This window comes from Mammaliicoccus sp. J-M40 (assembly GCF_022386395.1).
In the GTDB taxonomy this organism is placed as follows: domain Bacteria; phylum Bacillota; class Bacilli; order Staphylococcales; family Staphylococcaceae; genus Mammaliicoccus; species Mammaliicoccus lentus.
Window position 1 is genome coordinate 1 of sequence record NZ_JAJNIQ010000010.1, and the last position, 57,671, is coordinate 57,671.

At 31.9% G+C, this 57,671-nt stretch carries 50 protein-coding genes (1 of these 50 running past the window's edge); 47 read left to right on the top strand and 3 right to left on the bottom strand.

Annotated features, from left to right (window positions below; genetic code table 11):
- Positions 1-418: 418 nt before the first annotated feature.
- The 22 genes from dprA to infB all read left to right on the top strand — a co-directional run bounded on the left by dprA (position 419) and on the right by infB (position 26,655).
- Positions 419-1,291, top strand: coding sequence for a DNA-processing protein DprA (gene dprA, locus LQ688_RS10675; RefSeq protein WP_239724860.1), 873 nt, complete (start codon positions 419-421; stop codon positions 1,289-1,291).
- A gap of 106 nt (positions 1,292-1,397) precedes the next feature.
- Positions 1,398-3,470, top strand: a complete 2,073-nt coding sequence (gene topA, locus LQ688_RS10680; protein WP_016998603.1) for a type I DNA topoisomerase — start codon at positions 1,398-1,400, stop codon at positions 3,468-3,470.
- A 184-nt stretch (positions 3,471-3,654) separates the two neighbouring features.
- The gene (gene trmFO / locus LQ688_RS10685; protein WP_214269831.1) at positions 3,655-4,959 is read left to right on the top strand and encodes an FADH(2)-oxidizing methylenetetrahydrofolate--tRNA-(uracil(54)-C(5))-methyltransferase TrmFO; all 1,305 of its coding nucleotides are present in this window, start codon (positions 3,655-3,657) and stop codon (positions 4,957-4,959) included.
- Positions 4,960-5,022: 63 nt separating this feature from the next.
- Positions 5,023-5,901: a tyrosine recombinase XerC gene (gene xerC, locus LQ688_RS10690; protein ID WP_016998605.1), complete on the top strand. Its 879-nt coding sequence runs from the start codon at positions 5,023-5,025 to the stop codon at positions 5,899-5,901.
- A gap of 12 nt (positions 5,902-5,913) precedes the next feature.
- Positions 5,914-6,456, top strand: a complete 543-nt coding sequence (hslV, locus tag LQ688_RS10695) for an ATP-dependent protease subunit HslV (RefSeq protein WP_016998606.1) — start codon at positions 5,914-5,916, stop codon at positions 6,454-6,456.
- Positions 6,457-7,875, top strand: a complete 1,419-nt coding sequence (gene hslU / locus LQ688_RS10700; RefSeq protein ID WP_050988886.1) for an ATP-dependent protease ATPase subunit HslU — start codon at positions 6,457-6,459, stop codon at positions 7,873-7,875. It abuts the gene before it with no gap.
- Positions 7,876-7,894: 19 nt separating this feature from the next.
- Positions 7,895-8,668 carry a GTP-sensing pleiotropic transcriptional regulator CodY gene (gene codY / locus LQ688_RS10705; RefSeq protein ID WP_016998608.1) on the top strand — a complete coding sequence of 258 codons (774 nt, stop codon included), beginning with the start codon at positions 7,895-7,897 and terminating at the stop codon, positions 8,666-8,668.
- A 160-nt stretch (positions 8,669-8,828) separates the two neighbouring features.
- Positions 8,829-9,605: a 30S ribosomal protein S2 gene (gene rpsB, locus LQ688_RS10710; RefSeq protein WP_016998609.1), complete on the top strand. Its 777-nt coding sequence runs from the start codon at positions 8,829-8,831 to the stop codon at positions 9,603-9,605.
- 100 nt (positions 9,606-9,705) lie between these two features.
- Positions 9,706-10,590: a translation elongation factor Ts gene (gene tsf / locus LQ688_RS10715; protein ID WP_016998610.1), complete on the top strand. Its 885-nt coding sequence runs from the start codon at positions 9,706-9,708 to the stop codon at positions 10,588-10,590.
- 81 nt (positions 10,591-10,671) lie between these two features.
- Positions 10,672-11,394 carry a UMP kinase gene (pyrH, locus tag LQ688_RS10720; RefSeq protein WP_016998611.1) on the top strand — a complete coding sequence of 241 codons (723 nt, stop codon included), beginning with the start codon at positions 10,672-10,674 and terminating at the stop codon, positions 11,392-11,394.
- An 18-nt stretch (positions 11,395-11,412) separates the two neighbouring features.
- A complete protein-coding gene (gene frr / locus LQ688_RS10725) occupies positions 11,413-11,967 on the top strand; it encodes a ribosome recycling factor (RefSeq protein ID WP_016998612.1) in 555 nt (184 codons plus the stop codon).
- Between the two features lie 139 nt (positions 11,968-12,106).
- Complete coding sequence (locus LQ688_RS10730) at positions 12,107-12,856, top strand: isoprenyl transferase (protein ID WP_016998613.1); 750 nt, start codon at positions 12,107-12,109, stop codon at positions 12,854-12,856.
- A gap of 11 nt (positions 12,857-12,867) precedes the next feature.
- Positions 12,868-13,650, top strand: coding sequence for a phosphatidate cytidylyltransferase (locus tag LQ688_RS10735; RefSeq protein ID WP_064204030.1), 783 nt, complete (start codon positions 12,868-12,870; stop codon positions 13,648-13,650).
- 15 nt (positions 13,651-13,665) lie between these two features.
- A complete protein-coding gene (gene dxr / locus LQ688_RS10740; protein WP_064211585.1) occupies positions 13,666-14,796 on the top strand; it encodes a 1-deoxy-D-xylulose-5-phosphate reductoisomerase in 1,131 nt (376 codons plus the stop codon).
- Positions 14,797-14,798: 2 nt separating this feature from the next.
- Positions 14,799-16,085 (top strand): RIP metalloprotease RseP, encoded by a 1,287-nt coding sequence (rseP, locus tag LQ688_RS10745; protein WP_239703974.1) that lies wholly within the window; start codon positions 14,799-14,801, stop codon positions 16,083-16,085.
- Positions 16,086-16,102: 17 nt separating this feature from the next.
- Positions 16,103-17,806: a proline--tRNA ligase gene (locus LQ688_RS10750; protein ID WP_064211583.1), complete on the top strand. Its 1,704-nt coding sequence runs from the start codon at positions 16,103-16,105 to the stop codon at positions 17,804-17,806.
- A gap of 98 nt (positions 17,807-17,904) precedes the next feature.
- The gene (locus LQ688_RS10755) at positions 17,905-22,224 is read left to right on the top strand and encodes a PolC-type DNA polymerase III (protein ID WP_481817003.1); all 4,320 of its coding nucleotides are present in this window, start codon (positions 17,905-17,907) and stop codon (positions 22,222-22,224) included.
- A 121-nt stretch (positions 22,225-22,345) separates the two neighbouring features.
- A complete protein-coding gene (gene rimP, locus LQ688_RS10760) occupies positions 22,346-22,813 on the top strand; it encodes a ribosome maturation factor RimP (RefSeq protein ID WP_016998619.1) in 468 nt (155 codons plus the stop codon).
- A gap of 18 nt (positions 22,814-22,831) precedes the next feature.
- Positions 22,832-23,899 carry a transcription termination factor NusA gene (gene nusA / locus LQ688_RS10765; RefSeq protein WP_016998620.1) on the top strand — a complete coding sequence of 356 codons (1,068 nt, stop codon included), beginning with the start codon at positions 22,832-22,834 and terminating at the stop codon, positions 23,897-23,899.
- A 17-nt stretch (positions 23,900-23,916) separates the two neighbouring features.
- Entirely contained in the window at positions 23,917-24,201 is a 285-nt protein-coding gene (rnpM, locus tag LQ688_RS10770; protein ID WP_064204026.1) for an RNase P modulator RnpM, read from the top strand.
- On the top strand, positions 24,198-24,524 hold the full coding sequence (locus LQ688_RS10775; RefSeq protein ID WP_016998622.1) for a ribosomal L7Ae/L30e/S12e/Gadd45 family protein: 327 nt from the start codon (positions 24,198-24,200) through the stop codon (positions 24,522-24,524). The genes rnpM and LQ688_RS10775 overlap by 4 nt, the downstream gene beginning before the upstream one ends.
- 4 nt (positions 24,525-24,528) lie before the next feature.
- On the top strand, positions 24,529-26,655 hold the full coding sequence (gene infB / locus LQ688_RS10780) for a translation initiation factor IF-2 (protein WP_239724862.1): 2,127 nt from the start codon (positions 24,529-24,531) through the stop codon (positions 26,653-26,655).
- Positions 26,656-27,916: 1,261 nt separating this feature from the next.
- Here infB and arsB read toward each other — a convergent pair.
- The 3 genes from arsB to LQ688_RS10795 all read right to left on the bottom strand — a co-directional run bounded on the left by arsB (position 27,917) and on the right by LQ688_RS10795 (position 29,927).
- Positions 27,917-29,206, bottom strand: coding sequence for an arsenite efflux transporter membrane subunit ArsB (gene arsB, locus LQ688_RS10785; RefSeq protein ID WP_016998624.1), 1,290 nt, complete (start codon positions 29,204-29,206; stop codon positions 27,917-27,919).
- The gene (locus LQ688_RS10790; protein WP_016998625.1) at positions 29,203-29,523 is read right to left on the bottom strand and encodes an ArsR/SmtB family transcription factor; all 321 of its coding nucleotides are present in this window, start codon (positions 29,521-29,523) and stop codon (positions 29,203-29,205) included. Before LQ688_RS10790 ends, arsB begins: the two co-directional genes overlap by 4 nt.
- A gap of 260 nt (positions 29,524-29,783) precedes the next feature.
- A complete protein-coding gene (locus tag LQ688_RS10795) occupies positions 29,784-29,927 on the bottom strand; it encodes a putative metal homeostasis protein (RefSeq protein WP_016998626.1) in 144 nt (47 codons plus the stop codon).
- Positions 29,928-30,251: 324 nt separating this feature from the next.
- Here LQ688_RS10795 and LQ688_RS10800 point away from each other — a divergent pair, with 324 nt between their 5' ends.
- From LQ688_RS10800 to LQ688_RS10920, 25 genes are all read left to right on the top strand, one after another.
- On the top strand, positions 30,252-30,650 hold the full coding sequence (locus tag LQ688_RS10800) for a hypothetical protein (protein WP_239724863.1): 399 nt from the start codon (positions 30,252-30,254) through the stop codon (positions 30,648-30,650).
- Between the two features lie 26 nt (positions 30,651-30,676).
- On the top strand, positions 30,677-33,208 hold the full coding sequence (locus LQ688_RS10805; protein ID WP_239724864.1) for a glycosyltransferase: 2,532 nt from the start codon (positions 30,677-30,679) through the stop codon (positions 33,206-33,208).
- Positions 33,209-33,264: 56 nt separating this feature from the next.
- Positions 33,265-33,882, top strand: a complete 618-nt coding sequence (locus tag LQ688_RS10810; protein ID WP_239724892.1) for a LysE/ArgO family amino acid transporter — start codon at positions 33,265-33,267, stop codon at positions 33,880-33,882.
- An 82-nt stretch (positions 33,883-33,964) separates the two neighbouring features.
- The gene (locus LQ688_RS10815) at positions 33,965-34,939 is read left to right on the top strand and encodes an alpha/beta hydrolase fold domain-containing protein (protein WP_064204811.1); all 975 of its coding nucleotides are present in this window, start codon (positions 33,965-33,967) and stop codon (positions 34,937-34,939) included.
- A gap of 106 nt (positions 34,940-35,045) precedes the next feature.
- Entirely contained in the window at positions 35,046-35,390 is a 345-nt protein-coding gene (gene rbfA / locus LQ688_RS10820; RefSeq protein WP_016998635.1) for a 30S ribosome-binding factor RbfA, read from the top strand.
- Positions 35,391-35,565: 175 nt separating this feature from the next.
- Positions 35,566-36,750, top strand: coding sequence for a glycerate kinase family protein (locus LQ688_RS10825; protein ID WP_218688544.1), 1,185 nt, complete (start codon positions 35,566-35,568; stop codon positions 36,748-36,750).
- Positions 36,747-38,126, top strand: coding sequence for an SLC13 family permease (locus tag LQ688_RS10830; protein WP_214269837.1), 1,380 nt, complete (start codon positions 36,747-36,749; stop codon positions 38,124-38,126). Before LQ688_RS10825 ends, LQ688_RS10830 begins: the two co-directional genes overlap by 4 nt.
- Before the next feature lie 11 nt (positions 38,127-38,137).
- The gene (locus tag LQ688_RS10835) at positions 38,138-38,815 is read left to right on the top strand and encodes a response regulator transcription factor (RefSeq protein WP_064204813.1); all 678 of its coding nucleotides are present in this window, start codon (positions 38,138-38,140) and stop codon (positions 38,813-38,815) included.
- A gap of 4 nt (positions 38,816-38,819) precedes the next feature.
- The gene (locus LQ688_RS10840; protein WP_239723995.1) at positions 38,820-40,172 is read left to right on the top strand and encodes a HAMP domain-containing sensor histidine kinase; all 1,353 of its coding nucleotides are present in this window, start codon (positions 38,820-38,822) and stop codon (positions 40,170-40,172) included.
- 4 nt (positions 40,173-40,176) lie between these two features.
- Entirely contained in the window at positions 40,177-40,818 is a 642-nt protein-coding gene (locus tag LQ688_RS10845) for a hypothetical protein (RefSeq protein WP_070045102.1), read from the top strand.
- Between the two features lie 85 nt (positions 40,819-40,903).
- Positions 40,904-41,812 (top strand): tRNA pseudouridine(55) synthase TruB, encoded by a 909-nt coding sequence (gene truB, locus LQ688_RS10850; protein ID WP_082892509.1) that lies wholly within the window; start codon positions 40,904-40,906, stop codon positions 41,810-41,812.
- A gap of 12 nt (positions 41,813-41,824) precedes the next feature.
- Entirely contained in the window at positions 41,825-42,781 is a 957-nt protein-coding gene (locus LQ688_RS10855; protein ID WP_016998643.1) for a bifunctional riboflavin kinase/FAD synthetase, read from the top strand.
- A 102-nt stretch (positions 42,782-42,883) separates the two neighbouring features.
- On the top strand, positions 42,884-43,153 hold the full coding sequence (rpsO, locus tag LQ688_RS10860) for a 30S ribosomal protein S15 (protein WP_016998644.1): 270 nt from the start codon (positions 42,884-42,886) through the stop codon (positions 43,151-43,153).
- Positions 43,154-43,275: 122 nt separating this feature from the next.
- Positions 43,276-45,390 (top strand): polyribonucleotide nucleotidyltransferase, encoded by a 2,115-nt coding sequence (gene pnp / locus LQ688_RS10865; protein WP_016998645.1) that lies wholly within the window; start codon positions 43,276-43,278, stop codon positions 45,388-45,390.
- Between the two features lie 60 nt (positions 45,391-45,450).
- Positions 45,451-46,668, top strand: coding sequence for a M16 family metallopeptidase (locus LQ688_RS10870; protein ID WP_239724865.1), 1,218 nt, complete (start codon positions 45,451-45,453; stop codon positions 46,666-46,668).
- A 156-nt stretch (positions 46,669-46,824) separates the two neighbouring features.
- Positions 46,825-48,498, top strand: coding sequence for a ribonuclease J2 (rnjB, locus tag LQ688_RS10875; protein WP_016998647.1), 1,674 nt, complete (start codon positions 46,825-46,827; stop codon positions 48,496-48,498).
- 83 nt (positions 48,499-48,581) lie between these two features.
- Positions 48,582-50,882, top strand: coding sequence for a DNA translocase FtsK (locus tag LQ688_RS10880; RefSeq protein WP_016998648.1), 2,301 nt, complete (start codon positions 48,582-48,584; stop codon positions 50,880-50,882).
- A 9-nt stretch (positions 50,883-50,891) separates the two neighbouring features.
- Entirely contained in the window at positions 50,892-51,605 is a 714-nt protein-coding gene (locus LQ688_RS10885) for a GntR family transcriptional regulator (protein WP_016998649.1), read from the top strand.
- 81 nt (positions 51,606-51,686) lie between these two features.
- Positions 51,687-52,964, top strand: a complete 1,278-nt coding sequence (gene yfmF, locus LQ688_RS10890; protein ID WP_239724866.1) for an EF-P 5-aminopentanol modification-associated protein YfmF — start codon at positions 51,687-51,689, stop codon at positions 52,962-52,964.
- Positions 52,954-54,243, top strand: a complete 1,290-nt coding sequence (gene yfmH, locus LQ688_RS10895; protein WP_064204819.1) for an EF-P 5-aminopentanol modification-associated protein YfmH — start codon at positions 52,954-52,956, stop codon at positions 54,241-54,243. The genes yfmF and yfmH overlap by 11 nt, the downstream gene beginning before the upstream one ends.
- Complete coding sequence (ymfI, locus tag LQ688_RS10900) at positions 54,236-54,940, top strand: elongation factor P 5-aminopentanone reductase (protein WP_147640643.1); 705 nt, start codon at positions 54,236-54,238, stop codon at positions 54,938-54,940. Before yfmH ends, ymfI begins: the two co-directional genes overlap by 8 nt.
- A gap of 16 nt (positions 54,941-54,956) precedes the next feature.
- Positions 54,957-55,772, top strand: a complete 816-nt coding sequence (locus LQ688_RS10905; protein WP_016998653.1) for a YmfK family protein — start codon at positions 54,957-54,959, stop codon at positions 55,770-55,772.
- 21 nt (positions 55,773-55,793) lie between these two features.
- Entirely contained in the window at positions 55,794-56,189 is a 396-nt protein-coding gene (locus LQ688_RS10910; RefSeq protein WP_016998654.1) for a helix-turn-helix domain-containing protein, read from the top strand.
- A gap of 64 nt (positions 56,190-56,253) precedes the next feature.
- Positions 56,254-56,835, top strand: a complete 582-nt coding sequence (pgsA, locus tag LQ688_RS10915) for a CDP-diacylglycerol--glycerol-3-phosphate 3-phosphatidyltransferase (protein WP_135031909.1) — start codon at positions 56,254-56,256, stop codon at positions 56,833-56,835.
- A gap of 191 nt (positions 56,836-57,026) precedes the next feature.
- Positions 57,027-57,671 carry the 5' portion of a CinA family nicotinamide mononucleotide deamidase-related protein gene (locus tag LQ688_RS10920; protein ID WP_239724867.1) on the top strand. The gene runs 513 nt beyond the window's last position, so 645 of the gene's 1,158 nt are visible here — the first part of the coding sequence; the start codon lies at positions 57,027-57,029; its stop codon lies beyond the right edge, outside the window.

Genomic DNA, 57,671 nt, shown 5'->3' on the forward strand with positions numbered 1-57,671 from the left:
AAAAATCAAACAGATTTATTTTGTTAATACATTCTAAAAAACCAAAGGTTGATTACTTCTAAAGATATTACACATAAATATGGACTTGACTGAAAGAAGTGCTCTAATGTGCAAGACGGATAGAACAAGCTCGTTAGAAAACGTAACGTGCACGAGCGAAAAAACAAGCCCGTTAGCGCATAAAGATCAGTTGAAACTTAAAAAAATCCAATGAAATATAGAGAAAGAAATGCTCTAACCTGCAAGACAAATATAACAAGCTCGTTAGAAAATGTAACATGCAAGAGTGAAAAAACAAGCCCGTTAACGCACGCAAAACCCATCAAAACAATAATAAACCTCAAATTCAAATCAATATCCACTACACAATCCACTATTCCAACCTCACATATTCTACACTATAGAAGGAGCAATAATTATGAATTTTAATCAAGAAATAGTTTTAAAATTAACTTACGCTGGTTTTACGACTAGGCATTTACATAAAATGTTAAGTTATGATACAAGTTTAAATTTTATTGATGATCATGATGAGTTCTTAAATTTCATTTCCAAATCGAATTTTAATTATAATAAAATGTTTGCAATGTATAATAGGTATCGAGATAGTGATATAGAGGAGCTAGTAAAAAACATCGAAGCTCAGAATATTAAATTTGTCTTTTCTAACCAGTCGGGTTATCCTAATTTACTGAAGCAGATTTACGATTATCCATTAATGTTATTTGGGCAAGGTGATATGAATTTATTAAATCATTCAAAAATGCTCGCAATTGTTGGTTCTCGTAAAGCAACTACCTATACTGAACGGATCTGTGATACATTAATACCAAGTTTAGTTAAAGCTAATATCACGATTGTATCTGGTTTAGCAATGGGCGCGGATTATTTCGCTCATCTAAAAACGATAGATCAAGGTGGTCACACGATTGGTGTTGCAGCTTTTGGATTGAATTACCATTATCCAAAATCTACAGATTATATAAATTTGTTTATGAGAAAGCATCATTTAGTAATAAGTGAATATTATCCTAATGTTAAGTTACAGAAATGGCGTTTTCCTGAGAGAAACAGAATTATAAGCGGTTTGTCTCAGGGCGTTTTAGTTACTGAAGCAAATGAACGAAGTGGATCACTTATTACAATTGATCAAGCGTTAGATCAAAATCGTAATGTTTATTGTTGTCCTGGTACTATATTCCAGAGCTTGAGTAAAGGCGTAAATAAACGAATTCAAGAAGGTGCTAAACTTATACAAACGCCTGAAGATATACTTGAAGATTTTAGGTAAAATGGAACAAATTGAAAGGTTTGAAAAAATATTTTAATTGACAAAGCTGAATTTATCAGTTTATCATTTACATTTGTAATCAATAGAATAGCAAGGGGGAGTTACTTTGGCAGAAAATCTTGTCATTGTCGAATCGCCTGCAAAAGCTAAAACCATTGAAAAATATTTAGGAAAAAAATATAAAGTCATCGCTTCTATGGGGCATGTTAGAGATTTGCCTCGTAGTCAAATGGGTGTAGATGTAGATAATTATTATGAACCTAGATATATAACTATTCGAGGTAAAGGACCAGTCGTTAAAGATTTAAAACGTCATGCAAAAAAAGCTAAAAACGTTTATCTTGCGAGTGACCCTGACCGAGAAGGTGAAGCGATTGCTTGGCATTTAGCACATATATTAGATATAGATGAAAATAAAAAATCACGAGTAGTATTTAATGAAATTACGAAAGATGCTGTAAAAGAAAGTTTTAAGCATCCAAGAGAAATCGAACATGAGTTAGTTGATGCTCAACAAGCACGTAGAATATTAGATAGACTAGTAGGTTATAATATATCACCAGTTTTATGGAAGAAAGTGAAAAAAGGTTTATCTGCAGGACGTGTTCAATCAGTAGCATTACGACTTGTGATTGATCGTGAAAATGAAATTAATAATTTTAAACCTGAAGAGTATTGGACAATAGAAGGTTTATTCAAACATAAAACAAAAACGTTTTCTGCTAAATTCTTACATGAGAAAAGCAAACCAGTTAAGTTGAAAAATGAAGGTGATGTTAAAAAAATCACAACACAATTAGATGGGGACAAATTTGAAGTTACACAAGTAACGAAAAAAGAAAAATTAAGACACCCCGCTAAATCATTTACAACTTCTTCATTACAACAAGAAGCTTCGCGTAAATTGAATTTCAAAGCTAGAAAAACAATGATGCTTGCTCAACAATTATATGAAGGTATAGATCTTAAAAAGCAAGGTACTGTCGGGTTAATCACATATATGAGAACTGACTCCACACGTATATCAGAAACAGCACAAGCTGAAGCAGCAACATTTATTGAAAATGAATATGGTAAAGAATATTTATCAAAAGCAAAAGCTACTAAAGGTAAACAAGGTGCACAAGATGCCCACGAAGCAGTAAGACCTACAAGTGTTGCTAGAACGCCAGAACAAATGAAGGCATTTTTATCTAGAGATCAACATAGATTGTACAAGTTGATATGGGAAAGATTTATGGCGAGTCAAATGGCTCCTGCAATAGCAGATACAGTAGCTGCAGATATAACGCAAGGCGATTTAAAATTCAGAGCAAATGGTCAAACGATTAAATTTAAAGGTTTCATGAAAGTATATGTTGAAGCTAAAGATGATCAAGATGAAGAGAAAGATGGTAAATTGCCTCCATTAGAAAAAGGAGATATCGTTACTGCTGAGAAAATTGATCCTAAACAACACTTTACGCAACCACCACCAAGATATACGGAAGCGCGTTTAGTAAAAACAATGGAAGAATTAAAAATTGGTAGACCATCTACTTATGCTCCAACGATTGACACAATACAAAAACGAAATTACGTCAAACTTGATCAAAAACGTTTTATACCAACTGAACTTGGTGAAATTGTTCATGAATCAGTGAAAGAATACTTCCCTGAAATTATCGATGTAGACTTTACAGTTAATATGGAAACACTATTAGATAAAGTCGCTGAAGGCGAAATAGAATGGAAGAAAGTTATCGACATGTTCTATGAGAACTTCAAAATTGATGTTGCTAGAGCAGAAGAAGAAATGGAAAAAATAGAAATTAAAGATGAGCCTGCAGGAGAAGATTGTGAATTATGCGGTTCACCTATGGTTTATAAAATGGGAAGATACGGGAAGTTTATGGCTTGTTCTAATTTCCCTGAGTGTAGAAATACAAAAGCAATTATTAAAACGATTGGTGTTAAATGTCCGAAGTGTAAAGAAGGCGAAGTGGTAGAGCGTAAATCTAAGAAAAATCGTATTTTCTTCGGTTGCTCAAGATATCCTGAATGTGATTATACATCATGGGATAGACCATTAGATCGTTCATGTCCAAAATGTGATACAGTTTTAGTTGAACGTAAAAAAGGAAAATCTGCACAAGTTATTTGTCCAAATTGTGATTATAAAGAACAAGAACAGAAATAATGTGTGAAGTGCAAAAAGTTATCGGTATAGATAATTTTTTGCACTTGTTTTTTTGTTTATTGGTAAAAACAGTAAATTGTCACTAATTTTTAAAAATTTGCTTTAGTTTATTATTTGATTAAATTCAGATTTGTTATACAATTCAATATGGAATATAAAAATGTGGAAATAGGAGGCATTTAATATGACTTCAATAAATGTTATTGGCGCTGGTCTAGCTGGGTCGGAAGCGGCTTATCAAATCGCCAAAAAAGGGATAAATGTTAACTTATATGAAATGAGGCCAGTCAAAAATACGCCAGCTCATCATACTGATAAATTTGCTGAATTAGTTTGTTCAAATTCTTTGAGAGGTAATCAACTTACAAATGCTGTTGGTGTTCTAAAGGAAGAAATGAGACAACTCGATTCACTTATTATAAGAGCTGCTGATAATGCACGTGTTCCTGCGGGAGGAGCATTGGCTGTAGATAGACATGATTTTGCGGGGTATATTACTGATACTTTAAGAAATCATCCTAACATAACTGTAATGAATGAAGAGATTACAAAAATACCTGATGGGCCAACAATTATAGCAACTGGACCTCTTACAACACAAAGTTTGACACAAGAAATTATCAATATTACTGGGGAAGAACAATTATATTTCTACGATGCAGCTGCACCAATCATTGAGAAAGATTCAATTGATATGGATAAAGTTTATTTGAAATCGCGCTATGATAAAGGTGACGCGGCATATTTAAATTGTCCAATGACAGAAGAAGAATTTGATAGATTTTATGAAGCGCTTATTCAAGCAGAAGTAGTACCTTTAAAGGAATTTGAGAAAGAAATTTATTTTGAAGGGTGTATGCCTTTTGAAGTCATGGCTGAAAGAGGTAAGAAAACTCTTTTATTTGGGCCAATGAAGCCAGTAGGTTTAGAAGATCCTAAGACGGGGAAACGTCCATATGCAGTGGTTCAATTACGACAAGATGATGCAGCAGGCACGCTATATAATATTGTAGGTTTTCAAACACATTTAAAATGGGGCGCTCAAAAAGAAGTGATTTCATTGATTCCTGGATTAGAAAATGTTGATATTGTCCGTTATGGCGTTATGCATAGAAATACTTTCATTAATTCGCCGAACGCGTTAAAAGAAACTTACCAATTGAAATCACGTAATGACTTATTCTTCGCTGGTCAAATGACTGGAGTTGAAGGATACGTAGAAAGTGCAGCGAGTGGTTTAATTGCAGGTATTAATGCGAGTAAATTAGTATCGAATTTGGAACCAATAGTATTCCCAAGAGAAACAATTATCGGTAGTATGGCTTACTATATTACACATGCAAATAATGATAAAAACTTCCAACCGATGAATGCTAACTTTGGTCTCTTACCTACATTAGAAAAACGTATAAAAGATAAAAAAGAACGTTATGAAAAGCTAGCAAATCGTGCATTGAAACACTTAGATTCATTTAAAGTAATGTTATAGTAAATTATTTTAAGATTTATAATAATTGTGATACAATTCAGATAAATTGAGGAGTGAGTATAAATGCATGCTATAGAACAACAATTCTTAAATATGTTAATGTATGAAAAACACTTTTCTACGCATACATTGAATGCTTATGAACTTGATTTAATTGAATTTAACAATTTCTTGAAGACGGAACATTTGTCATTAAAAGAATTTGAATATAAGGATGCAAGGAGATACCTTGCATTTTTGTATGATAAAGAGCATAAACGTACAAGTGTATCACGTAAAATCTCAACACTGAGATCTTTATACCAATATTGGATGAGTGTAGACAGTGATATACAAAACCCGTTTATTCAACTTGTTCATCCTAAAAAAGAACATCATTTACCAAGTTTCTTCTATGAAGAAGAAATGGAAAAACTATTTGAAACATTAAATGATGGAAAAAGAACAAATATTAGAGACAAAGTCATATTGGAATTATTATATGCAACAGGAATTCGTGTTTCAGAATTAGTTCATATTCAATTAGATGATATAGATTTGGATTATTCTTTTGTGAAAGTATTAGGAAAAGGTAATAAAGAAAGAGTTGTTCCTTTTGGTGAATATTGTCAAAGTGCAATAATAGATTATATTGATAATTTTAGAAGTCAGTTAAAAATAGACCATGATTATTTAATTGTTAATATGCGTGGACAAGCTATTACTGAGCGTGGCATAAGATATGCTTTGAATGAAATTGTTAAACGTACTCAAGGCGTCTATCATATCCACCCCCATAAATTGCGCCATACATTCGCGACACATTTATTAAATCAAGGTGCAGATATGAGAACGGTTCAAAGTTTATTAGGTCATGAAAGTTTGTCTACAACGAGTCAATATACACATGTTACAAAAGATCAATTAAGAAAAGTATATTTATCTGCACATCCCCGTGCATAAAGGAGAATTAAAATGAGTTCAACATTACATGCTACAACAATATTTGCAATTAGACACAATGGACATTCTGCAATGGCAGGAGATGGACAAGTGACATTAGGCGAACAAGTTATCATGAAACAAACTGCTAGAAAAGTGCGTAGACTTTATCATGATAAAGTTGTTGCTGGTTTTGCTGGTAGTGTTGCCGATGCGTTTACATTATTTGAAAAATTTGAAGTTAAGTTACAAGAATATAGTGGTAATTTAACGAGAGCTGCTGTAGAGCTTGCCCAAGAGTGGAGAGGCGACAAAATGTTGCGTCAGTTAGAGGCAATGTTAATCGTTATGAATGAAACGGATCTACTTGTAGTAAGTGGTACTGGCGAAGTGATAGAACCTGATGATGGCATAATCGCCATCGGATCTGGTGGGAACTATGCTCTAAGCGCTGGTCGGGCATTGAAATCATATGCCCCTAATTTATCAGCTAGAGAAATTGCTGAAGCTTCATTGAATACTGCAGCAGATATTTGTGTATTTACTAACCATGAAATCAGAGTAGAAGAAATTTAAATGGAGGGTTCCAGGTTGTCACAAAATCAATTAAAAATGACACCACATGATATTGTTGATCGTTTAAATGATCACATCATTGGTCAACAAGATGCAAAACGAAAAGTTGCAATTGCATTAAGAAACAGATATAGAAGAAGTTTATTAGAAGAACAGTTAAGAAATGAAATCATCCCTAAAAATATATTGATGATTGGACCAACAGGTGTTGGTAAAACAGAAATTGCTAGAAGAATGGCTAGACTTGTAGGTGCACCATTTGTAAAAGTTGAAGCAACAAAATTCACAGAAGTCGGATATGTCGGACGTGATGTGGAAAGTATGATACGTGATTTAGTTGAAGTTGGTCGACGTATCGTTAAAGAAGAAAAGAAAAAAGGCGTATTAGAGGATGCAAAGAAAAAAGCGAATGAACGTTTAGTGAAACTACTCGTTCCGAGCATGAAGAAAAAAGCTCAAACTAATACAGGTAATCCATTAGAATCTTTATTCGGCGGTCAATTTCCAAACTTTAATCAACAACAAGAAGAGGAAGAAGCACCAACAGAAGAAATCAAAACAAAACGTGAAGATATAAAGAAACAACTTCTTAATGGAGAATTAGAAGAGGAAATAGTAAAAATTAAAGTAGAACAAGAACAACAATCATTAGGCATGATGGGTATGGAAAATAATCCGCAAATGCAAGACATGCTTTCTCAAATGATGCCGAAGAAAAAAATAGAAAGAAACTTGCCTGTTAAATCTGCTAGAAAAATCTTAATCGACGAAATTGCGAATGAATTAATCGATCAAGAATCAGTGAACGAAGAAGCAATTCAGCTTACTGAACAAATGGGCATGGTCTTTATAGATGAAATTGATAAAATTGCTGTAAGTAACAACAGTGGTGGACAAGATGTTTCACGACAAGGTGTACAAAGAGATATTTTACCAATTGTTGAAGGTAGTGTAATCCAAACTAAATATGGTTCTGTGAATACTGAACATATTTTATTTATTGGCGCAGGTGCCTTCCACATGTCGAAACCAAGCGATTTAATCCCAGAATTACAAGGGAGATTCCCAATTCGTGTTGAGTTAGAAAGTTTAACTACAGAAGATTTTGTGAAAATATTAAAAGAACCAAAACAATCTCTTCTTGAACAATATAAAGCATTACTTGAAACTGAAATGGTTACTATAAACTTTACAGATGATGCAATTAACAGATTAGCTGAGATTGCATTCCAAGTTAATCAAGAAACAGATAATATTGGTGCTCGAAGATTACACACGATATTAGAAAAAATGTTAGAAGACTTATCTTTTGAAGCTTCTAATATGCCAAATGCAGTAGTAGATATTACACCTGAATATGTAAATCAAAAATTAGAATCAATCGCAACGAATAAAGATTTAAGTGCATTTATATTATAAAAAAAGGAGCAAAAATTAAATGAGTTTATTATCAAAGACAAGAGAATTAAATACATTACTACAAAAACATAAAGGGATAGCTGTAGATTTTAAAGACATGGCTAAAACAATAAGTGATGTAACAGTAACAAATGTTTTTATCGTTTCAAGAAGAGGTAAAATTTTAGGTTCAAGTTTAAATGAATTATTAAGCAATGATAGAATTATACAAATGTTAGAAGATAGACATATACCAAAAGAATACACTGACCAATTAATGCACGTAAGCCAAACAAAAGAAAACATTGGAATTGATGATGTGTTAACTGTTTTCCCACCAGAAAACAAAGAATTATTTGAAGATAGCCAAACAACTATTTTCCCAATTTTAGGTGGCGGTGAACGCTTAGGTACATTGGTTGTTGGACGTGTTACTCAAGACTTTAACGATAACGATTTAGTTTTAGGTGAATATGCAGCGACTGTTATCGGTATGGAAATATTAAGAGAAAAGCATAACGAAATTGAACAAGAAGCTCGAGATAAAGCTGCTATTAATATGGCAATCAACTCTTTATCTTATTCTGAAAGAGAAGCAATTGAACATATCTTTGAAGAATTAGGTGCTCCAGAAGGATTACTAGTTGCATCTAAAGTAGCTGACCGTGTTGGTATAACTAGATCAGTTATTGTAAATGCTTTAAGAAAACTTGAAAGTGCTGGCGTTATTGAATCACGCTCGTTAGGTATGAAGGGTACGTTCATAAGAATTAAAAAAGAACGTTTCTTAGATGAGTTAGGAATAACTAAATAAAAATACTTGATGAGTTAAGCTAAATATGATATATTTAACAACGGCTGAAAAAGCCAAATTCACACATATTCACGTAAATTATAGTTTGGTGCAACATTTTGATTGTTGTTACTATAATATGTGATTATGGCGGAATAAAACCAATTAGGAGGAATTTATTATGGCAGTTATCTCAATGAAACAATTGCTAGAAGCAGGAGTTCACTTCGGTCACCAAACACGCCGTTGGAACCCAAAAATGAAAAAGTATATCTTTACTGAAAGAAACGGTATCTACATTATCGACCTACAAAAAACAGTTAAAAAAGTTGATGAAGCATACAACTTTATTAAATCTGTTTCAGAAGAAGGCGGTAAAGTATTATTCGTAGGTACTAAAAAACAAGCACAAGAGTCAGTTAAAGAAGAAGCTGAACGTGCTGGTCACTACTACGTTAACCAAAGATGGTTAGGTGGTATCTTAACTAACTATAAAACAATTTCTAAACGTGTAAAACGTATTTCTGAAATTGAAAAAATGGAAGAAGACGGTACATTTGATGTACTACCTAAAAAAGAAGTTGTAGAAATTAAAAAAGAATACGACCGTTTAATCAAATTCTTAGGCGGTATTCGTGATATGAAATCAATGCCTCAAGCATTATTCGTAGTTGACCCTCGTAAAGAGCGTAACGCAATTGCTGAAGCACACAAATTAAACATTCCAATCGTTGGTATTGTTGATACAAACTGTGATCCAGATGAAATCGACTATGTTATCCCTGCGAACGATGATGCTATCCGTGCTGTTAAATTGTTAACTGGTAAAATGGCAGATGCTATTATTGAAGGTCAACAAGGCGTTTCAAATGAAGATGTTGCTGAAGAGCAAAACATCGACTTAAACGAAACTGAACAAGCACCTAAAGAAGAATCAACTGAAACTACTGAAGCATAATTTCAAAAAGGTGATAAGGTTCTATAACTTATCACCTTTTTTTAGAAAGAATTACTAAATTTTTTATAATTGATTATTTATATAAATGGAGGAATTTAATATGGCTATATCAGCTAAACTTGTCAAAGAATTACGTGAAAAAACTGGCGCAGGTATGATGGACTGTAAAAAAGCTTTAACAGAAACAGATGGTGACATCGATAAAGCGGTAGACTTTTTACGTGAAAAAGGAATTGCTAAAGCAGCTAAAAAAGCTGACCGTGTAGCAGCAGAAGGTACAACATATGTTGCTTCTAAAGGTAACGAAGCTGTAATCCTTGAATTAAACTCTGAAACTGACTTTGTTGCTCGTAACGAAGGTTTCCAAAACTTAGTAAAAGAAATGGCTGATCATATTCTTGAAGTTAAACCAGCTGATGTTGATGAATTAAACGCTTCTAAATTAGCTAATGGACAAACTGTAGAAGAAAAAATGAATGAAGCTATTTCAACTATTGGTGAAAAATTAACTTTACGTAGATTCACTATAAAAACTAAAACAGATAACGATGCATTCGGCGAATACCTACACATGGGTGGACGTATCGGTGTGTTAACTCTTGTTGAAGGTTCTACTAATGCTGAAGCTGCTAAAGACGTTGCTATGCACATCGCAGCTTTAAACCCTAAATTTGTTTCTCGTGACCAAGTTTCTGAAGAAGAATTAGAGCACGAAAAAGAAATTCTTAAACAACAAGCATTAAACGAAGGCAAACCTGAAAATATCGTTGAAAAAATGGTAGAAGGTAGAATGCGTAAATATTTAGAAGAAATCTGTGCTGTAGACCAAGCATTTGTTAAAAACCCAGATCAAACTGTTGCTGAATTCTTGAAAACAGATGGCGGCGTGCTTGTAGATTTCGTTCGTTACGAAGTTGGGGAAGGTATCGAAAAACGTTCTGATAACTTTGCTGATGAAGTAAAAGGACAAATGGGAGGTAACTAAGGTTACCTTTTGAAAGAAGACACGTCTTGTGTCTTCTTTCGTTATATTAAGACCTAATTATAAGCATAGAGAGGGATCGAGATGACAAAAAATTCTAAATATAAACGCGTCGTTCTTAAATTAAGTGGAGAAGCCTTAGCCGGAGATTCAGGTTTTGGTATTAACCCAGTTGTAATAAAAAGTATTGCTCAACAAGTTTCAGAAGTAGCTCAAATGGACTGCGAAGTTGCAGTTATTGTTGGTGGCGGAAACATTTGGAGAGGAAAAACAGGTAGCGATTTAGGAATGGATCGCGGTACAGCTGATTATATGGGTATGTTGGCGACAGTAATGAATGCTCTAGCTTTACAAGACAGTTTAGAACAATTGGACTGTGATACAAGAGTATTAACATCAATAGAAATGAAACAAGTTGCAGAGCCTTATATTAGAAGACGTGCAATCCGTCATTTAGAAAAAAAGAGAGTCGTTATATTTGCAGCAGGTATCGGCAATCCGTATTTCTCAACTGATACAACTGCAGCATTAAGAGCTGCTGAAGTTGAAGCTGATGTTATCTTAATGGGTAAAAATAATGTAGATGGTGTTTATTCTGCTGACCCTAAAAAAGATCCTAATGCAGAAAAATACGAAAGATTGACATATATTCAAATGTTACAAGAAGGATTACAAGTGATGGATTCAACTGCATCATCGTTTTGTATGGACAACGACATCCCACTTGTTGTATTCTCGATAATGGAAGAAGGAAATATTAAACGTGCCGTTCAAGGTGAAGAAATCGGTACGATTATTACAAAATAAACACGAGGTGTAAATTCCATGGCAGATGTTATTAAAGAAACAAAGTCAAAAATGAATAAAACAATAGAAAGCTTTAGTAGAGATTTAGCTGGGATTAGAACTGGTCATGCAAATGCGAATCTTTTAGACAGAGTGAATGTTGAGTATTATGGTGTACCAACACCAATTCAACAATTAGCTGGTATATCTGTACCAGAAGCTCGTTTGTTAGTTGTTCAACCATATGATAAATCTTCTGTTGAAGATGTATTGAAAGCAATTAATGCAGCAAATCTTGGGGTAAACCCAACAAGTGATGGTACAGTAATTAGAATCACTGTTCCTGCATTAACTGAAGAAAGAAGAAAAGAATTAGTTAAAGAAGCTAAAAAAGAAGCTGAAAACGCTAAAGTTGCAATCCGTAATGTAAGACGTGATTCAAACGAAGACTTGAAAAAACAAGAAAAAAATGGCGACATTTCAGAAGATGACTTAAGAACTCAAACTGACAAAGTTCAAGAAGTAACAGACGACTTCATTAAGCAAATAGATGACTTAACTACTGAAAAAGAAAAAGATATTCTAGAAATCTAAAGATATGGGCTGTACCAAATCAGACTTTGGTACAGTTTTTTTCTTTATATACACAGAATGCTTCTTTTTGTGATAAAATGTATTACGATATGTTTAATTCAAATACATATAAATTCGCGTTTGTTTGATGGAGGACGCTATGATAAAAAAGTTTATAAAGCAAAAACAACAAATAAATAATGATAATATTTTAACTATTCCAGAACATATAGCAATCATAATGGATGGAAATGGACGATGGGCTAAAAATAAAAAAATGCCCCGAATAAAAGGCCATTATGAAGGGATGCAAACTGTTAAAAAAATCACGAGAAAAGCTAATGATTTAGGTGTGAAATACTTAACGTTATATGCTTTTTCAACTGAAAATTGGAGTAGACCCGAAGACGAAGTCAATTATATTATGAAATTGCCAGTAGATTTCTTAAAAACATTTTTACCAGAACTAATCGAAAAAAATGTAAAAGTATCGACTATAGGTTTTTCAGATCAATTGCCGAATCATACTAAAAAAGCAATAAATGAGGCAATTAATAAAACAAAAGATAATACAGGATTAAATTTAATTTTTGCTTTAAATTACGGTGGAAGAGCAGAAATTTTAAATGCAGTTAAAAAACTATATCAAGAAATCGATGCGGGTCGTATGTCTATAGATGATTTAACAGAAAAAAATATAGAGGATAATTTATTTACTTCAGACATTCCTGATCCAGAATTATTAATACGTACATCTGGAGAGGAAAGATTGAGTAATTTCTTAATATGGCAATCATCATATAGTGAATTTGTATTTACTAAAACACTATGGCCAGATTTCGATGAACAATCTCTTATAGATTGTTTAAAAATTTATCAGTCAAGACAACGTAGGTTTGGTGGGCTGTAAAGGAGAAAAAAATGAAAACAAGAACAATATCCGCAATCGTTGCGTTGGCTGTATTTCTCCCAGTTGTAATTTATGGGGGAGTACCTGTCATAATACTCGCTTATTTACTTGCGTTAATTGCGCTCAAAGAAATACTAAATATGAATAATTTAACGATTATTTCAATACCGGGCTTTTTGTCGGTTGCTTCATTATGTATTATTTTATTACCGCAAGAGCTTATACAACATAATATAGAATTTCAACTACAATTGTTGATTATTATGAGCTTCTTGATGTTAAGCTACACTGTTATGTCTAAGAACAGGTTTAATTTTATGGACGCCGCTTTTTGTACGCTCTCAGTTGTTTATATAGGTATTGGTTTTATGTATTTTTACGAAACTAGAGAGCATGGTTTACACTTCATACTGTTCGCATTATTAGTCGTATGGTTAACAGATACAGGTGCATATATATTTGGTCGATTGTTTGGTAAACATAAATTATGGCCTCTTATAAGTCCAAATAAGACTATTGAAGGTTTTATTGGCGGTATTATTTCTAGCTTAATTGTTGCTGTTATTTTTGGACAATCTTTTGATATGCATGTATCATTATGGTTACTTATTCCATTAACGATGTTATTAAGCATGTTTGGACAATTAGGCGATTTAGTGGAATCAGGGTTGAAGCGTCATTTTGGTGTGAAAGACTCAGGGAATGTTATGCCAGGACATGGTGGTATACTTGATAGGTTTGATAGCTTTATCTTTGTCTTACCTTTATTGAACTTATTCCTATTTCAAATGTAAGATGAGGTGAATCAAGTGAAAAACATTGCTATTTTAGGAGCAAGTGGCTCGATTGGTCAACAAGCGTTAGATGTTATAAGAGAGCATGCAACTGATTTTAATTTAGTTGCATTTTCTGTTGGAAAAAATATCGCGTACGCACAGAATATTATAAACGAGTTCAAACCTGATATCGTATCTGTACAATATGAAGAAGATATAGAAAAACTTAGCCATTTAGATGTAGAAATAGTTTACGGTGATAAAGGGTTATTAGCAGTTTCAACATATCACAAAACAGATTTGTTATTGAATTCAATTCTAGGTAGTATAGGTTTAAAGCCGACAATGGCTGCTATTGAAGCTGGAATTGATATTGCTTTAGCTAATAAAGAAACTTTAGTAGTGGCTGGCGAACTTGTTATGAACAAAGCGAAAGAAAAAAACGTTAAAATATTGCCTGTCGATTCTGAGCATTCTGCTATATTCCAATGTTTACACGGTGAAAATAATCAAAATATTAATAAGCTTATCATTACAGCAAGTGGTGGTTCGTTTAGAGATTTAACTCGAGATGAGTTGAAAGATGTTACGTTAGAAGATGCTTTAAATCATCCTAATTGGTCTATGGGTCAAAAAATCACAATTGATTCAGCAACTATGATGAATAAAGGTCTGGAAGTCATTGAGGCTAAATGGTTATTTGATTTAAATATCGATCAAATAGAAACGATACTCCATAAAGAGAGTATTATACATTCTATGGTTGAATTTAATGATTCTAGCATTATAGCACAGCTTGGTACCCCTGATATGAGAACGCCTATCCAATATGCTTTTACATATCCAGATAGAGCACCTAGAGATGCAGAGAGGCTTAATTTAGCACAAATAGGTCAACTAAATTTCAAAGAGATGGATTTTAATAGATTTAAATGTATTAAATTGGCTTATAAAGCACTTAGTATAGGTGGTACGATGCCAGTAGTGTTAAACGCTGTGAATGAAGTAGCAGTAGGGAAGTTTTTGAATAAGGAAATATCATTTTTAGATATAGAACGAATGATAGAGAAAGAAATGAAAGAGCATCAAGTAATAGCATCTCCAGATTTAGATACTATTTTAAAAATTGATGCAGCATATAAATCTAAGGATTACGGGGTGTAAGCGTGATTTATACAATATTAGCATTTATATTTGTATTTGGTCTCTTAGTTACAGTACATGAATATGGCCATATGTTTTTTGCTAAGCGAGCGGGCATTATGTGCCCTGAATTTGCTATAGGCATGGGCCCGAAAATATATTCTTATAAGAAAAATGAGACGTTGTATACGATTAGACTATTACCTGTTGGTGGTTATGTCAGAATGGCCGGTGATGGCTTAGAACAAAATCCACTAACACCTGGTATGCACATCGCAATTAAATTGAATGATCAAAATGAAATTACTCATGTTATTATGGACGACCAACATAAATTCCAACAAATTGAGCATATAGAAATTAAAGATAGCGATTTTGAAAAGGATATTTATATTGAAGGTATAACTGCAAGTGATGAAGAAAGACATCATTTTAAAATTGCGAGAGAAGCATATTTTGTTCAAAATGGTGATTTAATTCAAATAGCACCTAAAGATAGACAATTAATGAGTAAAAAGCCTTACCAAAGATTTTTAACATTGTTTGCAGGGCCATTATTCAACTTTATTTTAGCTCTAGTTATTTTTATAGGTTTAGCTTATTGGAATGGCGTACCTACAAATGACCCTGTGTTTGGTGATTTAGAAAAAGGTGGTCCTGCACAAACAGCAGGTATTAAAAAGGGCGATGAAATAAAGACAGTTGATGGTAAGAAAATAGATAAGTTTACCGATATTCAACCAATATTTAAAGAAAAGAAAGAAAAACCAGTTGAAATAAAAGTAGATCGTGATGGTCAGGAAAAATCTTTTAAAGTTGCAGCTGAAAAACAAAAATTAGAAGTAGCGAAAGATGAGTACGAAACAAAATATATGATTGGTGTAGCCCAACCTACTGAACATACTGTATTTGGGCCACTATTAGCAGGTATTGAAAAAACTGTAGTAGCAGGTAAAGTTATTTTTTTAGCAGTAACTAATTTGATAGGCAGTATATTTACAGGTGACTTCTCGTTTGACATGTTGAATGGCCCAGTCGGAATATACAGTAATGTCGATACAGTTGTTAAACAAGGATTTGTTACATTAATGGGCTTTACAGCTTTACTAAGTGTTAACTTAGGTATAATGAATTTACTACCAATACCAGCTTTGGATGGTGGTAGATTGCTATTTGTTATATATGAAATGATATTTAGAAAGCCGATTAACAAGAAGGCCGAAATGGTAATGTTATCTATTGGGGCTGTATTTTTAATATTCGTGATGATTATGGTTACGTGGAATGACATTCAACGGTACTTCATGTAACGAACAGGAGGAAAAAAATGAAACAATCAAAAGTATTTATACCTACACTGAGAGAAGAACCAGCTGAAGCTGAATCAATCAGTCATAAATTTCTACTTAAATCTGGTATGATTAAACAAAATGCTAGAGGTATATATAGTTATTTACCTACTGCTAAACGTGTATTAAATAAAATTGAACGAATTGTTCGAGAAGAAATGGAAAGAATTGATGGCGTGGAAGTTCTAATGCCTGTACTTCAACCTTCAGAATTATGGGAAGAATCAGGTAGATGGGAAGCTTACGGTTCAGAATTAATGAGATTAAAAGACCGAAATAATCGTGACTTTGCTCTTGGACCAACACATGAGGAAATTATTACATCATTAGTACGTGATGAATTGAAATCATATAAACGTTTACCAATAACATTATTCCAAATTCAATCTAAATTTAGAGATGAAAAACGCCCACGTTTCGGTTTATTACGTGGAAGAGAGTTTATCATGAAGGATGCGTATTCTTTCCATTCTGATGAAGAGTCATTAGATGAAACATATAACGATATGTATAATGCGTATCATAATATATTTACTAGAGTTGGGCTGAAATTCAGACCTGTATTAGCAGATTCCGGTGCAATTGGTGGCGATCATACACACGAATTTATGGCGTTAGCTGAAATTGGTGAAGATACAATCGTTTATAGTGATTCAACTGATTTTGCAGCAAATATTGAAAAAGCTGAAGTCGTGTATACACCAAACCCTGAACATACAGAAATTAAAGAATTAGAAAAAGTAGAAACACCTGATGTAAAAACTGCACAGGCGTTAGCAGACTTCTTAAATGTAACGTTAGATAGAATCATTAAATCTATGATTATTAAAGTTGATGACGAGTATGTCATGATATTAATTAGAGGTCATCATGAATTAAATGATGTTAAGTTGAAATCATTCTTTAAAACTGAAAATATTGAGTTAGCAACTGAAACAGAAATAGAAAATATTATGGGAGCAAAACCAGGTAGCTTAGGCCCAGTTAATGTTGATAAAATAAAAATTTATGCTGACCAATTTATACAAGATATTAATAACCTTGCAGTAGGTGCTAACGAAGATGGCTATCATTATTTAAATGCTAACGTTGATAGAGACTTTAAAGTTGAAGCATATGGTGACTTTAGATTTATACTTGAAGGTGAAGCTTTGCCTAATAACTTAGGGAATGCAAAATTCGCTGAAGGTATAGAGGTTGGACAAGTGTTTAAACTTGGTACAAAATATTCAGAAAGCATGAATGCTACATTCCTTAACGAGCAAGGAAGAGCACAACCATTAATTATGGGTTGCTACGGAGTAGGTATTTCTAGAACTTTATCAGCAGTTATAGAACAACACCATGATGATAATGGTATTATATGGCCAAAAGCAATTTCACCATATGATTTACATTTAATCGCAATTAATCCTAAACAGGAAGCACAAAAAGAACTTTCAGATCAAATATATGAACAATTAAGAGAGAAATTTGATGTTTTATATGACGACCGTAAAGAACGTGCTGGCGTTAAATTTAACGACGCTGATTTAATTGGATTACCTGTTCGTATTATGGTTGGTAAAAAAGCTTCTGAAGGTATAGTAGAAGTGAAACGCCGTGATAATACGGAAAGCCAAGAAGTACATGTTGATGAAATTGAAGAAGTAATCAAAGCATATTACGATGCAGTGAAATAAACTGATAAGAAGTATAAAATCTGATATAATATAAGATATTTAAAGAGGCTAATATGAAAAATAGCCTCTTTTTCATTTTGATGAAGGTGGTCGTGCAATTGTCAATGACAGGAAAAGAAAAATTCCAAACGTTACTCACACAATTGAACATAACAGATGAACTTGATAAAGAAATAGTTGGACAAGGTGAATTAACACGTATAAATGTCTCTCAATCTAAAAGGTTATGGCATTTTTATATAAAGTTACCATACTATTTATCAAGTGAAATGTATCTAGTTTTTACAAATCAACTGCAAAGTGTATTTCAAAGCATTGCACAAGTTGATTGGACAATTGAAGTGGAAAATAAGGAACAAATAGATGAGCATATCTTAAAATATATGCCACATTGTATAGATGGTACGGGTATTAGTGATAAAGTTAAACATCAGTTAAAACAAAAGCCTATTATTTTCTCTGATGATGTAGTTAAAGTGCAAGTGAATAATGATGTTGAACGTGATTATTTTGAAAAAAGAGTGAATGGCTCTTTAGTTCAAGCACTGAAGAAATGCGGATTTAACATCAGTCGTGTTGTATTTGAAACGATGGATAATGAAGAACAAATGAGAAGAGAGTTGGAATCATTTGAAGCTCATATTCAACAAGAAGACGAAGAAGCAGCACGTATTGCATCTGAGAAAATGGAAAGAATGAAGAAAGAGAAAGCCGAATCTAGCGGGGATGAAAATGCTGTTGCTAGATGTCAAATAGGTAAAGATATTACTGTAGATAGCATTAGAAAAATTGAAGATATTATTGAAGAAGAATTCAAAGTTGCACTAGAAGGTGTGATTTTTGATATAGAAATGAAAGAGTTGAAGAGTGGTAGACATATTGTAACGTTAAAAATTACAGACTACACAGATTCACTTATATTAAAAATGTTTACGCGCAAAGGTAAAGATGATTTAGAGCACTTCAAAGCATTAAAAGTAGGTACTTGGGTTCGTGCTCAAGGTAGAATTGAACAAGATCAATTTATTAGAGATCTTGTCATGATGATGACAGATATACATGAAATTAAAAAAGCACCTAAACTTGATAAAGCACCAGATAAGCGTGTTGAACTACATTTACATACATCAATGAGTCAAATGGATGGTATTACTCACATCGGTAAATACGTAGAACAAGCTGCTAAATGGGGTCATAAAGCAATCGCAATAACTGACCACAACGGTGTACAAGGATACCCAGATGCCCACGCAGCTGCGTTGAAAAATGATATAAAAATGATTTATGGCATGGAAGGTATGCTTGTCGATGACGGTGTACCAATTGCATATAAATCACAAGATATTCCTTTAAAGACAGCTACTTATATAGTATTTGACGTTGAGACTACGGGTTTATCCAGTCAATATGATCAAATTATTGAGTTAGCAGCAGTTAAAGTGAGAAATGGTGAAGTAGTAGACACATTTGAACGATTTTCAGATCCTGGTGAACGTTTATCAGAAACGATTAAAAACTTAACTGGAATTACAGATGAAATGCTTCAAGGACAACCGGATATAGAGACAGTTCTGAGAGATTTCCACGAATTTGTTGGGGATGCAATTTATATCGCCCATAACGCTTCGTTTGATATGGGCTTTATTGATACAGGTTTTGAAAAAATAGGTCTTGGTGCAACTAAAAATGCTGTTATCGATACATTAGAATTATCAAGAACTGTGAATACAGAGTATGGTAAACACGGGTTGAACTTCTTAGCTAAAAAGTATGGTGTCGAGTTAACTCAACACCATAGAGCTATTTACGATGCTGAAACAACAGCACATATTTTTATAAAAATGTTAAAACAGCTCGAAGAGTTAGAGGTATATAATCATAATGAAATTAATGACAGACTTTCTAATGACGAAGCGTATAAGAGAGCTAGACCATCTCATGTTACGTTAATCGTCCAAAACCAAGTTGGCCTTAAAAACTTATTCAAAATTGTAAGTGCTTCGTTAGTAGACTATTTTTATCGTACACCGCGAATACCGCGTTCATTATTAAATGAGCACCGAGAAGGTATACTTGTTGGAAGTGCGTGTGACGAAGGTGAAGTATTTACAACAGTTATGCAAAAAGACCAAAATGAAGTTGAAAAAGTAGCTCAATATTATGATTATATTGAAGTTCAACCTAAAAGCCTTTACCAAGGTTTATTAGATAGAGAGCTTATAAAAGATAACGAAACAATGGAAGAAATTTATCATAGAATATTAAGTGTGGGCGAAAAATTAAACATTCCAGTTATTGCTACAGGAAATGCGCATTATTTATATGAACAAGATGCAATAGCTCGAAAAATACTTATCGCCTCACAGCCAGGTAATCCATTAAATCGTCAAACTTTACCTAAAGCACACTTTAGAACTACAGATGAAATGCTAGATGAGTTTCATTTCTTAGGTGAAGAGAAAGCTTATGAAATTGTCGTTAAGAATAGTAATGACTTAGCTGATCGTTTAGAAACTGTTGTACCAATTAAAGATGAGTTATATACACCGAATATGGAAGGTGCCAACGAAGAAATTCGAGAAATGAGTTACAATAATGCAAGAGCTTTATACGGAGAAGATTTACCACAAATCGTAATAGACCGTTTAGAGAAAGAACTTGAAAGTATTATTGGTAACGGATTTGCTGTTATTTATTTAATATCGCAAAGATTGGTTAAGAAGTCATTAAACGATGGATACCTAGTAGGGTCACGTGGTTCAGTCGGATCTAGCTTTGTAGCTACTATGACTGAAATTACAGAAGTTAACCCATTGCCACCACATTATATATGCCCTAAATGTAAAGAAAGTCACTTCTTTGACGATGGTTCTGTAGGTTCAGGATTCGACTTACCAGATAAAAAATGTGAAAAATGCGATGTCGAAATGATTAAAGAAGGACAAGATATTCCTTTTGAAACATTCTTAGGTTTCAAAGGAGACAAAGTACCGGATATTGACTTAAACTTTAGTGGTGAATATCAGCCTGAAGCACATAATTATACTAAAGAGTTATTTGGTGAAGATAAAGTATTCAGAGCTGGTACAATAGGTACAGTTGCCGAAAAGACTGCTTTCGGATATGTAAAAGGTTATTTAAACGACCAAGGTATTCATAAAAGAGGGGCAGAGGTTGACCGATTAGTTAAAGGTTGTACAGGTGTTAAGAGAACAACTGGTCAGCACCCAGGAGGTATTATTGTAGTACCTGACTATATGGATATATATGATTTTACACCGATACAATATCCAGCCGATGATCAAAAATCAGCGTGGAAAACAACACACTTTGACTTCCATTCTATTCACGATAATATTCTTAAATTGGATATACTTGGACACGATGATCCAACAATGATTAGAATGTTACAAGACTTATCTGGGATAGATCCTAAGACTATTCCAGTAGATGATAAAGAAACAATGAGAATTTTCAGTACGCCTGAATCATTAGGTGTAACTGAAGAAGATATTTTATGTAAAACTGGAACATTTGGCGTACCTGAATTTGGTACAGGCTTTGTTAGACAAATGCTAGAAGATACAAAACCAACGACATTCTCTGAACTTGTACAAATATCAGGATTATCTCACGGTACGGACGTTTGGTTAGGTAACGCACAAGATTTAATTAAAGCTGGTACTTGTGATTTATCAAGTGTTATCGGTTGTCGTGACGATATTATGGTTTATTTAATGTATAATGGGCTAGAACCGTCGCTTGCCTTTAAAATAATGGAGGCAGTGCGTAAAGGTAAAGGGTTAACAGACGAATTCGAAGAAGCTATGAAAGAAAATAATGTGCCTGATTGGTATTTAGACTCATGTAAAAAAATTAAGTACATGTTCCCTAAAGCCCACGCTGCTGCATATGTATTAATGGCTTTAAGAATTGCATACTTTAAAGTGCATTACCCACTTTACTATTACGCTAGTTACTTTACTGTACGTGCAACAGATTTTGATTTAAAAACTATGACTAGAGATAAAGAGTCAATTAAAACAGTAATAAAAGAATACTATAGCCGATTCCATGAATTAGCTAAAAAAGAAAAAGATGTATTGACTGTATTAGAAATCGCAAACGAAATGGCACACCGTGGATTTAGAATACAACCAGTTAGCTTGGAGAAAAGTGATTCATTTGAATTTAAGATTGAAGGAGATACTTTAATTCCTCCATTCATCGCTGTTCCAGGTCTAGGTGAAAACGTTGCGAAAAGAATCGTCGAAACAAGAGAAGAAGGACCGTTTTTAGCAAAAGAAGATTTAAATAAAAAAGCGGGTGTTTCTCAGAAAGTTATTGAGTATTTAGATGAGTTAGGTTCACTGCCAAATATGCCTGATAAAGCTCAGCTTTCTATTTTTGATTTGTAACGTATATCCTTGAGCATGCCTGATTTATGTGATATACTATTATTGCTTAAAATAATACTCTGACGTTAAAAGAGTGGGACCTTTCCCGCTCTTTTCTGTTTGTATTAAGAGGGAGGTCATTATGAGTAAAGTTGCAGCACAAGTTGAGGAAATTATTCAACCAATACTCGAAACGTTAAATTATGAATTAGTAGATGTAGAATACGTTAAAGAAGGGCAAGATTACTATCTACGTATTGCAATTGATAAAGACGGTGGCGTTGATTTAAACGATTGCACAATTGCCTCTGAAAAGATAAGTGAAGTTATGGATAAAGAAGACCCTATTAAAGAGCCGTATTTTATGGATGTATCTTCTCCAGGTGCGGAACGTCCGTTGAAAAAAGAAAAAGACTATCAAAATGCAATTGAGCAACCTGTATTTATCTCTTTATACGAACATGTTGAAGGAGATAAAGAATGGTTAGGCGTTTTAAAAGAAGTAACTGAAGAAACGATAACACTTGAAGTGAAAATTAAAACAAGAACTAAAAATGTCACGTTGCCTCGCAAAAAAATTGCAAAAGCACGTCGATCCGTAATGTTATAATATAAAGGAGGATACATTGTGAAAAGTAATGAATTATTACTTGCAATTGAATACCTTGAAAAGGAAAAAAGAATACCACGAGAGGTATTAATTGATGCAATAGAAGCGGCTTTAATTACAGCTTATAAGAAAAATTACGATAGTGCCAAAAATGTTAGAATTGAATTAAATTTAGACGAAGGTACTTACAAAGTAATTTCTAGGAAAGATGTTGTTGAAGACGTTGAAGACTATAAAGGTCAAGTAGCTTTAGACACAGCTTTATTATCTAACCCAGCATATGAAATTGGAGATGTATACGAAGAAGACGTTACACCTAGAGATTTCGGTCGTGTCGGTGCACAAGCAGCAAAACAAGCTGTTATGCAACGTTTAAGAGATGCTGAAAGAGGAATTCTTTATGATGAATTTATCGATAAAGAAGATGATATTGTAACAGGTGTAATCGACCGTGTAGATCACCGTTATGTTTATGTTAATTTAGGTCGTACAGAAGCTGTACTTTCAGAAGCTGAAAGAAGTCCTAATGAACAATATTTACCGAACGAACGCATAAAAGTTTATGTAAACAAAGTTGAACAAACTACTAAAGGACCACAAATTTTTGTATCACGCACTCATCCAGGGCTTTTAAAACGTCTATTTGAGCAAGAAGTACCAGAAATATATGATGGTACTGTTATTGTTAAATCAGTAGCAAGAGAAGCTGGTGACCGTTCTAAAATCAGTGTAACATCAGATAATGGTGATATTGATGCTGTTGGTGCATGTGTTGGTGCTAAAGGTGTTCGTGTTGAAGCTGTAGTTAATGAATTAGGTGGAGAAAAAATTGATATTGTAGAATGGGACGAAGATCCAAGAGTGTTCGTAAGAAATGCTTTAAGTCCTTCTCAAGTGGTCGAAGTTTTAGTTGATGAAGAGAACCAATCTACAACAGTTGTTGTACCAGATTATCAATTATCTTTAGCTATTGGTAAAAGAGGGCAAAACGCACGTCTTGCTGCTAAATTAACTGGTTGGAAAATTGATATAAAATCAGAATCAGACGCAAGAGAAGCTGGAATTATTTCAACTGAAGAATCATAAAGTGAGGTGATTTTGTCATGAAAAAGAAAAAAATACCAATGCGCAAATGTATACTTTCAAATGAAATGAAACCTAAAAATGATATGATTCGTGTAGTAAAGAATAAAGAAGGCGAAATCAAAGCTGACGCTACAGGTAAAGCACCTGGACGTGGCGCATATGTTTCAAAAGATTTAGAAATCGTAGAAAAAGCACAAGAACAAGGTAAGTTGGAACGCTATTTTGATAGCAATAAATCAACACTTGAACCTGTGTATAAAGAAATCATTCGATTAATCTATCGAGAGCGTATACCTAAATGAATATAAGTAAAAAAGATCAAATTTTAAACCTTCTTGGACTAGCGACAAGAGCTAGGAAAATTAAGACTGGTGAAGAAATTGTTATAAGCGAAATAAGACGAGGAAATGTAAAACTTGTCATACTTTCAGAAGATGCTGCAGCAAACGTTACAAAAAATATAAAAAATAAATGTGCAACTTATCATGTAACACTTTTAACATTTGCTACACGCTTTGAATTAGGCTACGCAATTGGAAAAGAAAGCAGAGTGGTGTTGGGCATAACTGACATTGGATTTAGCAAGAAGCTAAAAACGATGATTCATGATTTTCATGAGGAGTGAGTATATGAGTAAAAAAAGAATATATGAGTATGCAAAAGAAGTTAACTTAAAGAGTAAAGATATTATAGATGAATTAAAGAAAAACGGTGTAGAAGTATCAAATCACATGCAAGCACTAGAGGAGAACGACATTAAAACATTAAATAAAGCGTTTAAAAAACAAGAGGCAACTAAGCCAGAAACAGCTAAAAAAGAACAAACAAGTACTCACACAAATTCAAATTCAAATAAACCAAACAATAATCAATCAAATCAAAACAACAAGAACAATAAAAATAACAACAAGCCAAAAAATAAAAAACAACAAAAGAAAAATCAAAAGAATAATAAACAAAGTAACCAACAACAGCCTAAAGAAGTTGTACAAGAAACACCTTCATTAATTACTTATGAAGAAGGTATCACAGTTGGTGAACTATCTGAAAAAATTAATAAAGATGCTTCAGAAATTATTAAAAAATTATTCTTACTTGGTATTGTTGCGAACATTAACCAAGCATTAGACACTGAAACTGTAGAATTGATTTGTGCGGACTATGATATTGAAGCTGAATTAGAAGTACATGTTGATGCAACAGATTTAGAAAATTATTTCGAAGATGAAGAAGCTGATGATGCTCGATTAGTAGAACGTCCAGCAGTTGTAACAATTATGGGACACGTTGACCACGGTAAAACAACATTACTAGATTCAATTCGTCACACTCGTGTTACAGCTGGTGAAGCGGGCGGTATTACTCAACATATCGGTGCTTACCAAATCGAAAACAACGACAAAAAAATCACATTCTTAGATACACCAGGACATGCTGCGTTTACAACTATGCGTGCACGTGGTGCCCAAGTAACTGATATTACTGTATTAGTAGTAGCAGCTGATGATGGTGTAATGCCTCAAACTATTGAAGCGATTAACCATGCTAAAGCAGCAGAAGTACCTATTATTGTTGCAGTAAACAAAGTTGATAAACCAACAGCAAATCCAGACAGAGTAAAACAAGAACTTGGTGAACATGGATTATTCCCTGAAGACTGGGGTGGCGACACAATATTCGTTCACTTATCTGCTATACAACGTGAAGGAATAGACGAATTGTTAGAAATGATTGGTCTAGTTTCTGAAATTGAAGAATTAAAAGCTAATCCTGACCGTGCAGCTGTTGGTACTGTAATCGAAGCAGAATTAGATAAATCTCGCGGACCTGCCGCTTCTTTATTAGTACAAAATGGTACATTAGAAGTTGGAGATTCACTTGTAGTTGGTAACACATATGGACGTGTACGTGCTATGGTGAGTGACTTAGGTAAGCGTATCAAAACAGCTGGTCCATCTACACCTGTTGAAATTACAGGTTTACATGATGTACCACAAGCTGGAGATAGATTTGTAGTATTCAAAAACGAAAAACAAGCTCGTCAAATTGGTGAAAAACGTCAACAAGAAAATATCTTGAAACAGCGTCAAGATAGTAAGAGTGTTTCTTTAGATAACTTGTTCGAACAAATGAAACAAGGTGAAATGAAAGACTTAAATATTATTATTAAAGGTGATGTACAAGGTTCAGTAGAAGCTTTAGCAGCATCATTAATGAAAATTGACGTTGACGGTGTAAACGTACGTATTATTCATACAGCAGTAGGTGCAATTAACGCATCTGACGTTACATTGGCTGCAGCATCAAATGGTATTATTATTGGATTTAACGTAAGACCAGATGCAGGCGCTAAACGTGCAGCAGAAGAAGAAAACGTAGATATGAGATTACACCGCATTATCTATAAAGTAATCGAAGAAATCGAATCAGCTATGAAAGGATTATTAGATCCTGAATACGAAGAACAAGTAATTGGACAAGCTGAAGTACGTCAAACGTTCAAAGTATCAAAAGTTGGTACGATTGCAGGTAGTTACGTAACAGATGGTAAAATTACTAGAGATGCAAGCGTACGTATCATTCGTGACGGAATCGTAATCTTTGAAGGTGAATTAGATACATTAAAACGTTACAAAGATGACGCTAAAGAAGTTGCGACTGGATATGAATGTGGTATCACTATTGAAAAATTCAATGACATTAAAGAAGGCGACATTTTTGAAGCGTTCAAGATGGTTGAAATTGAAAGAAAATAATAAATATAAAAGCAGTGAAGAATCTATAAAGATAGATTCTTCACTGCTTTTTTTAGTTAAAAATGAGATGATATTTTTATACAATCTTCAATTTTGTTCGTGCATGCTTGCCTAGGGTATGGTTCGATCTTATAGTCTCTCACACATACTATTCCCTCGGGCGTCAGCACTTTACAAAATCGTGAATTAGGAATTGCCTTAATAGAAATAAATATAAGCAAAAGAGCTAGGGACATAAAACCTAGCTCGTTTTGGATGAGCTTGATCAAAATAAAGAGTTGATATTTTAGTTGGATTTACAATTACGTAAATCCAATTATATGCGCCCTTATTGGATTTTCTACCTCAATAATCCAAGTAGACACACTTTTATTGTATTTTCTACTTCAATAATCCAAGTACGCACACTTTTATTGGATATACTAAGACAATAATCCAACTAACCATACTCTTATTGGATTTTCTACTTCAATAATCCAAGTAGACACACTTTTATTGTATTTTCTACTTCAATAATCCAAGTAGACACACTTTTATTGGATTTTCTATAACAATAATCCAAGTACGCACACTTTTATTGGATTTTCTATAACAATAATCCAAGTACACACGCTCTTATTGGATTTACTAAGACAATAATCCAACTAACCATACTCTTATTGGATTTACTAAGACAATAATCCAAGTAACCACACCTTTATTGGATTTATTAAGACAAAAATCCAAGTAATCACTCCTTTATTGGATTTATTAAGATAATAATCCAAGTAACCGCAATCTTATTGGATATACTAAGACAATAATCCAACTAACCATGCTCTTATTGTATTTTCTACTTCAATAATCCAAGTAGACACACTTTTATTGGATTTTCTATAACAATAATCCAAGTACACACGCTCTTATTGGATTTACTAAGACAATAATCCAAGTAACCGCAATCTTATTGGATTTTCTATAACAATAATCCAACTACGCACACTTTTATTGGATTTATTAAGACAATAATCCAAGTATACATCCTCTAATTGGATTTACTATCACATTAATCCAAGTATGAAGTGCACCCCAAAAGTTGAACCAAAAATAAAGGAGTTTCGTAAATCTTCTCGAGGAAAATGCAAAGTAAAAAGCGAATTAGTAATTGTCTTAATGGCAATAAATATAAGAAAAACAGTAGAAATTCAATTTTAATAATGAATTTCTACTGTTTTTGGATTTTTAGGATATTTATATATCAGATCCCTCTAAATTATAAACTTTAAAAAATAAGCATTGTAATATACAGACCTAATAAAGTAATGAATAGTACAGGGATGGTAATGATAATACCTGTTTTAAAGTATGTTCCCCATTTTATTTTGACACCTTTTTGTGTTAAAACGTGTAACCACAATAATGTTGCTAATGAACCAATTGGTGTTATTTTTGGTCCTAAGTCGGAACCTATAACGTTTGCGTATACCATGCTTTCTTTAATTAAGCCTATTGTATTTGATTGATCAATTGCTATAGCATCTATCAAAACTGTTGGCATATTATTCATGACAGAAGAAAGAAATGCTGCGATAAAGCCCATTCCCATAATACTACTAAATAAGCCATAACCGGCAATATAGTTTAATATATCAGCCAGTATTGTAGTAATCCCTACATTTTTTAATCCAAAGACTACCAAGTACATACCAATAGAAAAAATAACAATGTTCCATGGTGCACCTTTAATAACTGATCTAGTATTAACAGCAGGGGATCTTCTTGCAAGAATCAAGAAGATGATAGCTATTATACCCGCTATAATTGAAACAGGTATATTGATAAATTCACTCACTAAATATCCAGCTAAAAGTACAATTAATACAATCCAAGAAATATTAAATAATTTTTTATCTTTAATCGCTTCATGTGGTGCTTTTATATGAGTAGCATCAAATGTTTTAGGTATAGACGTTCTAAAATATAACCACAATACAACTATACTAGCGATTAAAGAAAAGATATTAGGGATAATCATTCGACCTAAATATTCTAAGAAACTTATATTGAAGTAGTCAGCAGATACGATGTTCACTAAGTTACTTACAATTAAAGGTAAAGAAGTTGTATCTGCTATAAATCCACTCGCTATAATAAAAGGAAATATAACTTTTTTGTCGAAACCTAAATGACGAACCATCGCTAAGACTATAGGTGTTAAAATTAAAGCGGCGCCATCGTTAGCGAAAAACGCAGCTACAATTGAACCTAGTAACATAATGTATACAAACATTTTAATACCATTGCCTTTTGATGCTTTAACCATATGTATAGCAGACCATTCAAAGAAACCAATTTCATCTAGAATAAGAGAAATTAAAATAACTGCTACAAATGTTAAAGTAGCATTCCAAACAATACCCGTAACTTCAAAGACATCAGAAAAACTGACAACACCAGTAATGATAGCTACAATAGCGCCAACTAAAGCAGTAATACCAATATCTAGTCCTTTAGGTTGCCAAATTACAAAAATTAAAGTAATAAGAAAAATGGCGATTGCAAGTATAGTCATGAGTTACATTCACCTTTCTTCATATCCTTACAAATACATTGATGATTAGATGTATGAATAAGCTCAATATTAGAGTTAATTTCTGTTAACAATTCATCATTTAATTTATAAAACCGCTTATTACCATCTTTTCTAGTAAAAACTAGATTCTGATCCACTAAAGATTTCATATGATGACTGAGCGTAGGCTGAGAAAATTCAAAATGTTCCAGAATGTCACAAGCACAAAGCTCACCACAAGATAATAAATCGATAATTTCTAATCTACTAGGATCAGCTAAAACTTTTAATAATGATGCTATTTCTTTATAAGACATATTAAATCCTCCTTCTTAACATTATATAGGATATCATCTATATAGATACATGTATATATTAAGTGGAAGAAAATTTAAAAATAATAAAAGCCAACCATTAAATGATATGCTCCCTGTTAAGTAAACACTTAAATAGTGAAAACTTAGCAGGGAGCATATCAAAATACATAATGATTGGCTTTTATTATTTTGGTTTTTGGCTTTAGGACATTTATGACTTAATTCATTGAAATTAGATCGTGATTAAATTTATACGTAAATTATGAAGCGGCATTATTTTGAATGTTTTTGATTCTAGCAGCGCGTTTGAAGTTTTTTATTATTTTCAACGCTCTTTTACGCGTCTTGATGTTTGGACTTCTCAAATTACGACGAGCTGTTTGTATGTCTGTTTTTTCTGCCATATCGAATCCTCCTTTTAATAAAACGTAATTATTACGATTTAATTTTATATCTTTTTCTTTTATTTTGCAATACTTATTTCTAATTATATTGATAATGACTATATTACTATTTTTGGAAAAGTATAAATTGAATTTACATTATTAACATATACTTAATAAAGTTATGATAATCTTTGATAAATGGTTATAAATAGATTTGATGATATAAAGGGGATTTATTATGGAAATTAATTTGAATATATCATAAATAAACTTAGATATATTAGAGTTGATTAGAAGATATTGGATAATGAGTTAATCAAAATAAAAAGAGGGGATTACACAATGACTAATTTAGAATTATCTTTAATAGATTACAAAATAGAAAAGATAACAATTAATACTTTAGAAGATTTGAATAGTTTGAGGAATATTCATGAAGAAATTGACATTATTGATTGTACAGTGCTTTGTTATGACGTTAATTTACAAAGTATAATTGATATACTCTCACGATACAGTAATAAACATTTTAAAATAAAAATTCTTATAAATGTTTATGAAAACATACATATAAATGAACTTTCAGTTGATGGATTTTTAATTAAAAATATACAAATTGAAGGTCGTTACCTAATATTTAATTTGTATTCTACCGAACTATTAAATGTACAAAAATCCACTAATCAACGAATTTTAGAAAGAATACCTCACATGATAAGTAGAAAAACTAAATTTCGTTAAATTTTAAATAGAAAGTTGGTTAAGTGATGAATGAAACAATAAAATTTGATAAAGGTATTTCTATTATTATTCCTATTCACGAAGGCATGACTTATATAGAGGGGTTAATAAAAAACTTAAATAATTTAATTGTAAAAGAAGCAAAATTCGAAGTGATTTTTGTATTAAATGGTGTATTTGAAGAAATTTATCAATATTTAATTCATCATGTTGACCATATGAATTTTAAACATTTAATTTTAATCAGTGATGAAACGGGAGCTTCTAAAGCAAGAAATTTAGGGATGCAATACGTAAAATATTCACATACAACTTTTCTCGACGTTGATGACTTTATTTCTTCGAATTATATAGAAGAAAGTTTTCAATTACTTAACGAAGATACAATTTTAGTAACTCAAATTCATGATATGTTAAATGATGGATCGATTGTTAAAAATAATCCAGTGAACTTACCTTTAATAAAGTACAAAGAAACAGGTTATAGTTTATTCAATATACACGCTATTTTAGGCATTACAACTTGTAAGTTTATACCTAGTCATTATTTAGAGGCAGTATATTTTAATCCTACTTTGTTAAGTGGTGAAGACACTGTTTTCTATTGTTATTTATATGCAAAATTCAATCCGAAAATAGAAGTTATCAATCTGGATAAAGAAGTCGTATATTACCGTCTACTGAATGAAAATTCAGTTTCAAGAGGCAAATTTTCTTATGATTTTAATATTGCTCAAAGGTTAGATGTATTAGATACTTTGGATAAATTATTAGAAAGTAATTTACATTCTAGAGTTAAGAAATTTATTTCAACAAAATATAATGCACAAACAGGGTTTATTTCTAAATTTTTAAAAGTATATCCTGAATATAAGAACGAAGTTGTAAACTTATTGAATATGAAAAATTATAATCATTTGAATGAATATTTTGTAAATATAGGTATGGCAAAAGAATTAGTGATAGCATATTGTTTCCCACCATTCATTGATAATAGTGGTATTTTAATGGCAAAAAGGATTTCTAACAACGATAAAATTGTAGATATATTCAGCAATGATATGACATCAAAAAGAGAAAAAGATTTTAAACTAAAAAGTATATGTATTGATAAAATAGACCAACATAAAGTTTCAAAAAGCTCAGTTAGTTTTTCTGATTTTGGACTGATCTCACAATTTATAGATGAAGCTTTTAGTTTTTATTTAAATAATAAAGAAAAATATGAAACTCTGTACAGTAGCGTGTTATTTCCATCTTCATATTTTTCATCGTTATTTATTAAATTGAATAATCCTAATATTAAATGGGTTGCTGAATTTTCAGATCCTTTATTATATGATATTAAATCAAAAGAAAGATATAGTTCTATAGAAGTATATAATATGCTTTTAGAATCTTTAAAGTTAGAAGAAGATTTCCAACCATTTTTGCCATATGTCGACGAGAGTTTATTTAATTTAGCAGAGCTTATTGGTTTTGCTTTTGCAGACGAATTATTATTTACAAACGAATATCAACTTGAATATATGACGAGCCGCTTTTCTAATAACCTTCAAAATTTTATTAAAAGCAAAAGTAAAATGGACAGGTATCCTATACCTAATAATGATTTATATTATAAAACCGATTACTATTATCCGATGAATGAAAAAGCTGTACAAATAGGTTATTTTGGGAATTTTTACGAGACGAGAAGTTTGAATTTATTTTTAGACATGGTAGATGAATTATTAAGCCAAACTGACTTAATAATTCAATTTCATATATTTACGAACATTAAGCACCTTAGCCATGACGAATTAGAACGTATCAATGACTATTCAAATGTTTATTTAAATGATACTGTGTCGTATTTAGATTGTCTTAACTTAACAACTAAAATGGATATATTAATAATATTAGATGCAAAATCAAAAGAATATAAAAACACTCACCCATATTTACCATCGAAGTTAAGTGATTATTTAGGTGCTAATAAAGCCATTTTGGCAATGGTAGAAGAAAATAGTATATTATCTCAGCAAAATCACAATAATTTATACAAAATAAATTATTCAGATATATATGATGAAAAGTTAAACAAGGTATTCCAATCTATAACAAAAAATCTAAATAAAAAAATAGAAACAATAGACAAATTAAATCAAAATATAACTATAGAAGTAGGTGAATTAAATTTAATTTATTCACTTGATTTAGAAATATTAAGAAAAAAATCACAATATATATTTAAACCGAAATTACCAATAACGTCTCATAAGAACTTTAGCTTAACACTTGAAAACACTACAAATTCAGTTAAATATTTTAAAATAAAAACATTATATAAAGACCCACAATCGCTATTGAATATTATTAGCAATGTTAAAAAATATAATGAGATAAGTATTAATAGCTTTAATGAAGAAGAAACAATTGAAATACGACCTAATGAAACTATTACTTTTGAGTTAAAATATAATAAAGATTATGATAAAGATTCCTTTAAAAAAGCAGGAACAGTAATCATAAAAACAATACAAAATCAAAATTATAGTAGCATAGAAGTTTTCTGAATAGTAAAATAAGAATCATATGTTTTTAAGGATGATTCTTATTTTAGGAGGAAAAAATAGTGGCTGCTTTTTTACACGGTTTATTATTAGCGCTTGGCCTAATTTTACCTTTAGGTGCACAAAATGTGTTTATTTTTAATCAAGGCGCTAATCATAAACAAATTAGAAAAACAATACCTGTAATTATTACTGCAGGTCTATGTGACACGCTTTTAATTTTATTAGCAGTATTAGGCGTATCGCTTGTTCTATTATCATTGCCGGTATTACAACTTGTTGTATATATAATAGGATTTATATTTTTAATTTATATGGGGATTGTATTATGGAAGGAAAAACCTCAAAGTTTGGAATGTCAGCCTTCTATGTCTGCTAAAAAACAAGTTGGGTTTGCGATATCAGTATCATTATTAAATCCACACGCTATCATGGATACAATTGGTGTAATTGGTACAAGTGCTTCAGTTTATGAAGGATTAGATAAATTTATCTTCACAGCATCCACTATTTTGATTTCATGGCTTTGGTTTATTTTATTAGCGATTTTAGGTAAAACCGTTGGAACAGTTGATAAAACAGGTCAATGGATTATATATTTGAATAAAATTTCAAGTATTGTTATCTTCATCGTTGCCTTAATTATACTAAAAAACATTCTTACTCTTATTTTTTAATAGGTAATATTTGTTATTTTATGAATATTTAAGTATATTTAAGGGAATAAATTTAATATCAATTAATATGGAGTAGATGTACATGAAAACCTGGGCAAAAGGTGTAATTACTATTGGTGCTAGCTTAGTAGCTAGTCAGTATGTTGTTAAAAAATTATCTAAAAGAAGTATGAAAAGTCAAATCGTTGAATGGATGATCGCAGCGCAAAATACATTTCCTAAATATGAAAGTTATGAATCTAAATCTGAGTTTGTAAATGAATTATATGAGGAAAATGAAAAACGATATACCTTACCAAAATTATTTAAACCTAAAACAAAAATAAATGAATATCAAATTGACGAAATGCAAGTATTAACATATAACTCTAACTTAAACTCAAAAGTAGGTATTTTATACTTGCATGGTGGCGCTTATATACACCAACCAACCATTTATCATCATAAATTTATAGACGAACTTGCTAAAACTGTAAATTTAAAAGTGGAAGTACCTATATATCCGAAAGCGCCGAATCAAATATTTATTAGATCATATGAGTTAATCATTGATTTATATAGACGCATGATTGAAGAACACGAGGAAGTTGTTATTATTGGTGATTCTGCAGGTGGCGGATTAGCTGTAGGACTTATGCAATTATTAAAAGAACAACACATTAAGCAACCGCTTCATGCATTTTTACTTTCACCTTGGATAGATATGAATATGGATAACAAAGATATTACAGAAGAACTGCAACAAAGCGATCCAATGCTTGATATAGAAAGTTTACAATTTTGTGGTGATTTATGGTGTGGCCATACGAATAAAAATCATCATTTATTATCACCTATATATGGAGATTTGCAATCACTGCCTCCTATGACTATTTTTGTAGGCACAAGAGAAATATTGTTGCCGGATATTAGATTGTTTAAAGAAAAACTTCAAAAATTTTCAAACGACGTTGCTTATCATGAATATGTGAACCAAAATCATGTATTCCCAATCTTTCCAATTGAAGAAGGGAAAGAAGCTAGAAGTATCATTTATAATAAAATTAATAATTTTTAATAAACTTTTTAAACGTGCAAACGATTATCTTTTTAAGCATTATGGCATGTGTTATAATAAATAATTGTATAGATAGTCGTAATGACTAATAAAGAGGTGAATTTTAATGAGTATTCGTTCTGAACGTGTTGGAGAACAAATGAAAAAAGAACTTATGGATATAATAAATAACAAGCTTAAAGACCCTAGAGTTGGTTTCTTAACAATTACTGATGTTGAACTACCAGGTGATTTATCACATGCTACTGTTTATTTAACAGTATTGGGGTCAGATAAAGAAAAAGAAGAAACATTCGAAGGCTTAGAAAAAGCAAAAGGATTTATTAAATCCGAACTTGGAAGCCGTATGAAATTACGTATCTTACCAGAGTTACACTTTAAATACGATGAATCAATTGACTACGGTAATAAAATCGAACGCATGATTCAAGATTTAAATCGTAACGAATAAAACATTATAATATTTAAAAGAAAAACACCCGATATTTTCACATTTAACGTGAATTTATTGGGTGTTTTTTCTTTTTAATCAATTTTTAATTTTCCTCTAATTGTTTGTGAACTATGTAAATGTACATTGTAGATAAGTTAAAGATAGCGAAGTACAAATAGAGGAGGAAATTAAAATGAAAATTGTAGTTGTACCTTCAGGGTTTAAAGAAAGCTTAAGTGCCGAAGAAGTTGGAAATTCTATTTCGAGAGGAATAAACAAAGTGAATCCTTATCATGATGTCACTACTATTCCTATGGTAGATGGTGGAGAAGGTTTTGTAGATACGATTACAAAACTAAAAGAAGGCAGAAAAGTAAAAACACAAGTGATGGGTCCGGTTGGTAAGCCTATAAAATCTTTCTTTGGTGTTTTTGAGGAAAATGGTATAAAGACAGCTGTAATAGAAATGGCGGCAATTGCAGGGTTGAGACATGTACCACAAAATATGAGAAATCCATTAAACACGACAACTTTTGGGGTAGGTGAAACGATTATTAAGGCATTGGATAATGGTGCAGAACGTATTCTGATTGGGTGTGGTGATTCAGGAACATCAGATGGTGGAGTAGGCATGGCTCAGGCGTTAGGTATAAAATTCTTAAATGAAAATGGTGAAGCTGTATTTATAAACGGTGGAGGCGAAATAAATCGGATTTATGGGGTTGATATGAGTTATATGGATGCTAGAGTACATTTAGTAGACATAGATGTAGCAGTTAATTGGACAAATTTATTGTGTGGACAAAAAGGGGTAGCAAGAGTATATGGACCGCAAAAGGGTGCATCTCCTGAAAATGTCGAACTATTGTCTAACAATCTAGAACATCTTGCAAAACTCATAAAAAGTTTGAAAAAAGAGGATGTTTCTTTAATGAATGGTGGAGGTGCATCAGGTGGTTTAGGTGCAGGTTTATATGGATTCCTTAATGCCCGTCTACATCCAAGATTTGAAATTATTATGAAGTATATAGAGATTTCAGATGCAATTCAAAATGCAGATCTAGTTATAACTGCAGAAGGATGTATAGATTTTCAAACACCAAATGGAAAAATTCCATCTGAAGTTGCAAGGATTGCAAAAATGCATAAAAAACCAGTTATTGCTTTTGCTGGTACAATAGGTCATAATGCAAAGATTAATTATCAAAGTGGTATTGATGCATTTAGTAGCATCATTCCAGAACCTACGACGTTAGAAAATTCAATTTTAGACGCAGATAAATGGCTAGAAAATTGTTCTGAAAATGCCTTGAGACATATTACAATAGGCATTAATTTAGGCAATCAAATGGTTGCTGCAAAAGATGTTGTTAAATGACTAATAAGCAAATAGTTTATCTGTGTATATATTTTATATTTTCTATCGTTGTATTCTTATATATTGATTTACCTTATTTAGGTCAACTTAGTTTGATCATCTTTGTATTATCATTAGGTCTATTTTTATTAACGAATATGCCTGCAGGTTTATCTGCATTTATAGCATTAACAATAGGTATACTGTTAGGTATTCCTGAAAAAATATTATTTGAATCAATGGATGAGCATGTTGTTTGGCTCATGATTGGTGCGTTTATTATAGGGGCAGCTGTTGAAATAAGTGGTTTACTAGATAGATTAATTCATTGGATAGATAATAAATGTCATACAGAAAATAAGATGAATATATTTTTATTTATAATCGTTCAAATAATTTCTATATTAGTACCTTCCACATCAGGGAGAGCTGCTTCAATGATTCCAATTTATAAAGCTTTTGCTTCTAGATTTCAATCAAATCAAAAATATTTTGCATTATTGATACCAGTTCTTATTTTAATGGGGGCAAATCTTACTTTAATCGGTGCTGGAAGTCATATCGTGGGTATTGGTTTGTTAAAAGGTCAGACGAATGAAACGATTTCTTATGTAGACTTTATTATATGGGGATTTCCATTTGGTATCATAATGGGTGTTATCAGTTTATTTATTATAAAGAAATTGTTTTTTATTAAAAACGATACAGGTTCAGAATCATCTTTTAAAGAAGTGAAAAGTAAACATAAACCATTAAGTACAAAAGAAAAAAAGACATTGTTATATTTATTTATAACGATTAGTTTATGGATAACTGAATCTCTACATGGGTTTGATATTGCATTTATAACGATTGCTATGAGTGTTGTTATGATGGCACCTAATATCGGTGTCATCTCATGGAAACAAGGTTTGAAAAGCATCTCTTGGAGTTTAATATTTTTTGTTGCAGGTGCGACCGCTCTTGGTGAATTACTTGTATCATATAAGGTTATAGAATATATACAAAAAAATTTATACGGTTATTTATCTCAATTCGAAAATATCAATGAACTAGTTGTATTACTCATAATTGTTATAATAACGGTAACATCACATTTATATGTAACAAGTCACACTACACGAGCCGTCGTTTTTGTTCCGTTATTTTTATTATTTAGTGATATGTTCAATTTAAATCCCATTTCAGTTGTTTTCATGACTTTGATAGGGACAAATTACTGCGTTACCTTTCCAGTGAGTTCAAAAGCGCTACTGCTATTTTATGAACAAGATCGAAAACCATTTAAAAATATAGATTTAGCGAAAGTAAGTGGTATATTGATGCCTATTTACATGTTAATAATGATTGCGTGTTATTATTTCTGGTGGCAATATACTGGATTATCGCTTAGGTAAGGAGAAGAGACATGGAAAAAATCTTAATTGTTGAAGATGAAGTGAAAATTGCTAGAGTCATACAATTGGAATTAGAGTATGCAAATTATGAAATTAGTATAGCGAATACCGGAAGACAGGCTTTAGAACTGTTTGAATCGAATCATTTTGATTTAGTTTTATTGGATGTCATGATTCCTGAATTAAATGGTTTAGAGGTTTTGAGAAGGATTAGGGAAGAGGATAGTAACATTAAAATTATTATGTTAACTGCTAGAGATGCAGTGATGGATAAAGTGAGTGGTTTAGATTCTGGTGCAAATGATTATATGACTAAACCATTTGAAATAGAAGAACTTCTCGCTAGAATTAGAGTTCATTTAAAACAAAACAATGAAACAACTGAAGAGAATCGTAATGAAATTCAATTTAAACATTTAAATATTCATCCATTAAGCCGAGAAGTATATATAAATGAATCACTCGTTAATTTAACTCAAAAAGAATATGATTTATTGTTGTACTTTATTCAGAATAAAAACCAAGCTTTAACAAGAGAACAAATTATTGAAGCGGTGTGGGGATACGAATATTATGGCGACACGAATGTTATTGATGTTTATGTCAGATATTTAAGAAAAAAACTAGATCAAAATGACATATCCTTGATATCTAGCGTTAGAGGTATTGGATATATGATAAAGGATTGAATCTATGAAACTAGGGACGAAAATTCAACTCTATACAACGGTAATGATTGTCATTGTTGTTATTTGTATAAATTTATTTGTTTATTTTGTTTATCAAAAAGTTTCACTCGACTCGGAAGTAACTCAGCTAGAAAGTCGAGGCATTAATATTATGAAAGAGTTGCAAAATACTTCAGATACTGATGTTAATACCGAAGCTGTTTTGCAATCTTATTTACTTTCTGATGGATATATTACAGTAGTTAACCAAAAAAATAAAAGTGTCGTTCAAATTTCAACAGATGTTAAGTATAAAAACTTAGCAGAATCATATAAAAATGAACAATATAAAAAAGTCGTCGAAAAAAGTGGCAATCATTTTGCTATGGTATCCTTACCGATTATTTGGAAAAATGGTGAAGTCAGCAATCTACAAATATTTGAAAATATCGATTTTAAATATGAAACTTTTTCTATTTTAAAATGGATATTAATTGTTTCGACTATCATTATTCTAATCGTTATATTTCTTTTGAATAGAATCATTACGCAAATTATTTTGAAGCCAATTAATGAGCTCATTGAACAAATGAATAAAACGAGAGAAACAAAGCATTACAGTAAAATCGATATAAATGATAACGATACGAAAGAGTTGAAAGAACTTTCGAATACATTTAATGAAATGATGCTCAATTTAAAAGATCATGATGAAAAACAACAAGCATTTATACTCAACGCATCACATGAATTAAAAACACCGATAACAGTTATGAATTCATACAGTGAAATGTTAAAAAGATTTGGTAAAACACGTCCTGATTTATTAGATGAAGGTATTGATACAATTAATGAAGAAGCTAAAAGATTAAAATATTTAACTGAACAAATGCTAGACTTAGCTAAAATAGAACGTACTTTTCATGACATTGAATTGTCAAAAGTTGATATTATTGAACAAGTTTCGAGTTTAACTAAAAAACTTTCACAAGTTTATCAAAGGAAAATCAATATATATACAACCGAAAGTTCATTAGTCGGAAAAATTAATAAAGATAGCTTTAATCAGTTGATGACTATTTTTCTTGATAATGCATATAAATATAGTCAATCAGAAATTGATTTAGAGCTTACAGATAAAGTTCAATATATAGAAATTATAATTAAAGATTATGGACCTGGAATTGTTGAAGAGGATATTGAAAAAATATTTACGAGGTTTTATAGAGTTGATAAAGCAAGATCTCGACAGTCTGGAGGATCTGGGTTAGGTTTATCAATTGCGAAAGAACTTGCATCGAAAAATCAAATCGACATACAAGTTAAAAGTGAAGAAGGTGTTGGCTCAGAATTTATATTGAAAGTGAGAAAGGTGTGAAAAAATGAAAAAAGCGATTAAACCTTTGCTTATAGTGGTTATGGCAATTCTTCTAATTGCTTTAATTTCCATTATTTACATCAGGTCAACAGAACAATTGATGGATAAAGACTTAGCTAAAACATTAATATCAGAAAGATATAAAGGTGATATTACCAAATTAACTCAATCTAAAGATAATCGAACTTTTTATGTGAAAATCAAAGATAAAGATAAAAAATACAGTTTAGAAATTGATCGAAGAAAAGAAACGATTAAAAACGTTACGTCACAAACAACACCTAAAAAACAAACTAAAAAAGAAAAACCAAAGACAAAAGAAAAACCAAAAAAAGATGACAAGAAAAAAACGCTTATAACTGAAAAAAGAGCAAAACAAATAGTTATGAATGAAGTGGGAGGTACTTTTGTAGATATTAAGAAAAATGAAGACTCTAAGCCTATGACATATACTGTTACTCAACATGTTGATGATAATGAAGGTGCTGTCGTTTCAGTTAATTCGTTAAATGGAAAAGTTAATTCAGTATCATGGTTTAATATTGAACAACCTCAACCTAGTTATAATGCGGGTAATGAAAATAAAGAACAATATTACTATGAAGATGACGATGACTACGACGATGATGAATACGATGACGATTAACATGGATTGTTAGTTATTTCTTCTTTTTACTTGAGTTTTAATGTAAACTTGTAATGAATAGAAGCATGTTTTGGAGGTCGTAAATTTGGATGGCATATTAGCAATTCATAAAGAAGTAGGCATGACGAGTCACGATGTCGTGTTTAAACTTCGAAAAATATTAAAAACTAAAAAAGTTGGTCATACTGGCACTTTAGATCCAGAAGTAAGTGGTGTTTTACCAATATGCGTAGGTAAAGCTACTCGTGTCAGTGATTATGTTATGGAAAGTGGTAAGACATATATTGCTGAAGTAACAATTGGTAAGAGCACGACTACTGAAGATCAAACTGGAGAAATAGTAGAAGAAAAAGCTGTAACTGAAAATATTTGGTGTACTGATGACATACGTTCAACTTTAAATAAATTAGTGGGTGAAATTGAGCAAATTCCGCCGATGTATTCAGCTGTTAAAGTAAACGGAAAAAAATTATATGAATACGCTCGTCAAAATATTGAAGTTGAAAGACCTGTTCGTAAAGTCTTCATTAACAGTATTGAGCTAACTTCAGACATTTCATATGACAACCAAACTTGTAAATTTGAAATAGAAGTCGAGTGTGGAAAAGGGACATATATAAGAACATTAGCAACTCAGATAGGAGAATTACTTGGTTATCCTGCACATATGTCTCATTTAGTTAGATTGAAAAGTGGTGGATTTTCGTTAAATCAGTCTATTACATTAGATAACTTACGTGAAATAGTTGAGCAAGATAGGTTACAGGAAGTGCTTCTTCCATTAGAATATGGATTGAATGGCTTACAAAAAATAATCGTAGAAGATTCTGGTCTTGTTAAAAGGATACAAAATGGACAGAAGATTATGAAAACCGATTTAAATACTAATATAGACGGTGAATTTGTCCTATGGTATAAAGAACATGCAATAGCGATTATGGAGCCTTATGAAAAAAATAATGATTTATATAAACCAAAAAAAGTTTTTCTTTAAAGGAGTATTCTGATGGAAGTTATAGAAATTTCACACCCAATTAATTCATCACAATTTGTAAATGAGAATATTGCATTAGCAATAGGTTTTTTTGATGGTATACATATTGGCCACCAAAAAGTATTGAAAAAAATGCTTGAAGTAGCAGAACATAACGATTTGAAAAAGGCTGTTATGACTTTTGACCCTCATCCTTCTGTAGTACTTAATCCAGAAAAGAAAAGAACTACATATTTAACACCGATAACGGATAAAGTCGAAGCAATAGAAAAGCTCGGAGTGGATTATTGTTTTGTCGTAAACTTTTCTTCTAGCTTTGCAGATGTTTCTGCAGATGAATTTGTAGAACAATATTTTATTCGTAATCATGTTAAAGCTGTCATTGCGGGATATGATTTTAGCTTTGGTAAATACGGAAAAGGCAATATGGCTTCTTTACAAGAGAATGATTATCCTTTTAGTGTACACGTCGTTTCTAAACAAACTTTAGAAGAAGATGTTAAAATATCAACTACAAATATTAGAACTTCACTTGAATTAGGTGAAGTAGAAGCGTGTACTTTAGCTTTAGGTCGTCCATATGTTATAAAAGGCATGGTTGTTCAGGGAGAAAAAAGAGGTAGAACAATAGGCTTTCCAACCGCTAATGTCGAACCAAGTGACGAATATGTATTACCAAGAAATGGTGTATATGCCGTTACATTACTCATTAAGTCTAGAAACAAAGTATATGAAGGTGTCTGTAATGTAGGGGTTAAACCAACTTTTCATGACCCATCAGTTTCACAAGTTAGCATCGAAGTAAATATTTTCGATTTTGAAGAAAGTATTTACGGGGAGAGAGTGGAAGTATTTTGGCATCATTTCATTAGACCAGAACAAAAGTTTAACGGCATTGATGCACTTGTAGAACAAATATCTAAAGATAAAGAAAAAGCAAAATCATTACTTGAACTTGATAAACAATAGTGGTTTATGTATAATAGTTAAAGTGCCTATTCCTTGGCTGATCGACACTCCGACGATTCGCTCAGGTATAAGGTGAATACAAAAATAGGAGGGAAATTGACAATGGCAATTTCACAAGAAAGAAAAAACGAACTAATCGAACAATACCGCGTACATGAAACTGATACTGGTTCTCCAGAAGTACAAATCGCAGTTTTAACAGCAGAAATCACTGCTTTAAACGAACATTTACGTACTCACACGAAGGATCACCATTCACGTCGTGGATTATTAAAAATGGTTGGTCGTCGTAAACACTTATTAACATACTTACGTGATAATGACGTTCAACGTTACCGTGATCTAATTAAATCACTTGGATTACGTCGCTAATCGCAACACCAATCGAAGGGAATCGATCAGATTTCTTTCGATTTTTTTATAAAAAATTATAAAATGAGTACATATTAATGGTATGATATAATTGATTAATTGTAATGAGAGGAGATTCATAAATGTCTCAAGAGAAAAAAGTCTTTAAGACAGAATGGGCAGGAAGTCCATTAATAATAGAAACAGGTCAGTTAGCGAAACAAGCTAACGGTGCAGTGTTAGTAAGATATGGGGATACGGTTGTATTATCAACTGCTACAGCTTCTAGAGAGCCTAGAAACGTAGATTTCTTCCCATTAATGGTAAATTATGAAGAAAAAATGTATGCAGCTGGGAAAATACCAGGCGGTTTTAACAAACGTGAAGGAAGACCAGGGGAAGATGCAACTTTAACGAGTCGTTTAATTGATAGACCAATTAGACCACTATTTCCAAAAGGTTATAGACATGACGTTCAAGTTATTTCTATCGTGATGAGTGTTGACCCAAATTGTTCACCTGAAATGGCGGCAATGATTGGATCATCAATGGCATTATCTGTTTCAGATATACCATTTGAAAGACCAATTGCAGGTGTTAATGTTGGTTTAGTAGATGGTGAATATGTCATTAACCCTGACGTAGAAGCTAAAGAAGTTTCATTATTAGATTTACAAGTAGCAGGTCATAAAGATGCTATTAACATGGTAGAAGCTGGTGCGAAAGAAGTATCTGAAGAAACGATGTTAGAAGGCATTTTATTTGGTCATAAAGAAATTCAAAGATTAGTAGAATTCCAAGAAGCTATAATTGATGAAATTCAACCTGAGAAATCTCCATTTGAACCTGTTGAAGTTGAGCAATCTCTTGAAGAAGCTGTAATCCAAAAAGCCGAGGCATTAGATTTAAACGGCGCAATTAGAACAGAAGAAAAACAACAACGTGATATCAATATAACAGCTGTTAAAGATGAAGTATTGGCACACTTTACTAACGAAGAAGAGCCTGATAACGAAGAAGTTCTTAAAGATGTTAGTAAAATACTTGATACTTTAGTGAAAGACGAAGTACGTCGTTTAATCACTGAAGATAAAGTAAGACCAGACGGACGTAAACCTGAAGAGATTAGACCGTTAGCATCTGAAGTTGGCTTATTACCTAGAGCACATGGTTCAGGTTTATTTACACGTGGCCAAACTCAAGCATTCTCTGTAGCAACATTAGGTGCATTAGGTGAACATCAAATCATAGATGGATTAGGTACTGAAGATCAAAAACGTTACATGCATCATTATAATTTCCCTAATTTCTCTGTAGGTGAAACTGGTCCAGTAAGAGCGCCAGGTCGTCGTGAAATTGGTCACGGTGCACTAGGTGAACGTGCTTTATTACAAGTGATTCCTGATGAAAAAGAATTCCCATATACAATTAGAGTTGTATCTGAAGTATTAGAATCTAATGGTTCATCATCACAAGCATCAATTTGTGGCTCTACACTTGCACTTATGGATGCTGGTGTACCAATTAAAGCGCCAGTTGCTGGTATAGCGATGGGATTAATCACTAAAGATGATAACTATACAATTCTTTCTGACATACAAGGTATGGAAGATGCTTTAGGCGATATGGACTTTAAAGTTGCTGGAACTGAAAAAGGTATCACAGCGATACAAATGGACATTAAAATTGATGGATTAAGTGAACAAATCTTAAAAGAAGCTTTAGAACAAGCTAGAATTGGTAGATTACACATCTTAAATCATATGTTAGAAACATTAGGTCAACCTCGTGAAGATTTAAGCGAGTATGCACCTAAGATTGAAATAATGCATATTAAACCAGATAAAATAAGAGATGTTATTGGACCTGGTGGTAAGAAAATTAATGAAATCATCGATGAAACGGGTGTTAAATTAGATATCGAGCAAGATGGAACGGTATTTATAGGTTCTAAAGATCAAGAAATGATCGATAGAGCACGCAAGATTATCGAAGATATTACTAGAGAAGCAGAAGTTGGCGCAATATACATGGCAACTGTTAAGAGAATTGAAAAATTCGGCGCATTTGTTGAAATATTCCCTGGTAAAGACGCGCTTGTTCATATCTCTCAATTTTCAAATGATCGAGTGAATAAAGTTGAAGATGTAGCTAAAATTGGAGATCAGTTCTTAGTAAAAGTAACTGAAATCGACCGCCAAGGACGTGTCAATGCTTCACGTAAAGTATTATTGAACGAAGATAAAGAGCAAAAATAAAATACAAAGTAATTGAATGGGGACAATGCGTTGTCCCTGTTTTTGTTATGAGGTGAAAAAATGACAGAACAAATAACTTTAGATAACGGAACAGTTATTATTTTTGAAGAGGTACCGAACAGTGAAACTGTGAGTATTGGGGCATATATAAAGACAGGGACTGCAGATGAAGGAGATTATCCCGAAGGTATCGCACATTTTGTAGAACATATGCTATTTAAGGGAAGTAAACATTACACAAGACAACAACTATCGACTGAATTTGATAAAATTGGTGGATATAATAACGCTTATACTACGAAAATGTATACCTGTTATTTTTGTAAAACGTTAAAACGTTTTGAACGGAAAGCGACTGACCTTTTATTAGACATGGTTAAAAATCCTTTATTTATTGAAGAGGAAATTGAGCGCGAGAAAAAAGTTATATTAGAAGAAATTAAAATGGTAGAAGATACTCCTGAAGAGTGGTTAATGGACACGTTAGAATCAGAAGTTTTTGAGAATCAATCTTTAGGAAAAATGATTTTAGGTAAACCTGATAGTGTTAAGTCTATAAACAAATCTATTTTAGAAGATTTTCATAAGAAATATTATCAAAGTAATCGATTAATTGTATCTATTGCAGGAGCGTTCAGTGAAGAATTGAAACAACTTGTAATTGATACATTGAAAGATGATAAGCAAATAGAAATAAAAGACGGAAAAAGAGACACTCAATTTTATGAAAAGAAGAAAACATACTATAAAAATGAGTTAGAGCAAACACATTTCATGAGATGTTATGAAGCCCCTAGTTATAATAATAAGTATTATTACGCGACAAACATTCTTAATACTATTTTAGGAGAAACAATGAGTTCGAAGTTGTTCCAAGTGTTAAGAGAAGAGCATGGGCTCTGTTACAACGTTTACTCAGATTTCCAAAGTTATCATGATAATGGTATATTGACGATTTATGCAGGTACAGATAAAGAAAATGTGAAAGCTTCAAGCGATTTGATAACAGATGTTTTGAAAAAACTGCTAGATGATAGCATTACACAAGAAGAATTAGAAGATGCTAAAAGTCATATTATTACGAGCTTTTTAATGGCTTCAGAATCCAATCAAAATAAAATGACAAGAAATGCTAGATCGTTAATGTTCCACAATGAATTGATAACAAATGAAAAGTTTGAAGAGAACATTAATATGATTGAAATAGAAGATATAAAAGAGGCAACTAAATCATTATTAGCGTCACCTTATTCAGAATTTATTTTAACTGAGAAATAACATATTTATAAATTGATTCCTCAATCGTTTGTGAATTCGTTTAATCAATATTTTATTTATCTATAACTCGATTATAGGTGCTTGTATAAACGATAATATAAATGGTATGATTAAAGAAATATATTATGGACGGGACTACATTTAGGAGGAACAATTTTGAGTTTAATAAAAAAGAAAAATGATAAAATTCGTATCATACCACTTGGTGGTGTTGGAGAAATAGCAAAAAATATGTATATCGTTGAAGTAGACGAAGAAATGTTTATGTTAGACGCTGGCTTAATGTTTCCAGAAGATGAAATGTTAGGTGTAGATGTCGTAATTCCCGATATACAATATGTATTAGAGAATAAAGACAAATTAAAAGGTATCTTCTTATCACATGGCCATGAAGATTCAATTGGTGCGGTAAGCTATATCCTAGAAAAATTAGATGCACCAGTATATGGGTCAAGATTGACTATAGCTTTAGTTAAAGACCATATGAAAGCAAGAAGAATTAACAAAAAAGTACGCTATTATACAGTAAATAGAGATTCAGTCATGAGATTTAAAAACGTAAACGTTACATTCTTTAATACGACGCACTCTATTCCAGATAGTCTAGGAGTATGTATACATACTTCTTATGGTGCAATCGTTTATACAGGTGAATTTAAATTCGACCAAAGTTTACAAGGTGCTTACGCTCCTGATATCGCTAAAATGACTGAAATTGGTCAAAACGGTGTTTTCGCTTTAATTAGTGATTCAACTGAAGCTGAAAAACCCGGTTATAATGTTCCTGAAAATGTAATCGAAAGTCATATGGTAGATGAATTTGCTAAAGCTAATGGTAGAATTGTTGTGTCTTGTTATGCATCAAACTTTATACGTATTCAACAAGTATTAAATGCAGCAAGCAAATTAAATCGTAAAGTTTCATTCTTAGGACGTTCTTTAGAAAGTTCTTTTAATGTTGCACGTAAATTAGGATATTTCAATATCCCAGAAAACTTATTAGTACCAGTTCATGATGTAAGTAAATATCCTAAAAATGAAATGATAATTATTGCAACAGGTATGCAAGGTGAACCAATCGAAGCATTAGGACAAATGGCTTTACAAAGACACCCTATTTTAAACATACTTGAAGGCGATAATGTGTATATCTCTACAACTGCTTCAGCTAATATGGAAGTTATTATAGGTCAAACTATGAATGAACTTGTTAAAGCTGGCGCTAACATTATGCCAAATAACAAAAAGACACATGCATCAAGCCATGGTTGCATGGAAGAATTAAAGTTAATGCTGAACTTGATGAAACCAGAATATTTCGTCCCAGTTCAAGGTGAATTTAAAATGCAAATTGCTCACGCTAAATTAGCAGCTGAAACTGGTGTGGATCCTGAGAAGATTTTCTTACTAGAAAAAGGCGATGTTGTTAATTTTGATGGCAAGCAAATGATTGCTAATGAAAAAGTAACAGCTGGAAACGTATTAATTGATGGTATTGGTGTAGGTGATGTAGGTAACATCGTCTTACGCGACAGACATTTATTAGCCGAAGATGGTATTTTCATTGCTGTTGTAACATTAGACCCTAAAAACAGAAAAATTGTTGGTGGACCTGAAATCCAATCAAGAGGGTTTGTTTATGTTAGAGAAAGTGAAGAATTATTAAATGAGGCTTCAGATAAAGTACGTGAAATTGTAGAAGAAGGCTTACAACAAAAGAAAATTGAATGGTCAGAAATGAAACAAAATATGCGAGATAAACTTGGCAAATATTTATACGAACAAACGAAACGTCGTCCGATGATTATTCCAATTATTTCTGAAATCTAATATTTTGTTGAAGAATTTTACAGTCAAATAAGCCCAATATTGGGCTTATTTTTTGCATTATTGATAAGGAGGCTATTCGTATAATGGTACAAAAGAAAAAGCCAACAACGCGTAAAAGAAAAACAACGCGAGGTAAAAAGAAGCAAAAAGATAACACGCTAAAGTATGTCATAGAAGTACTCGTGCTGTTTTTAATAGTGTTAGGCGCTTTTCAATTAGGTTTTATCGGGTTGATGGTTGATAGTTTCTTCCACTTTTTATTCGGCTATTCCAAATATTTTACATATATATTAATCGTGATTGTTTCACTATTGATTACATTAAATGATAAAGTGAAGTTTACAAGACGTTTAACTGGCTTATTCATATTTCAAATTGGACTATTGTTGTTATTCCAAATGATTTTATATTTCAAAGATAAGTCATTTGATTCATTTAAAACGTCATTAAGTGAAACATACTCAGCTTTAGAAAGTAACGCCATGTACTTTAATGGTGGTGGTTTCATAGGTTATCACGTATTTAATGTGGTAAGTAAACTCGTTTCAGTATTTGGTTATGGTTTAATTACATTGTTAATTTTAGTATCAAGTATGATTCTTATATTTAACAAAAAACATAGAGATATAACAAAATCATTATTTGAAAATGTACAAAGTAAAACAAAATCAAAAATGGTTAACTTAGAACGTAAAAGAGAAGAAAAATCTCAAATTAAAAAACAAGAAAAAGAAAAACGTAAACAAGAAAAAATCAAAGATGTTTCAGATATGAAAGAAATTAAAATGGATAATCCACCAGAAACAACAAAAGAAGAAACAAAAAATCAAGAAACATCCTATGATGATATTCCAATTTTTGAATCAACTGAAAAACAGCAACTTAAGAAAAAGTCAGTTCCTAAATCAGAAATTAAACAAGAAGAACCAGCTGAGGAAACAAATGAATCTACTATAGACGAAACAGAGAATTTAAATTATAAATTACCTCCGCTTAGCATTTTAAATGATCCACCTAAATCTCAAACAGTGTCTAAAAAAACTGTTCAAGAGAAAGGGAAATTACTTGAAGCGACATTAAGAAACTTTAATGTCGATGCTAAAGTTACACAAATAAGAATTGGTCCAGCTGTTACCCAATATGAAGTGCAGCCTGCTCAAGGCGTTAAAGTAAATAAAATTGTGAACTTGAGCAATGATATCGCTCTTAATCTTGCAGCTAAAGATATTAGAATTGAAGCACCTATTCCAGGTAAATCAGCAGTGGGAATAGAAGTGCCGAATGAACATATTTCTATGGTTACATTGAAAGAAGTATTAAATGAGATGAAGTCCACAACTAATAAATTAGAAGTAGCATTGGGTAGGGATATTTCGGGTGAACCTATTACAGCTGAGCTTAATAAACTTCCACATTTACTTGTGGCAGGTGCTACAGGTAGTGGTAAATCGGTATGCATTAACGGAATTATAACGAGTATTCTTATGAATGCTAAACCACATGAAGTTAAACTTATGCTAATTGATCCGAAGATGGTTGAGTTAAATGTATATAATGGTGCTCCTCATTTATTAACGCCAGTAGTAACCAACCCTCAAAAGGCAAACCAAGCTCTGCAAAAAGTAGTATCTGAAATGGAAAAACGATATGACTTATTCCAACATGTTGGAGCAAGAAATATAGAGGGTTATAACGAGTACATTGAAAGAAGTAACATGGAGTTAGAAGAGAAACAAGCACAACTACCTTATATAGTAGTGATTGTAGATGAATTAGCTGACTTAATGATGGTGGCAGGTAAAGATGTTGAGTCATCAATCATGAGATTAGCACAACTTGCTAGGGCAGCAGGCATACATTTAATTATTGCAACACAAAGACCTTCTGTTGATGTAATAACAGGTAGTATTAAGGCGAATATACCATCTAGAATTGCATTTGCTGTAAGTTCAGCGACAGATTCTAGAACGATTTTAGATGGTGGTGGTGCTGAAAAATTACTTGGTAAAGGTGATATGCTATTCTTATCAAGAGATTCTTCTAAACCGACAAGAATTCAAGGTGCTTTCCTCTCGGATGGAGAAGTTGAAAATGTTGTTCAACATGTAATTGGTGAGCAAACAGCTAACTACGTTAAAGAGATGGAACCGGACGAACCTAGTGAATCAGGGGAAATGGAAAGCGAAGATGAATTATATAAAGAAGCTTATTTATTTGTTGTTGAAGAACAAAAAGCAAGTGCTAGTTTATTACAAAGACGATTTAGAATAGGTTACAATAGGGCATCTAGATTAATGGATGATTTAGAAGGAAATGGCGTAATAGGGCCACAATCAGGTAGTAAACCTAGACAAGTTTTGGTCGATATTTATCAAGATGAATAGGGGGATATTATGTCTACAAGTGAAACGACTAATTTTGTGAAAAACTGGCTATTAGATAAAATTCAAAAAGGTGAACTAGAACCGGGAGAAGTTATACCAACGGAATTCGAGTTAAAAAGAACATTAGATATTGAATATGAAGAAATAGAAAAGGCTATTCATGAACTTGTAACAGAGCAAATATTGTCCCAAAAATCTGGAGAAGGTACGATAGTAAAACCAAGACAACCATTTTATTATCCTTTAGATGAACTTGTAAGTATTACCAATATGATAGAGAAAAACGGCCAGAAAGCTGGTACAGAATTCATTAGTCTTGATGAAGAAGTAACGACTATAACTGAAAAAGAAGTATTGAATTTAGAAGATAATGCTATCATTTCTGTCATAGAAAGATTGAGGACAGCTGATGGAGAACCAGTTGTATATTGCTTAGATAAAATTTCTGCAGATCTATTTCCATGTAGTGACTATCATTCTAATTTATCTCTATTATCCGCAATAGAGAATAAAATAGAATATAAAATCACTCGTGCTGATACATCGATAGAATCTATTAGCTATGAGCCTTACATTAGCGAAATATTAAATTCTCATCCTGATGATGCTATGATGTTACTTACTCAAATTCATTATGATGAACAAGAAAGACCTGTTCTTTATTCATTAAATTACTTCAAAAGTAGTCTTGTTAAGTTTCGAATCAAACGAAATAGGATATAATCATTATATTACACAGAAACAAAGTAACAATTGTTGCTTTGTTTCTGTATATCTATACATAAAAAAAGAGAGGTATCAAAAATGATAACAACTGAACATATACAATTAGCATCTAACGACGTTTATGTGATACCAACAAAGAAATTTAAAACAACAACAATTGTCTTTAAATTTGTTGCGCCACTAGATAGCGAAACAATCACTTCGAGGTCTATATTAAGTAAATTATTAACTAGAGTAACGAAGAAATATCAAACTGATAAAGAAATGAATAACTTGTTAGCAGATTTATACGGTGCACATTTATTTAGTTATGTGAATAAACAAGCGCACAATCATATCATGACGATAGGTATAGAAATCGTAAATGAAAAGTATTTGAATAGTGAGTCTTCATTATTAGAAAAAGCTGTACAATTATTACATGAAGTTATATTTAATCCATACATAGAAAATAATCAATTTAATGAAAAATATACAGAACAAGAAAAATTTTTACTAAAGAAAAAATTAACTGCGATTGAAGAAAATAAATCTCAACGTGCATTCCTGCAATTTTTAAATCATATGTTTGAAAATGAACCATATAGATTTTTAGCAACGGGCCATTTAGAAGATATAGACAGTATTAATGCACAAAATTTAATACAAACATATCAAGACTTGCTTGAAGAAAACGCAATTTCAACTTATGTTACTGGGAACGTTGGCTTAGAAGAAGTTAAATCTTTATGCAAAAAATATTTTACTTTTGAACATAATAATAAAATGGAAATTGAAACATCTGCAATAAAACATATTGATCAAGTTAGAGAAATTACTGATTATACTGAAATTGATCAAGCGAAGTTAAACATGGGGTACCGTTTCCCTATTACATTCCATTCTAAAGAATACTATTCTTTCTTAGTATTAAACATGTTATTGGGTGGCGATGCGTCTTCTATATTGTTTAGTGAAGTAAGAGAAAAACAAAGTTTAGCATATTCTATACATTCACAAATTGATGCGAGAAATGGTTTCTTATATATAGTTGGTGGCATATCTAAAGATAAAGTACAAGTGGCTAAAGAAACGATATTAAATATTTATAAAGATTTACAAGAGGGCCACTTTGAAGACAACAAGTTAGAACTAGCCAAGAAAGTTCTTATATCAAATGCACAAGAAATGTTCGATAAACAAAGACAAATGGTTGATTTATTGCATATGCATGCAAGATATCAATCCGTATATGATTATGAAGAATGGATTAAAGAAATAAATTCTATAACTAAAAAAGATATTATGAACATTTCACAAAAAGGACAATTAGATACGATATATATACTGACTGAAGGTGAAAAAGATGACGAATAAATACTATGAACAAATAGATGAGACAGTATTTGAAGAAACTTTAGAAAATGGATTAAAAGTAGTCGTTATTCCTAAAAAAGGTTTTTATAAAACTTTTGTTACATATACAACTAAATTTGGTTCGTTAGACCATACTTTTAAACCACATGGAGAAACAGAATATGCAACGGTTCCTGATGGTGTTGCCCATTTTCTAGAACATAAATTATTTGAAAAAGAAGAAGGAGATGTATTTACAAGTTTTGCTGAAAACGACGCACAAGTAAATGCATTTACAACATTTGATCGAACAAGCTATTTATTTAGCGCTACTGACCATGTTCACGACAATATTATTAGATTACTAAAAATGATTGAAAGCCCATATTTTACAGAACAAACTGTAGAAAAAGAAAAAGGTATTATTGCTGAAGAAATCAAAATGTACCAAGAACAACCAAATTATAAGTTGATGTTTCAAACATTAGGCGCTTTGTACCATAAACATCCGGTTCAAATTGATATTGCTGGATCAGTTGAAAGTATATATAAAATAACAGCAGATGATTTATATTTATCTTATGAAACATTTTACCATCCTGCTAATATGGTATTAATTGTTGTGGGTGATGTAGACCCTGAAGAAACAATTGAATTAGTAAGGGAACATGAAGCAACAAGAGAATTAAGTGAAATGCCTCCTATAGAACGTCAACCATTTAACGAACCAGAATCAGTACACCAAGAGTATGTAGAAACAAAAATGGAGATTGTTCATGAAAAATCAATGGTTGCATTTAAATTCAAACCTAACAGTATTTCTGATGAAATAAGAGTTAAAAATGATATTGAAATGATGCTCGCTTTAGATTTAATGTTCGGTGAACAAACAGACTTTTATCAAAAACTACTTGAGCAAGATGTGATTGATGATACTTTCGGTTACCAATTTGCTAATGAAGCTACTTATAGTTACTTGATATTAGCTGTTTCTACAGACAAACATGAGCAATTTAAGTCAGCAATATTTGAAGAATTACAAAGTTATATAGAAAATGGTTTCGATGTATCAGAATTAAATAGATTAAGAAAACAAACATTAGGTGAAATTGTATCGAGTTTAAATTCACCTGAATATATTGCTAATCAGTATACAAAATTTTATTTTGAAGGGGTAGAACTTTTCAGATTAATAGATATTTTAGAGTCAATCACAGTTGATAGCGTACACCATACATTAAAATCGCTTATTAATTTTGATAATGTCGTAGAAAGTCGTTTGGTGAAAGATAATGGCTAAATCATTAATTATTGGAGGAAGCGGTGATATAGGTCTTTCAATAGTTGATGAATGCCTAGCACGAGGCGATGAAGTTATATTACATTATAATAATGCAGATATAGAAACATTAAAATCGCGCTATAAACATCAACCAGTTTCATTTTTGAAATTAGATCTTACAGAAAAAATAACATTTCGTGAACTGGATGAAATTAATCATATTGACCATTTAATTTATGTTGCTGGTCAATCATTATTTGGCGCCATTCAAGATATGTCTGACGAGGATATTGATGGACAATATTTGATAAATGTTTATAATTTAATAAAAGTTGTACAAGCATTAGTGGATCGTTTAAGGCAAAGTGATAATGGACGCATCATAGTCATCTCATCAATCTGGGGAGAAACAGGTGCTAGCTATGAAACGATATATTCTACCATGAAAGCTGCGCAACTTGGATTTATAAAATCTCTTGCAAAAGAATTAGCTTTAACATCCATTACAGTTAACGCTATAACTCCAGGTGTCGTTCATGGTAAAATGACAAATGAACTAGATGAAATGACACAAATACAATTAAAAGAAGATATACCACAAAATCGATTTATCACTACTAAAGAGATTAGTTCATGTGTAGCTTATTTATTGGACCCGTTATCTCAAAGTGTGACAGGACAAGTACTTCGTATTAACGGTGGATGGTATACTTAATATTGGGGGGGATATTATGGGAGAAGTCATTAAAAAAGAATGGTATTTAGAATATGATATTCAAGTAAACAGAGCAGGGTTGTTAGGTGATATTTCTAGTTTACTAGGTATATTAGGCATTAACATTATTACTATTAATGGTGTAGATCAAGGTAGGCGTGGATTACTTATAAAGACAGATGATATGGATAAAGTAAAACGCTTTGAGAACATCGTAAAAGAAATTGATGACATCACAATAAAAAAATTACGAACTCCTGGTTTAAGAGATAGATTAGCAGTAAGGCATGGGCGATATATTAAACGTGATATAGATGATAAAAAGACATTTCGTTTTGAAAGAAAAGATTTAGGTTTGTTAGTTGATTTTATGGCTGAGTTATTTAAAGAAGATAGACATAAATTAATAGGTGTAAGAGGTATGCCACGTGTTGGTAAAACAGAATCAGTTGTTGCAGCAAGTGTGTGTGCACATAAAAAATGGTTGTTTATCAGTTCTACTTTAATCAAACAAACTGTAAGAAGTTCATTGCTTAAAGGTGAATATAGCGATAAAAACGTTTATATTATTGATGGTGCTGTCACTTCAAAACAAACCGACGAAAAACATAAACAACTCGTGAGAGAAGTGATGAGTCTACCGACAATTAAAGTCGTAGAACACCCTGATCTATTTGTACAGCGTTCTGAATATAGTTTAGAAGACTTTGACTATATTATTGAGTTGAGAGAAACTGAAGATCAAGAAATTACATATGAACAATTAAATAAAAATGATTTATTTTCAAATGATAGTATGGGATTTGGTGATGGATTTGGATTCTTTGAATAATCTTGTAGAGGTGGAAAAAGTTTGAAAAATATTGGCGAGATTTTACGAAATAAAAGAGAGCAACTTGGTATGACGTTAGTTGAATTAGAAGAAAAGACCAAAATTCAACGTCAATTTCTAGTCATGATAGAAAAAAATGATTTTGAAAATTTACCAAATCCAGATTATACGAGAGGCTTTATTACAAAATATGCTTCATCTATTAATATGAGCCCTAAAGAATTAATAGATAAACATCAAAGTGAATTACCTAAATCAGCACCATCTGCAAAAGAAGCATTTCGCCAGCTTACACAAGAAAAAAGAAGCCAATCAGAAATATCAGAAAATAATATGGTTTCTAAATTAATCATTCAAATGGTTACATTTTTTGGCCTATTACTTATCTTATGGATATTGTTGATAATAATCGTTTAATTCTCAGTATGATTGATTTATAATAGTATTATTATGGGATTGATAGTAAAGAAGGAGAAAGCATATGAATATTCCTAACCAATTGACGGTATTACGTGTTATATTAATACCTGTTTTTGTACTTTTCTTACTTGTAGATTTTAATATGGGTAAGATGGATTTCTTATTTGGACAAGAAATGAGAATTGAACAATTTATCGCCGCTATTATTTTTATAATAGCATCTGCTACTGATTGGTTTGATGGTTACTTGGCAAGAAAGTGGCAACTCGTTACTAATATGGGGAAATTTTTAGATCCATTAGCTGACAAATTATTAGTTGCAAGTGCATTAATAGCGCTAGTGGAATTAGACAAAGTTTCTTCAGTTATAGCTATTATTATTATAGCAAGAGAATTTGCCGTTACTGGTTTAAGACTTTTACAAATAGAACAAGGATTTGTAAGTGCAGCTGGGCAATTAGGTAAAATCAAAACTGCCGTTACGATGGTGGCACTCGTATTTATTTTATTACAAGAACCATTTTCTATGTTATGGCAAATTAATTTAGGTCAATGGTTATTGTACATAGCAACATTCTTTACAATCTTATCTGGTATTGAATACTTTTACCATGGTAGAGATGTGTTTAAAGGCTCAAAATAGTTATATCTTGTAAAGAGTCCGGGACATATTCAATGTCTCAGGCTCTTTTGTTATATTGGCAGTAGTTAACTGAATTGAAGATTGTTTATGCTAAACTCATTTAATTCTTGTTATCTTTGCTATGATGGGGCAACGAAATCTTATGAGAACAAGAGATTGATGTCCCTTTCACTTTCTTTAGGAGGAATAAAATGAAAGTAAGTATACTTAGTGTAGGAACAGAAATTTTATTAGGTCAGATTGCAAATACTAATGCTCAGTTTATATCAAAAACGTTTAATGAACTTGGTGCTAGTATAATGAGACACGTAGCAGTAGGAGATAACCCTTCTAGGCTTGAGCGTGCAATACAAGAAGAATTGGCGGCACATGACGTGGTCATTTTAACAGGTGGTTTAGGTCCTACTAAAGATGACTTAACGAAACAAACAGTAGCTAATGTGTTAGGAAAAGGTTTAGAAACAAACAAAGAAGCGATGGAATTTATTGAGCAATATTTTAAGAATGAAAATAGACCGATGACACCAAATAATAAACAGCAAGCGCTAGTAATTGAAGGAAGCAAAGTGTTAAAAAATGATGTTGGTATGGCTCCAGGTATGTATGTTGAACATGAAGATAAAAAAATCGTGTTATTACCTGGACCACCTAGAGAATTAAAGCCAATGGTAACACAATATCTTGTACCTTATTTTTTAAATGAGGAACGTGTTATTCATTTTGAATCATTAAAATTTGCTGGTATCGGGGAATCAAGACTTGAAACAGAGTGTATGGACTTAATTGACAACCAAACTAATCCGACAATTGCACCACTAGCTGGTTCACATGAAGTT

Excerpts from the sequence above, each read along its gene's own strand:
- dprA (WP_239724860.1), top strand. The coding sequence starts at position 419 with ATGAATTTTAATCAAGAAATAGTTTTAAAATTAACTTACGCTGGTTTT.
- trmFO (WP_214269831.1), top strand. The coding sequence starts at position 3,655 with ATGACTTCAATAAATGTTATTGGCGCTGGTCTAGCTGGGTCGGAAGCG.
- xerC (WP_016998605.1), top strand. The coding sequence starts at position 5,023 with ATGCATGCTATAGAACAACAATTCTTAAATATGTTAATGTATGAAAAA.
- hslV (WP_016998606.1), top strand. The coding sequence starts at position 5,914 with ATGAGTTCAACATTACATGCTACAACAATATTTGCAATTAGACACAAT.
- hslU (WP_050988886.1), top strand. The coding sequence starts at position 6,457 with ATGGAGGGTTCCAGGTTGTCACAAAATCAATTAAAAATGACACCACAT.
- codY (WP_016998608.1), top strand. The coding sequence starts at position 7,895 with ATGAGTTTATTATCAAAGACAAGAGAATTAAATACATTACTACAAAAA.
- rpsB (WP_016998609.1), top strand. The coding sequence starts at position 8,829 with ATGGCAGTTATCTCAATGAAACAATTGCTAGAAGCAGGAGTTCACTTC.
- tsf (WP_016998610.1), top strand. The coding sequence starts at position 9,706 with ATGGCTATATCAGCTAAACTTGTCAAAGAATTACGTGAAAAAACTGGC.
- pyrH (WP_016998611.1), top strand. The coding sequence starts at position 10,672 with ATGACAAAAAATTCTAAATATAAACGCGTCGTTCTTAAATTAAGTGGA.
- frr (WP_016998612.1), top strand. The coding sequence starts at position 11,413 with ATGGCAGATGTTATTAAAGAAACAAAGTCAAAAATGAATAAAACAATA.
- LQ688_RS10730 (WP_016998613.1), top strand. The coding sequence starts at position 12,107 with ATGATAAAAAAGTTTATAAAGCAAAAACAACAAATAAATAATGATAAT.
- LQ688_RS10735 (WP_064204030.1), top strand. The coding sequence starts at position 12,868 with ATGAAAACAAGAACAATATCCGCAATCGTTGCGTTGGCTGTATTTCTC.
- LQ688_RS10750 (WP_064211583.1), top strand. The coding sequence starts at position 16,103 with ATGAAACAATCAAAAGTATTTATACCTACACTGAGAGAAGAACCAGCT.
- rimP (WP_016998619.1), top strand. The coding sequence starts at position 22,346 with ATGAGTAAAGTTGCAGCACAAGTTGAGGAAATTATTCAACCAATACTC.
- rnpM (WP_064204026.1), top strand. The coding sequence starts at position 23,917 with ATGAAAAAGAAAAAAATACCAATGCGCAAATGTATACTTTCAAATGAA.
- LQ688_RS10775 (WP_016998622.1), top strand. The coding sequence starts at position 24,198 with ATGAATATAAGTAAAAAAGATCAAATTTTAAACCTTCTTGGACTAGCG.
- infB (WP_239724862.1), top strand. The coding sequence starts at position 24,529 with ATGAGTAAAAAAAGAATATATGAGTATGCAAAAGAAGTTAACTTAAAG.
- arsB (WP_016998624.1), bottom strand. The coding sequence starts at position 29,206 with ATGACTATACTTGCAATCGCCATTTTTCTTATTACTTTAATTTTTGTA.
- LQ688_RS10790 (WP_016998625.1), bottom strand. The coding sequence starts at position 29,523 with ATGTCTTATAAAGAAATAGCATCATTATTAAAAGTTTTAGCTGATCCT.
- LQ688_RS10795 (WP_016998626.1), bottom strand. The coding sequence starts at position 29,927 with ATGGCAGAAAAAACAGACATACAAACAGCTCGTCGTAATTTGAGAAGT.
- LQ688_RS10800 (WP_239724863.1), top strand. The coding sequence starts at position 30,252 with ATGACTAATTTAGAATTATCTTTAATAGATTACAAAATAGAAAAGATA.
- LQ688_RS10805 (WP_239724864.1), top strand. The coding sequence starts at position 30,677 with ATGAATGAAACAATAAAATTTGATAAAGGTATTTCTATTATTATTCCT.
- LQ688_RS10815 (WP_064204811.1), top strand. The coding sequence starts at position 33,965 with ATGAAAACCTGGGCAAAAGGTGTAATTACTATTGGTGCTAGCTTAGTA.
- rbfA (WP_016998635.1), top strand. The coding sequence starts at position 35,046 with ATGAGTATTCGTTCTGAACGTGTTGGAGAACAAATGAAAAAAGAACTT.
- LQ688_RS10825 (WP_218688544.1), top strand. The coding sequence starts at position 35,566 with ATGAAAATTGTAGTTGTACCTTCAGGGTTTAAAGAAAGCTTAAGTGCC.
- LQ688_RS10830 (WP_214269837.1), top strand. The coding sequence starts at position 36,747 with ATGACTAATAAGCAAATAGTTTATCTGTGTATATATTTTATATTTTCT.
- LQ688_RS10835 (WP_064204813.1), top strand. The coding sequence starts at position 38,138 with ATGGAAAAAATCTTAATTGTTGAAGATGAAGTGAAAATTGCTAGAGTC.
- LQ688_RS10840 (WP_239723995.1), top strand. The coding sequence starts at position 38,820 with ATGAAACTAGGGACGAAAATTCAACTCTATACAACGGTAATGATTGTC.
- LQ688_RS10845 (WP_070045102.1), top strand. The coding sequence starts at position 40,177 with ATGAAAAAAGCGATTAAACCTTTGCTTATAGTGGTTATGGCAATTCTT.
- LQ688_RS10855 (WP_016998643.1), top strand. The coding sequence starts at position 41,825 with ATGGAAGTTATAGAAATTTCACACCCAATTAATTCATCACAATTTGTA.
- rpsO (WP_016998644.1), top strand. The coding sequence starts at position 42,884 with ATGGCAATTTCACAAGAAAGAAAAAACGAACTAATCGAACAATACCGC.
- pnp (WP_016998645.1), top strand. The coding sequence starts at position 43,276 with ATGTCTCAAGAGAAAAAAGTCTTTAAGACAGAATGGGCAGGAAGTCCA.
- LQ688_RS10870 (WP_239724865.1), top strand. The coding sequence starts at position 45,451 with ATGACAGAACAAATAACTTTAGATAACGGAACAGTTATTATTTTTGAA.
- LQ688_RS10880 (WP_016998648.1), top strand. The coding sequence starts at position 48,582 with ATGGTACAAAAGAAAAAGCCAACAACGCGTAAAAGAAAAACAACGCGA.
- LQ688_RS10885 (WP_016998649.1), top strand. The coding sequence starts at position 50,892 with ATGTCTACAAGTGAAACGACTAATTTTGTGAAAAACTGGCTATTAGAT.
- yfmF (WP_239724866.1), top strand. The coding sequence starts at position 51,687 with ATGATAACAACTGAACATATACAATTAGCATCTAACGACGTTTATGTG.
- yfmH (WP_064204819.1), top strand. The coding sequence starts at position 52,954 with ATGACGAATAAATACTATGAACAAATAGATGAGACAGTATTTGAAGAA.
- ymfI (WP_147640643.1), top strand. The coding sequence starts at position 54,236 with ATGGCTAAATCATTAATTATTGGAGGAAGCGGTGATATAGGTCTTTCA.
- LQ688_RS10905 (WP_016998653.1), top strand. The coding sequence starts at position 54,957 with ATGGGAGAAGTCATTAAAAAAGAATGGTATTTAGAATATGATATTCAA.
- pgsA (WP_135031909.1), top strand. The coding sequence starts at position 56,254 with ATGAATATTCCTAACCAATTGACGGTATTACGTGTTATATTAATACCT.